Source organism: Mycolicibacterium celeriflavum (genome assembly GCF_010731795.1).
Lineage (GTDB): Bacteria > Actinomycetota > Actinomycetes > Mycobacteriales > Mycobacteriaceae > Mycobacterium > Mycobacterium celeriflavum.
Window position 1 is genome coordinate 2,048,165 of record NZ_AP022591.1, and the last position, 55,693, is coordinate 2,103,857.

Annotated in this window: 57 protein-coding genes and 1 pseudogene (2 of these 58 cut by a window edge); 21 read left to right on the forward strand and 37 right to left on the reverse strand. The window is 68.0% G+C overall.

Features of this window, described 5'->3' with window-relative positions; genetic code table 11:
• The 4 genes from lpqB to G6N18_RS10030 all read right to left on the reverse strand — a co-directional run.
• Nucleotides 1–893: the 5' portion of an MtrAB system accessory lipoprotein LpqB gene (lpqB, locus tag G6N18_RS10015; protein WP_083004888.1), read on the reverse strand. The gene continues 865 nt to the left of window position 1, outside the view; only the first 893 of its 1,758 coding nucleotides appear in the window; its start codon is at nucleotides 891–893; its stop codon lies beyond the left edge, outside the window.
• Entirely contained in the window at nucleotides 890–2,536 is a 1,647-nt protein-coding gene (mtrB, locus tag G6N18_RS10020) for an MtrAB system histidine kinase MtrB (RefSeq protein ID WP_083004978.1), read from the reverse strand. Before mtrB ends, lpqB begins: the two co-directional genes overlap by 4 nt.
• Nucleotides 2,537–2,662: 126 nt before the next feature.
• Complete coding sequence (gene mtrA, locus G6N18_RS10025) at nucleotides 2,663–3,349, reverse strand: two-component system response regulator MtrA (protein ID WP_059099010.1); 687 nt, start codon at nucleotides 3,347–3,349, stop codon at nucleotides 2,663–2,665.
• Nucleotides 3,350–3,439: 90 nt separating this feature from the next.
• Complete coding sequence (locus tag G6N18_RS10030) at nucleotides 3,440–4,072, reverse strand: dTMP kinase (RefSeq protein WP_083004975.1); 633 nt, start codon at nucleotides 4,070–4,072, stop codon at nucleotides 3,440–3,442.
• A gap of 88 nt (nucleotides 4,073–4,160) precedes the next feature.
• Here G6N18_RS10030 and G6N18_RS10035 point away from each other — a divergent pair, with 88 nt between their 5' ends.
• Nucleotides 4,161–4,847: a DUF899 domain-containing protein gene (locus G6N18_RS10035; RefSeq protein ID WP_067219105.1), complete on the forward strand. Its 687-nt coding sequence runs from the start codon at nucleotides 4,161–4,163 to the stop codon at nucleotides 4,845–4,847.
• Nucleotides 4,848–4,937: 90 nt separating this feature from the next.
• Here G6N18_RS10035 and G6N18_RS10040 read toward each other — a convergent pair whose 3' ends face one another.
• Complete coding sequence (locus G6N18_RS10040) at nucleotides 4,938–5,420, reverse strand: YflT domain-containing protein (RefSeq protein WP_083004885.1); 483 nt, start codon at nucleotides 5,418–5,420, stop codon at nucleotides 4,938–4,940.
• Nucleotides 5,421–5,548: 128 nt separating this feature from the next.
• On the opposite strand from G6N18_RS10040, the gene G6N18_RS10045 reads away from it, so the two are divergent.
• Nucleotides 5,549–6,454 carry a DUF1028 domain-containing protein gene (locus G6N18_RS10045; RefSeq protein ID WP_083004881.1) on the forward strand — a complete coding sequence of 302 codons (906 nt, stop codon included), beginning with the start codon at nucleotides 5,549–5,551 and terminating at the stop codon, nucleotides 6,452–6,454.
• Between the two features lie 20 nt (nucleotides 6,455–6,474).
• Here G6N18_RS10045 and G6N18_RS10050 read toward each other — a convergent pair whose 3' ends face one another.
• The 7 genes from G6N18_RS10050 to G6N18_RS10080 all read right to left on the reverse strand — a co-directional run bounded on the left by G6N18_RS10050 (nucleotide 6,475) and on the right by G6N18_RS10080 (nucleotide 13,338).
• Complete coding sequence (locus G6N18_RS10050; RefSeq protein WP_083004878.1) at nucleotides 6,475–7,788, reverse strand: lipase family protein; 1,314 nt, start codon at nucleotides 7,786–7,788, stop codon at nucleotides 6,475–6,477.
• A gap of 96 nt (nucleotides 7,789–7,884) precedes the next feature.
• Nucleotides 7,885–9,360 (reverse strand): adenosylhomocysteinase, encoded by a 1,476-nt coding sequence (gene ahcY / locus G6N18_RS10055; RefSeq protein WP_083004973.1) that lies wholly within the window; start codon nucleotides 9,358–9,360, stop codon nucleotides 7,885–7,887.
• A gap of 116 nt (nucleotides 9,361–9,476) precedes the next feature.
• On the reverse strand, nucleotides 9,477–10,136 hold the full coding sequence (alkX, locus tag G6N18_RS10060; RefSeq protein ID WP_082949268.1) for a TetR family transcriptional regulator AlkX: 660 nt from the start codon (nucleotides 10,134–10,136) through the stop codon (nucleotides 9,477–9,479).
• On the reverse strand, nucleotides 10,133–10,312 hold the full coding sequence (locus tag G6N18_RS10065; RefSeq protein ID WP_067219117.1) for a rubredoxin: 180 nt from the start codon (nucleotides 10,310–10,312) through the stop codon (nucleotides 10,133–10,135). Before G6N18_RS10065 ends, alkX begins: the two co-directional genes overlap by 4 nt.
• A 35-nt stretch (nucleotides 10,313–10,347) precedes the next feature.
• The gene (locus G6N18_RS10070; protein WP_067219120.1) at nucleotides 10,348–10,509 is read right to left on the reverse strand and encodes a rubredoxin; all 162 of its coding nucleotides are present in this window, start codon (nucleotides 10,507–10,509) and stop codon (nucleotides 10,348–10,350) included.
• Nucleotides 10,506–11,654, reverse strand: coding sequence for an alkane 1-monooxygenase (locus tag G6N18_RS10075; protein ID WP_234783611.1), 1,149 nt, complete (start codon nucleotides 11,652–11,654; stop codon nucleotides 10,506–10,508). Before G6N18_RS10075 ends, G6N18_RS10070 begins: the two co-directional genes overlap by 4 nt.
• 217 nt (nucleotides 11,655–11,871) lie before the next feature.
• A complete protein-coding gene (locus G6N18_RS10080; RefSeq protein WP_083004875.1) occupies nucleotides 11,872–13,338 on the reverse strand; it encodes an amino acid permease in 1,467 nt (488 codons plus the stop codon).
• A gap of 55 nt (nucleotides 13,339–13,393) precedes the next feature.
• Here G6N18_RS10080 and G6N18_RS10085 point away from each other — a divergent pair, with 55 nt between their 5' ends.
• Nucleotides 13,394–14,764 (forward strand): FAD-dependent oxidoreductase, encoded by a 1,371-nt coding sequence (locus G6N18_RS10085; RefSeq protein WP_083004971.1) that lies wholly within the window; start codon nucleotides 13,394–13,396, stop codon nucleotides 14,762–14,764.
• 54 nt (nucleotides 14,765–14,818) lie between these two features.
• On the forward strand, nucleotides 14,819–15,778 hold the full coding sequence (locus G6N18_RS10090) for a DUF808 domain-containing protein (protein WP_067219134.1): 960 nt from the start codon (nucleotides 14,819–14,821) through the stop codon (nucleotides 15,776–15,778).
• Between the two features lie 10 nt (nucleotides 15,779–15,788).
• On the opposite strand, the gene manA is transcribed toward G6N18_RS10090, so the two are convergent.
• From manA to G6N18_RS10110, 4 genes are all read right to left on the reverse strand, one after another.
• Complete coding sequence (gene manA, locus G6N18_RS10095; protein ID WP_083004872.1) at nucleotides 15,789–17,015, reverse strand: mannose-6-phosphate isomerase, class I; 1,227 nt, start codon at nucleotides 17,013–17,015, stop codon at nucleotides 15,789–15,791.
• A 4-nt stretch (nucleotides 17,016–17,019) separates the two neighbouring features.
• Entirely contained in the window at nucleotides 17,020–18,129 is a 1,110-nt protein-coding gene (locus tag G6N18_RS10100) for a TobH protein (protein WP_083004869.1), read from the reverse strand.
• On the reverse strand, nucleotides 18,126–19,523 hold the full coding sequence (locus G6N18_RS10105; RefSeq protein ID WP_083004865.1) for a phosphomannomutase/phosphoglucomutase: 1,398 nt from the start codon (nucleotides 19,521–19,523) through the stop codon (nucleotides 18,126–18,128). The genes G6N18_RS10100 and G6N18_RS10105 overlap by 4 nt, the downstream gene beginning before the upstream one ends.
• Before the next feature lie 64 nt (nucleotides 19,524–19,587).
• A complete protein-coding gene (locus tag G6N18_RS10110; RefSeq protein WP_067219149.1) occupies nucleotides 19,588–20,007 on the reverse strand; it encodes a DUF3499 domain-containing protein in 420 nt (139 codons plus the stop codon).
• 156 nt (nucleotides 20,008–20,163) lie between these two features.
• Here G6N18_RS10110 and G6N18_RS10115 point away from each other — a divergent pair, with 156 nt between their 5' ends.
• Nucleotides 20,164–20,586 carry a metallopeptidase family protein gene (locus G6N18_RS10115; protein WP_067219203.1) on the forward strand — a complete coding sequence of 141 codons (423 nt, stop codon included), beginning with the start codon at nucleotides 20,164–20,166 and terminating at the stop codon, nucleotides 20,584–20,586.
• Nucleotides 20,587–20,595: 9 nt separating this feature from the next.
• Here the strand turns inward: G6N18_RS10115 and G6N18_RS10120 are convergent, their stop codons facing one another.
• Nucleotides 20,596–20,859, reverse strand: coding sequence for a WhiB family transcriptional regulator (locus G6N18_RS10120; RefSeq protein ID WP_179962424.1), 264 nt, complete (start codon nucleotides 20,857–20,859; stop codon nucleotides 20,596–20,598).
• 456 nt (nucleotides 20,860–21,315) lie between these two features.
• On the opposite strand from G6N18_RS10120, the gene cofD reads away from it, so the two are divergent.
• The 3 genes from cofD to G6N18_RS10135 are packed head-to-tail and all read left to right on the forward strand — an operon-like array spanning nucleotide 21,316 to nucleotide 24,211.
• Nucleotides 21,316–22,335 carry a 2-phospho-L-lactate transferase gene (gene cofD, locus G6N18_RS10125; RefSeq protein ID WP_083004862.1) on the forward strand — a complete coding sequence of 340 codons (1,020 nt, stop codon included), beginning with the start codon at nucleotides 21,316–21,318 and terminating at the stop codon, nucleotides 22,333–22,335.
• Nucleotides 22,332–23,678: a coenzyme F420-0:L-glutamate ligase gene (locus G6N18_RS10130; protein WP_083004858.1), complete on the forward strand. Its 1,347-nt coding sequence runs from the start codon at nucleotides 22,332–22,334 to the stop codon at nucleotides 23,676–23,678. Before cofD ends, G6N18_RS10130 begins: the two co-directional genes overlap by 4 nt.
• Nucleotides 23,675–24,211: an NUDIX hydrolase gene (locus tag G6N18_RS10135; RefSeq protein WP_083004856.1), complete on the forward strand. Its 537-nt coding sequence runs from the start codon at nucleotides 23,675–23,677 to the stop codon at nucleotides 24,209–24,211. The genes G6N18_RS10130 and G6N18_RS10135 overlap by 4 nt, the downstream gene beginning before the upstream one ends.
• Nucleotides 24,212–24,260: 49 nt before the next feature.
• Here G6N18_RS10135 and manB read toward each other — a convergent pair whose 3' ends face one another.
• Together manB and G6N18_RS10145 are read right to left on the reverse strand one after the other, a co-directional pair.
• The gene (gene manB, locus G6N18_RS10140; protein ID WP_179962389.1) at nucleotides 24,261–25,337 is read right to left on the reverse strand and encodes a mannose-1-phosphate guanylyltransferase ManB; all 1,077 of its coding nucleotides are present in this window, start codon (nucleotides 25,335–25,337) and stop codon (nucleotides 24,261–24,263) included.
• Nucleotide 25,338: 1 nt separating this feature from the next.
• Nucleotides 25,339–26,223, reverse strand: coding sequence for a glycosyltransferase family 2 protein (locus G6N18_RS10145; protein WP_083004853.1), 885 nt, complete (start codon nucleotides 26,221–26,223; stop codon nucleotides 25,339–25,341).
• Between the two features lie 234 nt (nucleotides 26,224–26,457).
• On the opposite strand from G6N18_RS10145, the gene G6N18_RS10155 reads away from it, so the two are divergent.
• Together G6N18_RS10155 and G6N18_RS10160 are read left to right on the forward strand one after the other, a co-directional pair.
• The gene (locus G6N18_RS10155; protein ID WP_083004850.1) at nucleotides 26,458–27,927 is read left to right on the forward strand and encodes an LCP family protein; all 1,470 of its coding nucleotides are present in this window, start codon (nucleotides 26,458–26,460) and stop codon (nucleotides 27,925–27,927) included.
• Nucleotide 27,928: 1 nt separating this feature from the next.
• The gene (locus tag G6N18_RS10160; RefSeq protein ID WP_109749518.1) at nucleotides 27,929–28,645 is read left to right on the forward strand and encodes a TIGR03089 family protein; all 717 of its coding nucleotides are present in this window, start codon (nucleotides 27,929–27,931) and stop codon (nucleotides 28,643–28,645) included.
• Between the two features lie 4 nt (nucleotides 28,646–28,649).
• Here G6N18_RS10160 and G6N18_RS10165 read toward each other — a convergent pair whose 3' ends face one another.
• Genes G6N18_RS10165 through G6N18_RS10175 form a run of 3 tightly spaced genes read right to left on the reverse strand, consistent with a single transcriptional unit; the run spans nucleotide 28,650 to nucleotide 31,598 of the window.
• The gene (locus G6N18_RS10165; RefSeq protein ID WP_083004842.1) at nucleotides 28,650–29,813 is read right to left on the reverse strand and encodes an acyl-CoA dehydrogenase; all 1,164 of its coding nucleotides are present in this window, start codon (nucleotides 29,811–29,813) and stop codon (nucleotides 28,650–28,652) included.
• A 59-nt stretch (nucleotides 29,814–29,872) separates the two neighbouring features.
• Nucleotides 29,873–30,385: a 5-(carboxyamino)imidazole ribonucleotide mutase gene (purE, locus tag G6N18_RS10170; RefSeq protein ID WP_083004839.1), complete on the reverse strand. Its 513-nt coding sequence runs from the start codon at nucleotides 30,383–30,385 to the stop codon at nucleotides 29,873–29,875.
• Nucleotides 30,378–31,598: a 5-(carboxyamino)imidazole ribonucleotide synthase gene (locus G6N18_RS10175; protein ID WP_264007166.1), complete on the reverse strand. Its 1,221-nt coding sequence runs from the start codon at nucleotides 31,596–31,598 to the stop codon at nucleotides 30,378–30,380. Before G6N18_RS10175 ends, purE begins: the two co-directional genes overlap by 8 nt.
• A gap of 103 nt (nucleotides 31,599–31,701) precedes the next feature.
• Here G6N18_RS10175 and G6N18_RS10180 point away from each other — a divergent pair, with 103 nt between their 5' ends.
• Nucleotides 31,702–32,382, forward strand: a complete 681-nt coding sequence (locus G6N18_RS10180; protein ID WP_083004836.1) for a GtrA family protein — start codon at nucleotides 31,702–31,704, stop codon at nucleotides 32,380–32,382.
• Here the strand turns inward: G6N18_RS10180 and G6N18_RS10185 are convergent.
• The 3 genes and pseudogenes from G6N18_RS10185 to G6N18_RS10195 all read right to left on the reverse strand — a co-directional run bounded on the left by G6N18_RS10185 (nucleotide 32,337) and on the right by G6N18_RS10195 (nucleotide 35,212).
• Complete coding sequence (locus G6N18_RS10185; RefSeq protein ID WP_083004833.1) at nucleotides 32,337–32,855, reverse strand: PH domain-containing protein; 519 nt, start codon at nucleotides 32,853–32,855, stop codon at nucleotides 32,337–32,339. The two genes, G6N18_RS10180 and G6N18_RS10185, sit on opposite strands and share 46 nt — an antisense overlap.
• Before the next feature lie 370 nt (nucleotides 32,856–33,225).
• A pseudogene (locus tag G6N18_RS10190) lies at nucleotides 33,226–34,307 on the reverse strand (IS110 family RNA-guided transposase).
• A gap of 98 nt (nucleotides 34,308–34,405) precedes the next feature.
• A complete protein-coding gene (locus G6N18_RS10195) occupies nucleotides 34,406–35,212 on the reverse strand; it encodes a biotin--[acetyl-CoA-carboxylase] ligase (protein ID WP_083006390.1) in 807 nt (268 codons plus the stop codon).
• Nucleotides 35,213–35,354: 142 nt separating this feature from the next.
• On the opposite strand from G6N18_RS10195, the gene G6N18_RS10200 reads away from it, so the two are divergent.
• The 7 genes from G6N18_RS10200 (at nucleotide 35,355) to G6N18_RS10230 (ending at nucleotide 41,601) form a co-directional block, all read left to right on the forward strand.
• Nucleotides 35,355–36,995 carry an acyl-CoA carboxylase subunit beta gene (locus G6N18_RS10200; RefSeq protein WP_067214672.1) on the forward strand — a complete coding sequence of 547 codons (1,641 nt, stop codon included), beginning with the start codon at nucleotides 35,355–35,357 and terminating at the stop codon, nucleotides 36,993–36,995.
• Between the two features lie 77 nt (nucleotides 36,996–37,072).
• Complete coding sequence (locus G6N18_RS10205) at nucleotides 37,073–37,315, forward strand: acyl-CoA carboxylase subunit epsilon (RefSeq protein ID WP_234806248.1); 243 nt, start codon at nucleotides 37,073–37,075, stop codon at nucleotides 37,313–37,315.
• The gene (locus G6N18_RS10210; protein ID WP_083006395.1) at nucleotides 37,312–37,953 is read left to right on the forward strand and encodes a Maf family protein; all 642 of its coding nucleotides are present in this window, start codon (nucleotides 37,312–37,314) and stop codon (nucleotides 37,951–37,953) included. Before G6N18_RS10205 ends, G6N18_RS10210 begins: the two co-directional genes overlap by 4 nt.
• A 9-nt stretch (nucleotides 37,954–37,962) precedes the next feature.
• Nucleotides 37,963–38,859 (forward strand): sulfurtransferase, encoded by an 897-nt coding sequence (locus G6N18_RS10215; RefSeq protein WP_083006397.1) that lies wholly within the window; start codon nucleotides 37,963–37,965, stop codon nucleotides 38,857–38,859.
• Nucleotides 38,856–39,269, forward strand: coding sequence for a SufE family protein (locus G6N18_RS10220; RefSeq protein ID WP_083006399.1), 414 nt, complete (start codon nucleotides 38,856–38,858; stop codon nucleotides 39,267–39,269). The genes G6N18_RS10215 and G6N18_RS10220 overlap by 4 nt, the downstream gene beginning before the upstream one ends.
• Nucleotides 39,270–39,392: 123 nt before the next feature.
• A complete protein-coding gene (locus G6N18_RS10225; RefSeq protein ID WP_067214658.1) occupies nucleotides 39,393–41,198 on the forward strand; it encodes an acetyl-CoA carboxylase biotin carboxylase subunit in 1,806 nt (601 codons plus the stop codon).
• An 88-nt stretch (nucleotides 41,199–41,286) separates the two neighbouring features.
• Nucleotides 41,287–41,601 (forward strand): hypothetical protein, encoded by a 315-nt coding sequence (locus G6N18_RS10230; protein WP_083006450.1) that lies wholly within the window; start codon nucleotides 41,287–41,289, stop codon nucleotides 41,599–41,601.
• Here G6N18_RS10230 and G6N18_RS10235 read toward each other — a convergent pair whose 3' ends face one another.
• Nucleotides 41,602–42,138, reverse strand: coding sequence for a nucleotidyltransferase family protein (locus tag G6N18_RS10235; RefSeq protein WP_407663564.1), 537 nt, complete (start codon nucleotides 42,136–42,138; stop codon nucleotides 41,602–41,604).
• Nucleotides 42,139–42,454: 316 nt separating this feature from the next.
• Between G6N18_RS10235 and G6N18_RS10240 the strand changes: the two genes are divergently transcribed.
• A complete protein-coding gene (locus G6N18_RS10240) occupies nucleotides 42,455–42,892 on the forward strand; it encodes an STAS domain-containing protein (protein ID WP_083006452.1) in 438 nt (145 codons plus the stop codon).
• Here G6N18_RS10240 and G6N18_RS10245 read toward each other — a convergent pair.
• Nucleotides 42,863–43,651 (reverse strand): RNA polymerase sigma factor SigF, encoded by a 789-nt coding sequence (locus G6N18_RS10245; protein WP_067214651.1) that lies wholly within the window; start codon nucleotides 43,649–43,651, stop codon nucleotides 42,863–42,865. The genes G6N18_RS10240 and G6N18_RS10245 overlap by 30 nt on opposite strands.
• Nucleotides 43,648–44,079, reverse strand: a complete 432-nt coding sequence (locus G6N18_RS10250) for an ATP-binding protein (protein WP_067214649.1) — start codon at nucleotides 44,077–44,079, stop codon at nucleotides 43,648–43,650. The genes G6N18_RS10245 and G6N18_RS10250 overlap by 4 nt, the downstream gene beginning before the upstream one ends.
• A 292-nt stretch (nucleotides 44,080–44,371) precedes the next feature.
• On the opposite strand from G6N18_RS10250, the gene G6N18_RS10255 reads away from it, so the two are divergent.
• Nucleotides 44,372–45,391, forward strand: coding sequence for a DNA topoisomerase IB (locus G6N18_RS10255; protein WP_083006403.1), 1,020 nt, complete (start codon nucleotides 44,372–44,374; stop codon nucleotides 45,389–45,391).
• Here G6N18_RS10255 and G6N18_RS10260 read toward each other — a convergent pair.
• Genes G6N18_RS10260 through G6N18_RS10300 form a run of 9 tightly spaced genes read right to left on the reverse strand, consistent with a single transcriptional unit; the run spans nucleotide 45,385 to nucleotide 55,387 of the window.
• A complete protein-coding gene (locus tag G6N18_RS10260; RefSeq protein ID WP_083006405.1) occupies nucleotides 45,385–46,683 on the reverse strand; it encodes a UDP-glucose dehydrogenase family protein in 1,299 nt (432 codons plus the stop codon). The genes G6N18_RS10255 and G6N18_RS10260 overlap by 7 nt on opposite strands.
• On the reverse strand, nucleotides 46,680–47,621 hold the full coding sequence (locus tag G6N18_RS10265) for a glycosyltransferase family 9 protein (RefSeq protein WP_234806249.1): 942 nt from the start codon (nucleotides 47,619–47,621) through the stop codon (nucleotides 46,680–46,682). Before G6N18_RS10265 ends, G6N18_RS10260 begins: the two co-directional genes overlap by 4 nt.
• A complete protein-coding gene (locus tag G6N18_RS10270; RefSeq protein ID WP_083006455.1) occupies nucleotides 47,612–48,307 on the reverse strand; it encodes an SDR family oxidoreductase in 696 nt (231 codons plus the stop codon). The genes G6N18_RS10265 and G6N18_RS10270 overlap by 10 nt, the downstream gene beginning before the upstream one ends.
• A gap of 17 nt (nucleotides 48,308–48,324) precedes the next feature.
• Nucleotides 48,325–49,683, reverse strand: a complete 1,359-nt coding sequence (locus G6N18_RS10275) for a PfkB family carbohydrate kinase (RefSeq protein ID WP_067214639.1) — start codon at nucleotides 49,681–49,683, stop codon at nucleotides 48,325–48,327.
• Complete coding sequence (locus G6N18_RS10280; RefSeq protein WP_083006460.1) at nucleotides 49,676–50,245, reverse strand: D-sedoheptulose-7-phosphate isomerase; 570 nt, start codon at nucleotides 50,243–50,245, stop codon at nucleotides 49,676–49,678. The genes G6N18_RS10275 and G6N18_RS10280 overlap by 8 nt, the downstream gene beginning before the upstream one ends.
• Nucleotides 50,242–51,267: a glycosyltransferase family 9 protein gene (locus tag G6N18_RS10285; RefSeq protein WP_083006407.1), complete on the reverse strand. Its 1,026-nt coding sequence runs from the start codon at nucleotides 51,265–51,267 to the stop codon at nucleotides 50,242–50,244. The genes G6N18_RS10280 and G6N18_RS10285 overlap by 4 nt, the downstream gene beginning before the upstream one ends.
• Complete coding sequence (locus tag G6N18_RS10290; protein ID WP_083006409.1) at nucleotides 51,264–52,757, reverse strand: HAD-IIIA family hydrolase; 1,494 nt, start codon at nucleotides 52,755–52,757, stop codon at nucleotides 51,264–51,266. Before G6N18_RS10290 ends, G6N18_RS10285 begins: the two co-directional genes overlap by 4 nt.
• A complete protein-coding gene (locus tag G6N18_RS10295) occupies nucleotides 52,754–54,409 on the reverse strand; it encodes a carbamoyltransferase family protein (protein WP_083006412.1) in 1,656 nt (551 codons plus the stop codon). Before G6N18_RS10295 ends, G6N18_RS10290 begins: the two co-directional genes overlap by 4 nt.
• 9 nt (nucleotides 54,410–54,418) lie before the next feature.
• Nucleotides 54,419–55,387 (reverse strand): NAD-dependent epimerase/dehydratase family protein, encoded by a 969-nt coding sequence (locus tag G6N18_RS10300; RefSeq protein ID WP_083006414.1) that lies wholly within the window; start codon nucleotides 55,385–55,387, stop codon nucleotides 54,419–54,421.
• 37 nt (nucleotides 55,388–55,424) lie between these two features.
• On the opposite strand from G6N18_RS10300, the gene G6N18_RS10305 reads away from it, so the two are divergent.
• A protein-coding gene (locus G6N18_RS10305; RefSeq protein ID WP_083006416.1) for a glycosyltransferase family 2 protein crosses the window boundary here: on the forward strand, nucleotides 55,425–55,693 show its start. Its footprint extends 616 nt past the window's final position; the window shows 269 of its 885 coding nt (coding positions 1–269); it begins with the start codon at nucleotides 55,425–55,427; its stop codon lies beyond the right edge, outside the window.

Genomic DNA, 55,693 nt, shown 5'->3' on the forward strand with positions numbered 1-55,693 from the left:
CCGTCGGCGAACCGCTCGTCGAGGGGCACGCTGTCGGCGTTGATCACGTACGGTCCGTTGATACCTGCGCGTGACAGTGTCCAGATCAGCTGCGCAGCAAGCAGTTGCCTGCTGTGCGGGTCGGTGGTGGACAGATTTTCCAGATCGATTCTCGCCCCGCCGTATCCGCGTCCGACACCCGTCTTACCGCCGTCGGCGCGGGTCACCGGACCGCGAAGTTTGAGCGGTGGCTCGAGGAGGTTACGGACCGTCTTGGCCATCTCCGGACGCGGGCCGGCGATCAGCTTGCTCACCAGTTCGGTGGCCAACTGGTCGGGATCGGACACCGCGACATAGCGAGGGTCGGGCACCACGGTGCCGCCCGTCGGGTCGACGAAGTACAAGGTATTGCGCTTGTAGGTCGCTTGAAACTGTTGCCAGTCAAGGAAAACGCCGTTGGGCAACTTGTCGATGCGCCAGCCGTCCGGGGTCTTCACCAACTCGATCGGCCCAGGATCGGGCAGCGCGCCCTCTCCCGTCTCGAAAACCCCCATGTCCGACAGCGACCCCAGGATATCGGCGCGCATGTTCACCGAAACCCGTTCGGGGCCACGGGTTTCGACGAACACCACGTTGTCGATCAGAATCGCGCTGCCCGCGTCGTCCCAGGTACGAGAGGCAGATTCGGTGAGGAACTGGCGTGCCGCCAGGTGCCGGTTCGAGGGGTCGGCCGTGGCTTTGAGGAATTCGCGCAGCAGCACATCGGGGTCCATGCCCGGCGTCGGTTTGGGCAGGCTGGGCGGGGCAGGCCGGTCGACCGTGCCGATGGCCTGCGGCGACGACGAACTCGGCACGCCCGCGCAGCCCGCAAGTACCACCGCAAGCAGCCACACGACGGCCAGCAGCCGCCTCACACGGACTCCTGGGCGGGTTCGCGGTCGGGGGCGCGTCGCGACGGCACCTCGGGAGCAACAGGTTTCATGGGCAGCGGACTTGCCGTCACCTTGTGCCCCCGGACGAGCGGCAGCGTGAGGCGGAAGCACGCGCCCTTGCCCGGCTCGCCCCAGGCTTCCAGCCTGCCCTGGTGCAGGCGGGCGTCCTCGATGCTGATCGCCAAGCCGAGACCGGTGCCGCCGGACCGCCGTACCCGCGACGGATCCGACCGCCAGAACCGGCTGAAGACCAGCTTCTCCTCGCCCGGCCGCAGTCCGACGCCGTAATCGCGGACGGTGACCGCGACGGTGTCCGCATCGGCGGCCATCCGGATCCGGACCGGCTTGCGCTCGGCGTGGTCGATGGCGTTGGCGATGAGGTTTCGCAGGATGCGCTCGACGCGCCGCGGATCGACCTCGGCGATGACTTCCCGCGGGGGCATGTCGACGATGAGCTCGACGTCGGCATCCTGAGCGAGGTGCCCGACATTGTCCAGCGCGCTCTGCACCGTCGATCGGAGGTCGACCGACTCGACGGACAGTTCGGCGACGCCGGCGTCGTGGCGCGAGATCTCGAGCAGGTCGCTGAGCAGCGTTTCGAATCGGTCGAGCTCACTGACCATCAGCTCGATGGACCGGCGCAGCGCGGGGTCGAGGTCCTCGCTGTGGTCGTGGATCAGGTCGGCGGCCATGCGCACCGTCGTCAGCGGAGTGCGCAGCTCATGGCTGACGTCGGAAGTGAACCGGCGCTGCAGATTGCCGAACTCCTCCAGTTGGGTGATCTGGCGGTGCAGGCTCTCGGCCATGTCGTTGAACGACATGGCGAGGCGGGCCATGTCGTCCTCGCCGCGCACCGGCATGCGCTCGGTGAGATGCCCTTCGGCGAACCGCTCGGCGATCCGCGACGCAGACCGCACCGGCAACACGATCTGGCGTGCGACCAGCAATGCGATCGCGGCGAGCAGGCCGAGCAGCACCACCGCGCCGGTGGCCATCGTGCCGCGCACCAACGCGATCGTGGATTCCTCATTGTTCAACGGGAAGATCAGGTACAGCTCCAGGTTCGTCACCGGCGAGGACGTCGGGCTGCCGACGATCAGCGCCGGTCCCGAGAAGGTGTCGGTGTGCACGGTCGCGTACTGGTAGCTCACCTGGCCGGCCTTGACGAACTCGCGCAGCGCGTTGGGCACCTGCTGGACGGGACCAGCCGCGGTCGCCGCTCGCGGGCCGTCCCCGGGCACCAACAGAACGGCGTCGAAAGTGCCCGCCAGCCCGGGGTCGGTCTCGGCGGTGCGGTCGATCAGGGTATTGCGCGCGAGCTGCAGGCTGCTGTCGAGCGATCGGGTTTCCTCGCCCCCGACGATGCCGCTGACCGTGGAGCGGGCCCGATCGATCTCCTCGGTGGCGGCGCGCACCTTCACCTCGAGGATACGGTCGGTGATCTGGCTGGTCAGCACGAAGCCGAGCACCAGGATGACCGCCAGCGACAGGCCGAGCGTCAACGACACCACGCGCAGCTGCAGGGAGCGCCGCCAGGCAAGGCTCAACGCCCGACCCAGCGCGCCCAGCCCACGTACCAGCGGTGCCGATCGACGATGGATTCGTCGCCTCGAGCTGAAGATCACGGCCACCGCCGAGCAGTCGAAATGATGTGGTCCACCCTAGCCGTGGAAATCGCCACCGCCGAGCGGTGAAGGATCACGGCCACCGCCGAGCGGTGAATCTCACGACCACGGCTGAGCCGTGCGGACTCACGGGGGTCCGGCCTTGTATCCCACTCCTCGAACAGTCAGCACCACCTGGGGGTTCTCCGGGTCCTTCTCGACCTTGGCCCGCAGGCGTTGGACATGCACGTTCACCAAACGGGTGTCTGCGGGGTGCCGGTATCCCCACACCTGTTCGAGCAGCACATCACGAGTAAACACCTGCCGCGGTTTGCGTGCCAGCGCCACCAGTAGGTCGAACTCGAGCGGTGTCAGCGAGATCTGTTCGCCCTGCCGGGTGACCTTGTGCGCCGGCACGTCGATGTCGACGTCACCGATGGACAGCATTTCGGCGGGCTCGTCCTCGTTGCGCCGCAGCCGGGCGCGGACGCGGGCCACGAGCTCCTTGGGCTTGAAGGGCTTCATCACGTAGTCGTCCGCACCGGACTCCAGACCCAGCACCACGTCCACGGTGTCGGTCTTGGCGGTCAGCATGACGATCGGCACACCGGAATCGGCGCGCAGCACCCGGCACACGTCGATCCCGTTCATGCCGGGCAGCATCAAGTCCAGCAGTACCAGGTCGGGCCGCAATTCGCGGACCGCAGTGAGCGCTTGGGTGCCGTCACCGATGACCGCGGTGTCGAAGCCTTCGCCCCGCAGCACGATGGTGAGCATCTCGGCCAGCGAAGGGTCATCGTCGACAACCAGAATCCTTTGCCTCATGGAGTCCATGGTGTCACCGAATTGCGATAAACCCCGGCTACCACACGGCGCGTTTCGCGTGTTGACCGGCTAAGGGGGTCCGCGCGGAGGCTTCGCGGCCTATCGGGCGGCCAGTTGGGCGGCGAGCGCGGCGGCGTCGACGTCGGGTCCGGCCACCTCCCAGCGACCGCACCAGCCACCGGCGGCCAGCGCGGCGTAGACGTCGGAGGTGCGCTGCTGCAGCCCGCCGTCGCGTTCATAGGCGTCTTTGGGCCGGTCGGCTTCGGTGTTGGCGCGGTGTTCGGCCCGCTTTGCCGCCAGTTCGGTCGGGACGGCCAGCAGCACCTGGGCATCCGGTCTCGGCAGTGCCAGCCGCTCGTACTCGAGGACTCGCACCCAGTCGACGACATCCCCGTCGGCGCCCTGGTGCAGGCGCGCGGCGCTGTAGGCGGCGTTGGACGCGACGTAGCGGTCGAGGATCACGACGTCGTAGCCGGCCTGCAGGCGTTCGATCTCGGCGCGGGCATGCGCACGGTCGAGCGCGAACAGCAGCGCCATCGCGTAGACCGACTCCGCCAGGTCACCGTGGGCGCCGTGCAGCGCCTCGGCGGCCATATCGGCCTCGACGGAGTGGCCGTAGCGCGGAAACGCCAGGCTGGTCACCGTTCGGCCGGCTGCCTCGAATGCAGTTCGCAGGCCGTTGGTCAGCGTGCGCTTGCCCGCACCGTCGACACCCTCGATCACGATGAGCACGCGGCGAGCGTAGCCGTACCCGCCGATGAGTTCCGTCAGCACCGAAGGTCTGTTCTGATGAGCGCCCCCACGACCGGAAGGAAGACAAATGACGACGCACGCGGTCGGCACGCGCGAACAGTGGCGAGCCGCCTACGAGCGGCAGCTGGCGAAGGAAAAGGAACTGACCCGACGGTCCACCGAGCTCGCCCGGGAACGTCAGGCACTGCCCTGGGTGCGGGTCGACAAGCAGTATCTGTTCGACACCACGGCGGGCCGTCGTACGCTCGCCGAGCTCTTCGACGGTCGCTCACAGCTGATCGTGCGGCACTTCATGCACGGGCCGAACACTCCCCAGGGCTGCCCGGGGTGCACCTTCGAAACCGACAACCTGGTCGGCGCAGTTCCGCATCTCGCGCACCGCGACGTGACCTTCATCCTCTCGTCACGGTCGCCGCTGCCGGTGCTCACCGCGTACAAGCAGCGGATGGGTTGGGACGTCGAATGGGTGTCCTCGGGCGGCAGCGACTTCGACGCCGACTTCTTCGAGTACATGCATGTCCCGACGGCCCGCCGCGACTACGGATCGGGCAGCGGAAGCATGCTCGACGTCATGGAGCTGATGGCGCTGAGCTGCTTCGCACTCGAGGACGGAGTCGTCTACCACACGTACTCGACCTACGACCGCGGCACCGAGGCGCTGAACGCCACGTGGCAGCTGCTGGACCGGGCGCCGAAGGGACGGGGCGAGGACTTCTCCGACTGGCCGCGCAAGCGCGACGAATATCCGGCGTAGCGTTGCCACTGCAGGACGCTCAACATCACGCGACGAAAGTCGATGTCTTACTGCATCGTTCGGTTAACTGCGACCGTCCTCAGCAGCCGGCTATTGCGTGGGCGTGACGTAACGCGCCGCCTCTGCGGCATGGTCGGCCGAGACGTACACGTCGTAACGTTGTGCTTCCAAGGTCTGGATGCTTGAGAAGTCCCGACCGCCCCGAGTGGACCAGTGAGCGACGAAGCCGAAGACGGCACCCCAGAACGCGCCGATCACCGTCGCGATCAAGACCACCCATATCCACAACGGACCGACCGCGAAAATCGCGAAGAGCAGTCCGATCAGCAAGCCGAACCATGCGCCGCTGCCGGCGCCCGCCAGCGCGGCCTTCCCGTTCGTCATCCGGCCGGTCACGCGCTCGACCGTTCGGACCCCGTCGCCCACGATGCTGATGTGGGCCACCGGAAAGCCGCCGTCGGACATGCGGTCCACCAAGTGTTGCGCGTCGGGATAGTTGTCGAACGACGCGATGACCTCGCGCCTGGCCGACGCAGCGGCGGGTTGATCGTACGGGCGGTGCGGGGTGGTCATGTTTTCCCTCCAGACGTTTGGCTATCGCGATTGGGTACCCGTCGCCGTGAACGCGTATTCGTCACCCGATCAGGCCTCGCCGCGACATGCATGCCTGCCCTGCATGAAGTGCGCCGTATGGTCGCCAAATGACCTACTCCATCGTCGCTCGTGACGCCCAGACCGGCCTGATGGGCGTCGCCTGTCAATCCCAGGCGTTCGCGGTGGGCGCCAGCGTTCCGTGGGCGGTGTCCGGCAGCGGGGTGATCGCTACCCAGTCGATGGGTGAACCCATGTACGGCGAACTGGGTCTGGACATCCTGCGTGCGGGGCTGACCGCAGTCGAGGCGCTGACCGCGTTGCGAAGCGTGGACGCGAATCCTGAACGCCGCCAGGTGGCGATGATCGATACCTGCGGGAACGTCGCTGTGTACACCGGCGAGGCGTGTGTCCCCGCGGCCGGTCACCTCGAGGGCAATGGCTGCGTGGCCCTGGCGAACATGGTTGTCTCAGAAGCCGTCTGGGAGGCCATGATCGACGCTTGGGAGCACACGCAGGCATCGGTGCCGGCGCGGCTGGCCCGGGCGCTACATGCGGCAGAAGACGAAGGCGGTGACATGCGCGGCAAGCGCTCAGCGGCGATGGTCGTCGTCGATCCCACCACGACCGGCCGGCCGTGGCACGACCGTCTGGTCGATCTGCGTGTCGACGACCACGAGGATCCGCTCGGCATGCTGGACCGCCTTCTCGCCCTCAATACCCGCTACCACAATGCAGTCGAAGCATTCGATCTCGCCCTTGGCGGCAACATCCAAGACGCGCTCGCCAGACTCGACGGGGCACCCGCTCCAGATCCCGTGCGGGATCCCGACATCGCGTTGTGGACAGCACTTGTGTTGGCACTGGGCGACCGTGAGGACGACGCCGCCCGTGTGCTGGCCGAGTTGTCCTCCACTGCACCACAGTTCGTCGAAGCTGCTCGCCGCTTCAGCGAGGTGAGACTTCTTCCCCCGAACACGCCCGTCACCCGGTTGCTCGACGAACTACAGCGCTAGCGTCCCACGGAGACGTTGCCCTAGAAACGCCCGCAATTGGGAGTGGTCGGTTTGCCGTTGAACCGGTCAGCGATCCACTGCATCGCCGGCTCCCCGTCGACGAGCATCGGGAGGCCGTGGTTGACCATCGCTTTGTTCAGAAACGGCGGTTGCTCGTTGGTACGCGCCTCGACGTCGGCGCCCTGGGCGCACCAGTCGCGACCGAGCTGCATCGCCGGCGCCCAGGGAACCAGCGGATCGAACCGGTTCGCGTTGATCAGCACCGGGGCATTGGGCTTCATGCGCCCCAGCTTCTGTTCGTCGAAAAGCGACTTGTACGGCTCCTTTTCGACGAGCGCGAAGATGTCCTCGTTGAAGTATGGCTGCAGGTGGCGAAACATGAATTTCGTGAGCGTCTCGGCGACGCACTGGTCTTGCACCTTGAAGAGCATGTCAGCGCCGCGCGGGGTCAGCGTCGCCCTGATCGCTTCCTCGTGTTCGGGGTAGGCCGTGATCACCCCATTCAGCGCATAGCCCACGGCTCCGATCAGCATGCTGCCGTCGATGAACGGGAACAGCGCCTTCAGGTCGGCGGGCGGTGCTCCGGCGTAGCTACCGACGACGTGGATTTCGGGCGCGTACGACTCGGCCATCTCCGCTGCCGATGCCGCCGCGCCCCCGCCCTGCGAGTAACCCCAGAACGCCACCGGACCGTTCCGGGTCAGCGAGGTGCCGGGGAGGTTCTTGGCGGCGCGGGCCGCGTCGAGCATCGCGTGGCCCTGCGACACCCGATTAGCGTAGGTGTGCAATCCCGGCGTGCCGAGGCCCTCGTAGTCGGTCATGACGATCGCGAAGCCGCGGGCGACCATCGTGGCGACAAACAACTCCTCGTAGTTGAACGCCAGGTCGAGGTAGGGCGACCAGTGGATGCCCTGATTGAACTGTCGAGACGGTGCGCACTGGTCCCCTTGCCCCTGCGTGCCGGGTCCGTAGACGATCAGCGGCCGCGTTCCTTGTCCCGGCCAGGGGACGTGTGGCTCAAAGTAGGTGCCGGTGACGACGTTTGGGTTTCCCCGAGCGTCGTTGCTGCGGTACATGATTCGCGTCCCGTCCGCCATGATCATGCCGAGTTGACCCGACGGCTCCAACACCAGCCGGGACGGCTCGGAGCGGACGATGTCGCCAGGTTGGCCCGGCGGCAACGGATCTGGCGGAGTGTAGAACGCCTGATATTCGTCTTCGTTGAAGTACGGATGATGGTCGTCGATGGTCGGGTCGTCGGCGCGCGCGTGCGGCGGGATTCCCAGGCTTGCGATCAGTAGCAGCGCAATCAGAACCCCCGCGACCCGACCCACGCGGCGGAGGTTAACAAAGCAACGCCGAAACTGCGGGGAGATCGCACGATTCGCAAGAGTCGCGATCTCCCCACGGTTTCGAGGTTCGAGCGGGGCTCAGTACCGGTAATGCTCCGGCTTGTACGGGCCCTCGACGTCGACGCCGATGTACTCCGCCTGTTCCTTGGTGAGCTTGGTCAGCGTGCCGCCGAGTGCTTCCACGTGGATGCGCGCGACCTTCTCATCGAGGTGCTTGGCCAACCGGTAGACCGAGTTGTCGTACTCGTCGTTCTTGGTCCACAGCTCGATCTGCGCGATCACCTGATTCGAGAAGCTGTTGCTCATCACGAACGACGGGTGACCCGTCGCGTTGCCCAGGTTGAGCAGCCGGCCCTCGGACAGCACGATGATCGACTTGCCGTCATCGAGGATCCACTGGTCGACCTGCGGCTTGATGTTGAGTTTCTTGGCACCGGACCGCTCCAGCGCGGCCATGTCGATCTCGTTGTCGAAGTGGCCGATGTTGCCCAGGATCGCCTGGTCCTTCATCGCACGCATGTGCTCGAGGGTGATGATGTCCTTGTTGCCGGTCGAGGTGATCACGATGTCGGCCACAGGTATGCCCTGCTCGACTGTCACGACGTCGAAGCCGTCCATCAGCGCCTGCAGCGCGTTGATCGGGTCGATCTCGGTGACCGCGACGCGCGCGCCCTGACCGGCGAGCGACTCCGCGCAGCCCTTGCCGACGTCGCCGTAACCACAGATCAGCACCTTCTTGCCGCCGATCAGCACGTCGGTGCCGCGGTTGATGCCGTCGATCAGCGAGTGCCGGGTGCCGTACTTGTTGTCGAACTTGCTCTTCGTCACCGAGTCGTTGACGTTGATCGCCGGGAACGGCAGTTCGCCCGCGGCCTCGAACTGATAGAGCCGCAGCACGCCGGTCGTCGTCTCCTCGGTGACGCCCTTGACCGACTCGGCGATCTTGGTCCACTTGTCCTTGTCGGTCTCGAAGCGCTTGCGCAGCACGCCGAGGAACACCTTCCACTCCGCCGGGTCATCTTCCTCGGCGGGCGGAACGACGCCCTGCTTCTCATACTGCGCGCCGCGCAGCACCATCATCGTGGCGTCGCCGCCGTCGTCGAGAATCATGTTCGCCGGCGCTGGGCTTCCATCAGAAGCGGCCGACCACGTTAGCATCTGCTCGGCGGCCCACCAGTACTCCTCGAGCGACTCGCCCTTCCACGCGAACACCGGGGTGCCCTTCGGGTCATCGGGGGTGCCGTTGGGGCCGACGACGACGGCCGCGGCCGCGTGGTCCTGGGTGGAGAAGATGTTGCAGGAAGCCCATCGAACTTCAGCACCCAAAGCCACCAAAGTCTCGATCAGCACCGCCGTCTGCACGGTCATGTGCAGCGAGCCCGAGATCCGTGCGCCCTTGAGCGGCTGCACGTCGTGGTACTCGCGCCGCAGCGCCATCAAGCCGGGCATCTCGTGCTCGGCGAGCCGGATCTCCTTGCGGCCGAAGTCAGCCAAGGCCAGATCGGCCACTTTGTAGTCGATCCCGTTGCGGGAGTCGGCCTTCAGCTCAGTCATGTAGAGCCCCTTTTCGTTCGTCATTGCTCTTGGGCGCACGGACGGGCACACCGGCGACGGCCGTGCGAAACCCCTAGCCTGCGGGCTCGCGGGACAGGCGCTCGGCGCTCTGACAGCTAAGGGGTATCGATAACACCGTAGCGTTCGGCGAACGGCGTCATCAATCTGGCTAGGTCGCGCGCCACCACGTCGGTGGTCAGGTGGTCGGCCTCGGGCGGCATCGACACGTAGCTCATGGCGAGCCGGACGATGGCCCTGGCCAGCACTCCGGCGTCCTCCTCGCTGGCCTGCACCCAGCTGTCCATGAACGTCGACGTCAACCGCTGGCTGCAGCGCGTGATGATCGGTCCGCTGTCGGTGGTGATGAGCTGCAGCAGATCCGGTTTGGCCTCACCGGTCAGCAACGAGATCACCAGCGGATCGGCCGCGGACTCGGTGAAGAAGTCGCGAAACCCCTGCGAGAACGCCGCGTGGACGTCGCCGACGTTGCCTTGGATCGCGTCGTCGATCTGGTCGACGAGCCGGTCGGCGAGCCGCAAGGCGTACGCCTGCGCCAGCCCTTGGCGGGAGCCGAACTCGTTGTAGATGGTCTGGCGGCTGATGCCCGCGGCCTTGGCCACGTGCGACAGCGTGATCGCCGACCAATCGCGGGTGAGCAGCAGTTCGCGCATGCCGTCGAGAATCGAATCGCGCAGCAGCACCCGCGACGCCTCGGCGTACGGGACGCGCTGCGCGGTTCGACGCGGGCTACTCACCCCCGCGACACTAACGGTCACGAACGAGCGACCTCCACCATCTCGAAATCCGACTTCGCCGCGCCGCAGTCCGGGCAGCTCCAGTCGTCGGGGATGTCGTCCCAGCGGGTGCCCGGGGCGATGCCGTCTTCCGGCCAGCCCTTGGCCTCGTCGTATTCGAATCCACACTGCACGCAGACGAACAGCTTGTAATCCATGACTCTTCCTTTCTCGTGGGTTTCGACTCTGTGGTTCAAACGGGTTCGAAGTCGACCTTCTCGCGCACCGCGCAGTCCGGACAGGTCCAGTCGTCGGGGATGTCGCTCCACGACGTGCCGGCCGGAAAGCCCTCCCGCGGAGCGCCTTTCGCCTCGTCGTAGACGTAGTCACAGCCCGGGCAGCGGTAGGTGCTCATGCCGCGGTCCCGTACCGTGCCACCACCTTGTCGCGGACCCGCGGATGCACGTTGACCCGGGTGATGTCGCCGTCGTAATGCTCGAGCACGCGGTGATCCATCACGCGACGCCACAGCGGCGGGAAGTACGTCAGCGCGATCATCGACGCATAACCGCTCGGCAGGTTCGGCGCGCCCTCCATGCTGCGCAGCGTCTGGTAACGCCGGGTGGGGTTGGCGTGATGGTCGCTGTGCCGCTGCAGGTGATACAGGAACAGGTTGGTCACGATGTGGTCGGAGTTCCAACTGTGCAGCGGCGCACAGCGTTCGTAGCGACCGCTTTCCAGCTTTTGCCGCAGCAGGCCGTAGTGCTCGAGGTAGTTCACCGTCTCCAGCAGCGTGAAGCCGAACACCGCCGAGATCACCACGTACGGGATCAGTGTCCAGCCGAACACCGCGATCAGCGCGCCGTAGAACACCACCGACATCGCCCAGGCGTTGAGCACGTCGTTGGACCAGTGCCAGGGACTCTTACCGGCACGACGCAACCGCGCCGCCTCCAGCTCCCACGCCGAGCGCAGGCTGCCGAACACGCTGCGCGGCAGGAACTCCCAGAATGTTTCACCGAAGCGGGCCGACGCGGGATCCTCGGGCGTGGCAACCCGGACGTGGTGGCCGCGGTTGTGCTCGATGTAGAAGTGGCCGTAGCAGGTCTGCGCCAGCGTGATCTTCGACAGCCACCGCTCCAGCGAGTCCTTCTTGTGGCCCATCTCGTGCGCGGTGTTGATGCCCACCCCGCCGAGCACACCCACCGACAGCGCCAGCCCGATCTTGGCCGGCCAGCCCAGTCCGCCGTCGAATCCGAGCCAGCTCAGGTCCGACGCGGTGAACAGGTAGGCGCCCAGGATCACGCTGGCGTACTGGAACGGGATGTAGATGTAGGTGCAGTAGCGGTAGTACTTGTCGTTCTCCAGCCGCTCCATCACCTCATCGGGCGGATTCTGCCCGTCCGGACCAAATCGCAAGTCAAGGGCGGGCAGCAGGATGTACAGCAGGATCGGGCCGATCCAGAACGGCACCTGCGCCGCCGCATGCCAGCCCCACTGGTTGAACGCCCAGACCAGCGGAAGCATCACGAACAGCGCCGTCGGCGCGATCAGTCCCATCAGCCACAGATAGCGCTTCCTGTCGCGCCACTGGGCGATCTCCTGCTCGGGCAATTGCGTGGTCACTGCGAGCCTCCTGAAGTGAGTACCGTCACGTTCTGCGCTTTACTATAGAGTCCCATTTGTCGGTTGTCTAGACGCAAGTGCCTAGTTTGTAAAGCGGCGCTGGGTGCGCAGGAGTGATTTCGGTGTCGCTGGTCGCGGTGAGCGCGACGGACTACACCGAAATCGCTGAGGATTCCCGCCGGCCCAGCACTGAGTGACGACGGCCGTAGAGGAAGTAGATGACCACACCGATCGCCATCCAGACCAGGAAGCGAATCCAGGTCAACGCCGTGAGGTTCAGCATCAGCCAACCGCAGGCCACGATCGAGGCGATCGGCAGCCACGGCACCCCCGGCGCCCGGAAGCCGCGCTCGAGGTCCGGCCGGGTGCGCCGCAGCACGATCACGCCGGCCGACACCAGGACGAACGCGAACAGCGTTCCGATGTTGACCATCTCTTCCAACTTGTCCATGGGGAACACCGATGCGGTGACCGCCACGAGAGCGCCGACGATCAGCGTGATGCGCACCGGTGTGCCGTGCCGTCCGGTCTTGGCCAGACCGCGAGGAAACAGTCCGTCGCGCGACATCGCGAACAACACGCGGGTCTGCCCGAGCACCAACACGATCACCACGGTGGTCAGCCCCGCGAGCGCACCGATCGAGATGACCTTGGCCGCCCAGTCGATCCCGTTGACGCTGAACGCCGTCGCGAGGTTGGCCTTCTCCCCCGCCTCGCGCAATTCGCTGTAATGGACCATGCCGGTCAACACGACCGCCACCGCGACGTAGAGCACCGTCACGATCGCGAGCGAGGCCAAAATGCCTCGGGACACGTCGCGCTGCGGGTTCTTCGTCTCCTCCGCGGTGGTGGCGACGATGTCGAACCCGATGAAGGCGAAGAAGACGATCGAGGCGCCCGCCAGCAAGCCGTACCAACCGTAGTGGCTGCCCTCGGCGCCGGTGAGCAAGGAGAGCAGCGACTGCTCGGTGCCGCTGCCACCCTCGCCGCGCTCGGCAGGCGGCAGGAACGGGGAATAGTTCGCGACCTTGATGTAGAAGGCGCCGACCGCGACCACCAGCAGCACCACCGCCACCTTGATCACGGTGATCACCAAGCTGACCCCCGCCGAGAGCTTGGTGCCCAAGGCAAGAATGACGGTGACGAACGCGATGATCAGCAGCGCGCCCCAATCCAATCGCACCGCACCGAAATCCGCTGTGCCACCGCCGAACTCGAACACGGCACCCAGATAGCTCGACCATCCCTTGGCCACCACCGCCGCCGCGACCGCGAACTCGAGGATCAGGTCCCACCCGATGATCCACGCGACGAACTCGCCGAACGTCGCGTAGGAGAACGTGTAGGCGCTGCCCGCGACCGGCACAGTCGAGGCGAACTCGGCGTAGCACAGCGCCGCCAGGCCGCAGGCGATCGCGGCGAGCACGAACGAGATCGAGATCGCCGGGCCGGTGAGGTTGCCCGCGGTCGACGCGGTGATGGTGAAGATGCCGGCGCCGATCACCACGGAGACGCCGAACACCGTGAGGTCCCACCAGTTCAGGTCTTTGCGCAAGCGGGTGTCCGGTTCATCGGTGTCGGCGATCGACTGCTCCACCGACTTCGTCCGCCGAGCCATCGCGCGTCCTCCCGTTGAGTGCCGTGCCCGCAATGTAGCTAGTACTGTGCACCCGATGGGGCGGAGTTATAAACACGTCGCCGTCATCGGGGGCAGTCTGGCGGGAATGTGTGCGGCGCGGGTGCTCTCCGACGTCAGTGAGCGCGTGACGGTTTACGAGCGCGACGACCTGCCCGACGGCCCGGCGAATCGCGCCGCGGTACCGCAGGGCCGACATGTCCACCTGTTGATGGCGCGAGGCGCCGACGAGTTCGAAAAGCACTTCCCGGGCCTGCTCGCCGACATGTTGGCCGACGGTGTGCCGATCCTGGAGAACCGGCCGGACTGTATCCACTTCGGCGCCGCCGGCCATGTCCTGGGCACCGCGCACCGGCTGCAGAACGAGTTCACCGCCTACGTGCCGAGCCGCCCACAACTTGAATGGCAGATCCGCAAGCGCGTGAAGAACATCGACAACGTCGAGATCGTGCACGCCGCCGTCACCGAGCCCACCTACGACGCTGCGCGCGAACGGGTGACCGGCGTGCTGCTCGATTTCGGGCAGACCGTCGCCGCCGATCTCGTCGTCGACGCCACCGGCCGCGGTACCCGGCTGCCCGGGTGGCTCGAAAAGTGGGGTTACGAACGTCCGGCCGAGGAGACCGTTGACGTCGGCATCGCCTACACCAGCCATCAGTTCCACGTCCCGGAGGGTCTGCTCGCCGAAAAGGTCGTGGTCGCAGGCGCTTCGCGGGCACAACCGCTCGGCATCGGCATGCTGTTCTACGAGGACGGCAACTGGAACGTCACGACCTTTGGTGTCAGCAAGGTCCAGCCGCCGCAGAACGTCGCGCAGATCCTGGACCTTGCCGACGAGATCCTGCCCGCGCACGTGTCCGCCGCGCTGCGTCAGGGGACTCCGCTGGGCGAGATGGCGTTTCACCGCTACCCGACGAGTCGTTGGCGCCGCTACGACGATCTCCGACGCTTCCCCGCCGGCATCTTCCCGTTCGGCGACGCCGTCGTCAGTTTCAACCCGACCTTCGGCCAAGGCATGACGATGACGGCGATCCAGGCCGGAAACCTGCGCACGGTGCTGGAATCGGGCGACCCCGATGTCGCGGGCCGACTGGCGAAGGCCACGGCGAAGACGACGTGGCCGGTCTGGGTGATGACGGCCATCGGCGACCTCATCCTGCACAACGCGACCGGCAAGTCGAAATGGTGGTACAAGCCGGTGGGCGGGCTGTTCGATCAGTTCCTCGGTGCGGCGGAGACCGACCCCGTTCTCGCCGAGTGGTTTCTGCGCCGGTTCAGCCTGCTCGACAGCCTCTACATGGTTCCGTCGCCGCGGCTTGTCGGTCGCACCATCCGTCACAACATGCGGTTGTGGTGGGCCGAGAAACGGGCCGCCGAGAAACCCGTTCCGGCCCCGCAATCGGCATGAGCGCCCGGTGCGCGGTACCTGTCCCGGTAATTTGGTAGCCATGACGAGGACGCGATGAGCGCGGGTCTGTTCGGTCTTCTCGACGACGTTGCCGTGCTGGCACGGATGGCGGCCGCATCGGTCGACGACATCGGCGCCGCAGCGGGCCGTGCGACAGCCAAGGCCGCCGGGGTGGTCGTCGACGACACCGCGGTGACACCCCAATACGTGCACGGCCTCACCGCCGACCGCGAACTGCCGATCATCAAGCGGATCGCCATCGGATCGCTGCGCAACAAGCTGCTGTTCATCCTGCCGGCCGCCATGCTGCTCAGCCAGTTCGCGCCGTGGCTGCTGACACCGCTGCTGATGGTCGGTGCCACCTACCTGTGCTACGAGGGCGCCGAAAAGGTGTGGGGTCGCGTGAGCAAGCACGGCGGACACGACAAGCACGCCGCCCCCACCGCCGCCATCGGCGTGGACGCCGAAAAACAGATGGCCGCGGGCGCGATCCGCACCGACTTCATCCTGTCCGCCGAGATCATGGTGATCGCGCTGAACGAGGTGGCCAGCGAACGGTTCTGGCCGAGGTTGATCATCCTGATCGTGGTCGCGATCGTCATCACGCTTGCCGTCTACGGCGTCGTCGGGCTGATCGTGAAGATGGACGACATCGGGCTGCGCCTCACCCAGCGCTCGTCATCGTTCGCACAGAAGGTGGGCCGCGGCCTGGTCGTGGGGATGCCAAAACTGCTCGCGGCGTTGTCGGCCATCGGGACGGTCGCGATGCTGTGGGTGGGCGGTCACATCCTGCTCATCGGAACCGACGACGTGGGCTGGCACGCCCCGTACGGGCTGGTCCACCACGCAGAGGACTTCATCCATCACGCCGTGCAGGGCGTCGGCGGCGTGCTGGCATGGTTGACCAACACCGCGGCGTCGGCCGTCATCGGATTGATCGTCGGCGCGGTGATCGTGGCGATCATGCATGTGTTGCCCTTCGGCAAGCGCACCAAGGACGACACGCCCCACTGAACGGCGCGCTCTAGATTCCGACAGTGGCGCGGAACAGTTTCGTCGGCTGCGTCGCGGCGAGCCGGATCGGTCCCTCGTCGGCCGACACCCACGCCGCCGATCCCTTGTTCAGCGTGACCGTGCCGCCCTTGGCGTGCACGACGGTCGAGCCTTCGGTGCACAGCAGGATCTGCGGACCGTCGTGTCGCGTGGGCGCGTCGATCTCGTGGCCGATCCGGTCGCCGTCGATGTGCAGCACCGACACTGCGAACTCGGGCGCCGGGGTGCGGTACACCGACTCGATACCGTCATCGACCTCCTCGGGCCGGACCACCACGTCGTCGGCTGGCGTGAAGTCGAGAACACGCAACAACTCCGGCACATCGACGTGCTTGGGGGTGAGCCCGCCGCGTAACACGTTGTCGGAGTTGGCCATCACCTCCACGCCCACGCCGTTGAGGTAGGTGTGCAGATTGCCCGCGGGCAGATAGATACCTTCGCCCGGTTTCAACGTGATGCGGTTGAGCAGCAACGAGGCCAGCACGCCCGCGTCGCCGGGATATCGTTCGCCGAGTTCCAGCACCGTCTTCGCTTCAGCAGCGAATTCTCTTCTGCCCGAACGAACATAGTGAATGGCCCCGTCGATCACGGCGGGCACCAGCACGTCGAGGTCGGGTTGCGGCGCGGTGATCCATGTGGTGAACAACGCGCGCAGTCCGCCGGCGTCGGGTTGGCCGGAAAGCAGGTTGACGTACGGGTCGAGGTCGGTGACCGCGAGCGCTCGCATCAACTCGATGCTCCCTGCGGCGGGCCGGAATCCCGCCAGCGCCTCGAACTGGCTCAGCGCGACGATCAATTCAGGCTTGTGGCTGGGATCGCGGTAATTGCGGTTCGGCGCCGACACGGGAATGCCGAGCCTGTTCTCCCGTTCGAAACCCTCCAGCGCCTGTTCGGCGCTGGGGTGCGCCTGCAGCGACAGCGGTTCGTCTGCCGCCAGCACCTTCACCAGGAACGGCAGCGTGTCGCCGAACCGCGCACACACCGCCGCACCCAACTGACCCTCGGGGTCGTCGCGCAGTGCAGCGAGCAGCGAGCGCTCCCCGTCCTCGGTCTCCAGCATGGCCGGATCGCCCGGGTGCGCACCGAACCACAATTCCGCTTCAGGATGCGCTGTGGGACAAGCCCTTCCGGTGAACTCGGCAATGTCGGTGCGCGAACCCCAGGCATAGGTCCGCACCGCTCCGCGTAGCAGGTGCACTTGGCTAACCTCGAACTAGTTTCAGGTACACGGCGGTCATCTCCAGCCGGACGGCCAGCATCGCCAGCTGTTGTTCCAGACGTCCCGCCGCCGACGTCGCGTCCGGAACGGCCGCTCCCTCCGGCAGTTCCGGCACGTCCTGGGCGCTGATCACGTCGACGTCGTCCAGGTCGGCGGCTCGGGCGACGACGGTTGGCCGCTCCGCTTCGGTGGTGAGCACGAACGTGCGCACCCGCGGCGGAAGTGGACCGTCGATCTGCTCATCGTGGAAGATCGACCGCTCGCGGTCGGCCGCCGACGTGCCCCCCATGCCACCGCGCAGCGCCACCAGTGCGTCGGCCAAGCCGACGGCGGCGACCACCCGATGGGCGATCCGCAACAGAATGGCGGCACAGTGCCCGGCCACCGCGAGTGTCGCCGCGCTGTCGCCGGCGAGCACGACATCGCGGTCCGACATCTGCTCGGCCAGCGTCTTGGCCGGATTGGTGAACAGTTCCCGGGCGGCGCTGTTGCGAAGCGCCTCGGCATCGAGTTCGTCGGCCAGCGCCGCCAGGTCGACGTGCATGGCCGGATCGACGACGCTCAGCGTCGCCAACCCCACGGCGAGGTAGCGCACCAGGCCGAATTCGTCGGGCACCCAGACCCGCGGCGCCAGCACCACGGCCCTGCCCGCGGCGACGTCACGCAACGGGCCTTCGTTCGGCGCGGCGACAACCACCCGAGCCCCGCGCCGCACCCCGCTCGCGGCGGCGTTCACCAGGGCGGGATCCCCGGGGTCGTCGCCCGCGACGATCAGCACGTCCAGCGGACCGATCCACGGCGGCACCTCCGCGGCGACGACGATCGGTGCCGCCACCGACGCGCCGAACGCCGCGGCCAGCACCGACCCCGCGGTCTCCGAGTTTCCGCGCCCGGCAACCCAGATCAGGGTGCGTGGCGGGCCGTCGGCCCGTAACGATTCGAGTTCTCCCTCGTCCAGCGCGGCGGCGGTGGCCCGCACCTGGGCGCCGGCCGTTGCAGCCGCGCGCAGCAGACCTTCGCGGTCGGCGGCGAGCAGACCGTCGACGTCGTCGAGGTTCACCACCGCGGCCGAGGACGGTGGGCCCGCGCTCACGTGGCCGCCTCGGATTGCGAAGGAACCTGCGCGCGAACCGTCCTGGAGATCTCGCGGACGATCGCGTCGACCTCTTCGGTGCTGCGGGCTTCGACATTGAGCCGCAGCAGCGGTTCGGTATTCGACATGCGCAGGTTGAACCAAATGCCCTCACCCAGGTCGACCGTGACCCCGTCGAGGTGGTCGATCGAGTGGATCCGGGAGCCGAACGCCTTGAGCACGTCGTCCACACATCGCTCGGCGTCGGTGACGGTGAAGTTGATCTCCCCGGATGCCTCGTAGCGCTGGTAGTCGGCCATGAAATCCGACAACGGGCGGTCCTGTTCGCCCAACGCGGCCAGCACGTGCAAGGCCGCCAGCATGCCGGAGTCCGCACCCCAGAAGTCGCGGAAGTAGTAGTGCGCCGAATGCTCGCCGCCGAAGATCGCACCGGTGTCGGCCATCAGCGCCTTGATGTAGGAGTGCCCGACGCGGCTGCGCACTGGCGTACCGCCCCGCTCGGTCACCAGCTCGGGCACTGCCCGCGAGGTGATCAGGTTGTGAATCACCGTGGCGCCGATCTCCCTACCCAGTTCCCGCCCGGCCACCAGCGCGGTAACCGCCGACGGCGACACCGGATGCCCCTTCTCGTCGACGACGAAACACCGGTCGGCGTCGCCGTCGAACGCCAACCCGATGTCGGCGCCGGATTCGACGACGTACTTTTGCAGATCGGCCAGGTTGGCCGGGTCCAGCGGGTTGGCCTCGTGGTTGGGGAACGTCCCGTCGAGCTCGAAATACAGCGGCGACAAGGTGATCCCGGGAATCGGGCCCAGCACCGCGGGGGCAGTGTGGCCGGCCATGCCGTTGCCCGCGTCGACGGCGACCTTCAGCGGTCGAAGCTCCGCCAGGCTCACCAGCGAGCGCAGAAACTCGCCGTATTCGCCCAGCACATCACGGTCCGTCACGGAGCCGGTCGCGCCGTCGTAGCCCGGCACGCCGGCGATGATCTCGTCGGCGATGCTCGACAGGCCGGTGTCCTTACCGACGGGTTTGGCGCCGGCCCGGCAGAGTTTGATGCCGTTGTAGGCCGCGGGGTTGTGGCTGGCGGTGAAGATCGCACCGGGGCAGTCGAGAAGTCCGGACGCGAAGTACAACTGGTCGGTCGAGGCGAGCCCGATCCGCACCACGTCGAGGCCCTGCGCAGTCACTCCGTCGGCGAACGCCGACGCCAGCGCCGGCGAACTCGCCCGCATGTCGTAACCGATCGCCACCTGCGACGCGTCGTCGCGGATCAAGCGGGCGAAGGCACCGCCGACGTCGGCGACGAACTGCTCATCGAGTTCCTCTCCGACCAGGCCACGCACGTCATAGGCCTTGATGACGCGATGAACAGCCGCGGCGGGCCGTGACATAGAACTCCTTGTGACGTGGTACTGCTGGCGCCAGCCTAACCGTCGGTGAAGGCGTACACGTGAACTAGTCAGTGGGGTCGGGCAACACCCGCAGATGGCCCCGGCGACGGCCGTTGGACTCCGGACGCCTGGCCGGCGGCGCCATCAGGGAGCCGCCGTGCGCGCCGGTGACCGGATCGGAGAAGCCTGTCGCGACCCCGTTGATCGGCGGAGCGAGGTCGCGCCCCTCGCGCACCGCGTCCGCGAGCGCGACGAGATCGTCCTCGTCGGGATGCGACGGCAGCGGGCCCGCGTGCCGAACCAGTTCCCAGCCGCGCGGCGCGGTGACCCGGCCGGCGTGCACCACGCATAGGTCCCACGAGTGCGGTTCGGCCACCGTCGCCAGCGGCCCGACCACCGCAGTGGAGTCGGCGTAGACGAAGGTCAGCGTCGCGACGGCATAGTGCGGACACCCGGGCCTGCAGCAGCGACGGGGAACGTTCACAGCGGAAGGCTATCGTGGCCGCACCCTGCGCGACGCCGGACACGCGCAGCCTGCCGACGGCCGATCTCGAACCGTTACGATCTTGTTCACGCGCACGAGAGGAGCACCGACGCGGTGGCCAAGCGGCAATATCTGCGCTCACGCCGGGGCCGCGACATGCGCGGACCGTTACTTCCCCCCACGGTGCCGGGTTGGCGCAGTCGCGCCGAGCGGTTCGACATGGCGGTGCTGGAGGCTTACGAGCCGATCGAGCGGCGTTGGCAGGACCGATTGACGGCGCTGGATGTGGCGGTCGACGAGATACCGCGCATCGCTCCGAAGGATCCCGACAGTGTGCAGTGGCCACCGGAGGTGATCGCCGACGGGCCGATCGCGCTGGCCCGGCTGATCCCGGCTGGTGTCGACGTTCGAGGTAACGCCACGCGGGCGCGAATTGTATTGTTCCGCAAGCCGATCGAGCGACGGGCCAAGGATCTTGTCGAACTCGAGGAGCTGCTGCATGAGATTCTGGTGGCCCAAGTCGCCACGTATCTGGGCGTCGAGCCTTCGGTCATCGACCCGACGATCGACGACGATTGACCGCTCGGGTCAGATGATTCCGCGCTTCAGTCGACGACGCTCGCGTTCGGACAGGCCGCCCCAGATGCCGAAGCGCTCGTCGTGCGCCAGCGCATACTCCAGGCACGCGTCGCGCACCTCGCAGCCCTGGCAGATTCGCTTGGCTTCGCGCGTCGAGCCACCCTTCTCGGGGAAGAATGCCTCGGGGTCGGTCTGAGCGCACAGCGCGCGCTCCTGCCACAAGTCGTCTTCGGGTGTAAGCGCCGGCGCAGCATCAATTGGGTCTGGCACCAGACTTAACTGGGGACGCCGGGGCGTCTCGACGGGTGCCGGTCCGGAATTGGCGTGCGGGGCGCTGTCTACTGAGCCGAGGAATCGGTTGTCAAACCGAATCAGACGATCGAAATCGCCGTACTCAAAAGACATCTTCGGCCTCCTCACCTGGTTTCGCTGATCCCCTATAAGCGCCCCACCGGAACGTGGGACCCATTCAATTCGAACAAGTGATCGAATCTCGGTCTGCGGCACCGAAACCGGATGGCCTACCGGGAAATGACACTGGTGTGATTACACACGCGTGAGCAGTCCTGGTCAAGCGTTAGAACAGGAATTCATACCATTCCGTGATCGAAATGCGGCGAGTCGTGACCTCGGCGTGTCTGTCACATTCCGCGAATCTCCCCGGCCCCCCAAGGATTGAGGCACTCCTGGACGAACCGAATTCGCTTGGACGGCCTACGCTCGGTCGATGTGAAGGTCACGGTACTCGTCGGCGGCGTCGGTGGCGCCCGCTTCCTGCTCGGTGTGCAGCACTTGCTGGGTCTCGGGCAATTCGCTGACACGAAAGTTGCTGCTGTGACTGATGATTCTACTGAGCATCAATTGTCTGCTGTGGTCAACGTCGGGGACGACGCGTGGATGTTCGGGGTGCGCATCTGCCCCGACCTCGACACGTGCATGTACACCCTCGGAGGTGGCATCGACCCGGAGCGCGGTTGGGGACATCGCAACGAAACCTGGCATGCCAAGGAGGAACTCGCGGCCTACGGGGTGCAACCGGACTGGTTCGGGCTCGGCGACCGGGATTTGGCGACTCACCTCGTGCGCAGTCAGATGCTGCGCGCCGGTTACCCGCTGTCGCAGGTGACCGAGGCGCTGTGCACCCGGTGGTCGCCGGGCGCGACGCTGCTGCCCGCCAGTGACGACCGCAGCGAAACCCACGTCGTCATCACCGATCCCGGACCCGGCGACCACGCCGGTGAAAAACGCGCCATCCACTTCCAGGAGTGGTGGGTGCGGTACCGCGCGAAGGTGCCCACTCACAGCTTCGCTTTCGTCGGCGCCGAAAAGGCCACGGCGGGGCCCGGCGTCGCCGAGGCGATCGAATCCGCCGATGTCGTCCTCGTCGCGCCGTCCAACCCGGTGGTGAGCGTCGGCGCGATCCTGGCCGTTCCGGGGATCCGCGGCGCGCTGCGGTCGACGCCGGCACCGGTGATCGGCTACTCCCCCATCATCGGCGGAAAGCCGTTGCGCGGTATGGCGGATGAATGCCTGTCGGTGATCGGCGTGGAAAGCACGTCGGAGGCCGTCGGCCGGCACTACGGCGCGCGCTCGGGCGTCGGGATCCTCGACGGCTGGCTGGTGCACGAGGACGACCACGCCGACGTAGCCGGTGTCGAGGTCCGCTCGGTGCCGCTGCTGATGTCCAACCCCGCGGCAACCAGCGAAATGGTGCGCGCCGGACTGGATTTGGCCGGCGTGAAGCCATGACCGAGCATGGAACGGCCGCCGCCGTCGAACTGCTCCCGGTGCCCGGGTTGCCGGAGTTCCGGCCCGGCGACGACCTTGCCGCGGCGATCGCGGAGTCTGCGCCGTGGCTGCGCGACGACGACGTGGTGGTGGTGACCAGCAAGGTGCTGTCGAAGTGCGAGGGGCGCATCGTCGACGCCCCCGCCGATCCGCAAGAGCGCGATGCCCTGCGGCGCAAGCTCATCGACTCCGAGGCGGTTCGCGTACTGGCCCGCAAGGGCCGCACACTGATCACCGAGAACGCGATCGGTTTGGTTCAGGCCGCCGCCGGAGTCGACGGATCCAACGTCGACTCCGCCGAACTCGCGCTGCTGCCGATCGACCCCGACGCCAGCGCGGCCGCGCTGCGCACCGCCCTGCGGGAGCGCCTCGGCGTGAGCGTCGGCGTCGTCGTCACCGACACCATGGGCCGCGCGTGGCGCAACGGGCAGATCGACGTGGCCATCGGGGCGGCCGGTCTGACCGTGCTGCACGGGTATGAGGGGTCGCTCGACCGGCACGGCAACGAATTGATTGTCACCGAGATCGCGGTCGCCGACGAAATCGCCGCGGCCGCCGATCTGGTGAAGGGCAAGCTGACCGACATCCCGGTCGCGGTGCTGCGGGGCCTGCAACTGGCAGACGACGGTTCGACGGCGCACAAGCTGGTCCGGGCCGGCGAGGAGGACTTGTTCTGGCTGGGCACCGAGGAAGCCATCGCGCTGGGCAGGAGTCAGGCGCAGCTGCTGCGCCGGTCGGTGCGCCGGTTCTCCGCGCAGCCCGTAGCGCCCGAGCTGGTGGAAACCGCTGTCGCCGAGGCGCTCACCGCGCCCGCACCGCATCACACCCGACCGGTGCGCTTCGTGTGGTTGCAGGATCGGGGCAGACGGTCGGCGCTGCTCGATCGGATGAAGGACAAGTGGCGCGCCGATCTGTCCGCCGACGGCCGGCCCGCCGAGGCCGTCGAACGTCGCGTCGAGCGTGGCCGAATACTCTATGACGCACCGGAAGTCGTCATCCCGTTCATGGTGCCCGACGGTGCGCACAGCTATCCCGACGCCGACCGCACCGCCGCCGAACACACGATGTTCACCGTCGCGGTCGGCGCGGCGGTGCAGGCGCTGCTGGTGGCGCTGGCCGTGCGCGGCGTCGGCAGCTGCTGGATCGGTTCGACGATCTTCGCCCCGCAAGTGGTCCGCGACGAGCTGGGGCTGCCCGATGACTGGGAACCGTTGGGCGCAATCGCGATCGGCTACGCCGACGCGGGGGCGCCGTCGGGCCCGCGGCCGCCGGTACCGACCGACGGTCTGCTGGTACGCAAGTGAGCTTGCACGCATCGGCGGTCGATGCGCTCTCTTGTTGGCAGGCACCCGATCCCGCACAGGACACGCTGCGGCACGCGGTGCTGGCGTTCCTGGCGGCCAGGCCCGACGGATGCCTGCGGGAGTGTGCGCCCGGACACGTCACCGGGTCGGCGCTGGTCGTCGACCACACCGGCACGCATGCTCTTCTCACGCTGCACCCGCGGTTCGGGCGGTGGCTGCAACTCGGCGGGCACTGCGAGGCCACCGACCCCGATATCGTCGCGGCCGCGTTGCGGGAGGCCACCGAGGAATCCGGCATCAACGGGCTCACGATCGACCCGACGCTGGCGGCGTTGCATGTTCATCCGGTCACGTGTTCGCTGGGGGTGCCCACCCGCCACCTCGACATGCAGTTCATCGTCCATGCCCCCGCCGGTGCCGAGATCGTCGCGAGCGACGAGTCGTTGGACCTGCGCTGGTGGCCGTTGGACGCGTTGCCGCAGGACTGCGACTTCGGGCTGACGCAACTGGTGGCGGCGGCCCGCTCCCGGTGATTTCGGTGTAGTCCGTCGCGCTGACCGCGACCAACTACACCGAAATCGCTCAAACGTCGGTCGAGAAGCGGACGCCGCCGTCGGGAATCGTGACCCCCGGCCACACCCGGGCGCCGCGCAGCAGTTCGCAGCGTGCGCCGATGTCGGCGCCGTCGCCGATCGCGCCGTCACGGATCAGGGCGCGCGGGCCGATGCGGGCGCCGAAGCCGACGATCGAGCGTTCGATCACCGCACCCGCTCCCACCCGCGCGCCGTCGAAGATGACCGCACCGTCCAGCCTTGCGCCACCGGCGATTTCGGCGCCCCGGCCGACCACGGTGCCGCCGATCAACAGCGCCCCGGGTGCGACGCTGGCGCCGTCGTGCACCAGTTTCTCGCCGCGGTGTCCGCCCAGCGCCGGCGACGGCGCGATGCCGCGGACCAGGTCGGCCGATCCCCGTACGAAGTCCTCCGGGGTGCCCATGTCGCGCCAGTACGTGGCGTCGACATAACCGCACACCCGAAGACCGTCGGACAGCAGTCCCGGGAACACCTCGCGTTCCACCGACAGCGCGCGGCCCTTCGGGATGCGCTCGATGACCTCGCGCTTGAACACGTAGCAGCCCGCGTTGATCTGGTCGGTCGGCGGGTCCTGCGTCTTCTCCAGGAACGCGGTGACCATGCCGTCGGAATCGGTCGGCACGCAACCGAACGCGCGTGGGTCACCGACGCGCACCAGGTGCAGTGTCAGGTCGGCGCCGGTGGTGTCGTGGTAGTCGAGAAGAGCCCGCAGGTCGGTTCCGGAGAGCACGTCGCCGTTGAAGACCAGCGCGGTGTCGTGGCGCAGCGACGGAGCCACGTTCGCGATGCCGCCACCGGTGCCCAGCGGTTCGTTCTCGACGACGTATTCGATCTGCAGACCGAACTTGGAGCCGTCGCCGAACGCCGCCTCGAACACCCCGGCCTTGTACGACGTGCCCAGCACCACGTGTTCGATGCCCGCGTCGGCGATGCGCGACAACAGGTGCGTCAAGAACGGCAATCCCGCCGTCGGCAGCATCGGCTTGGGCGCCGATAGGGTCAGCGGCCGCAAGCGGGTGCCCAGGCCGCCGACCAGAATGACGGCGTCCACTTGTGCGGGGTTCACGCTAGCGCCGTCCTTTCGCCCGTCTGCGACGTGAATTGCGGACCACCAGACCCGCGCGCGCGGCGAGCGAGCTTCGGATCGTCCACCGCAGCGGACCCTGCCACCACCTGGGATACCGATCCGCCAGGAAAGTGTAGGTGCTGGTGTGATGGGCGGCCAAGTTGCGCGCGGGGTCCCTGCCGGTCGCATGACCCTTGTCGTGCAACACCTCGGCGGTCGGCACGTACACGTTCTGCCAGCCCGCGCGCAGCAGCCGATCACCCAGGTCGACGTCCTCCATGTACATGAAGTAGCGCTCGTCGAACCCGCAGAGCTCCTCGAAAGCCGACCGTCGTAGCAACAGACAGGAGCCCGACAGCCAGCCGACCGGACGTTCGCTGGGCTCCTGCCGTTCCTGCCGGTACTCCGCGGTCCACGGGTTGGACTTCCAGACCGGCCCGACCACCGCGTGCATGCCCCCGCGAACCAGGCTCGGCTGGTGTCGGGCCGACGGATACACCGAACCGTCGGGGTCACGGATCAACGGGCCCAGCGACCCGGCGCGCGGCCATCGGGCAGCGGCCTCCAGCAGGATGTCGATGCTGCGTGGGCCCCACTGCACGTCCGGGTTCGCCACCACGAAGAAGTCGGAGTAATCCGAGTCCTTCAGGTATTCGTCGACGGCGCGGTTCACCGCGCTGCCATAACCGAGATTGCCTCCGGTTCGCAGTAATCGCGCATTGGGATAGCGCTCGAGCGCTTCCTCCGGCGCCCCGTCGGTCGACCCGTTGTCGGCCATGATCACGGTCACCGGCCGGTCGGTCGCATGCGACAGCGAGGCGAGGAACCGGTCGAGATGCGGCCCCGGTGAATACGTCACCGTGATGACCACCAATTCGTCACTCACGTGACACCACCAGTTCCGCGCTCACGGCGTAGAGGTTAACGGGCGGTCGGGTCGATCTGCCGCGAGCGCACCCCACGACCCTGTCTGCGTGCCTGAGCTGCCGAAACCCGCCCGACCATGCCGCCGGCGCCGGGGATAACGATTCGGGCCGACTTGCAGAAAGACACAGTCACGAGTCTGGCACGCCGACCCGCGCTACCCGGTCTACGGCCGGGTCGCAAGTAGCCTGAGCTGATGCCCGGTCGAATGCTGCGTGTGATCGCCGTGTCCGCGGCCTTGGCCGTCGTGGTGGGGACGGGCGTCGCGTGGGGCAAGATCCGCTCGTTCGAATCCGGCATCAACCACATCTCGCCGATCGCGCTCGGCGAGGGCGGCGAGGACGGCGCGATCGACATACTCCTCGTCGGCATGGACAGCCGGACCGACGCCCACGGCAACCCCCTGTCCGAGGAGGAGCTGGCGACTCTGCGGGCCGGCGACGACGAGGCGACCAACACCGACACGATCATCCTGATCCGCATCCCCAACAACGGGAAGTCCGCCACCGCGATCTCGATTCCCCGTGACTCCTACGTCGAGGCGCCGGGGATCGGCAAGATGAAGATCAACGGCGTGTACGGCTCCGAGCACTTGGAGAAGATGACCGAGCTCGTCGAGCAGGACGGGATGGATCCGGCGGAGGCCCAGCCGGAGGCGACGGAGGCCGGTCGCGAAGCCCTGATCAAAACGGTCGCCAACCTCACCGGCGTCACCGTCGACCACTATGCCGAGATCGGGCTGCTCGGGTTCGCGTTGATCACCGATGCCTTGGGCGGTGTCACCGTGTGTTTGAAGGAAGCTGTCTACGAACCCCTTTCGGGTGCAGACTTTCCGGCGGGCTGGCAGAAGCTCAACGGCCCGCAAGCGTTGAGCTTCGTTCGGCAGCGGCACGACCTGCCGCGCGGCGACCTCGACCGGGTGACACGTCAGCAGGCGGTGATGGCGTCGTTGGCGCACGACGTGATCTCCAGCAAGACGCTGTCGAGCCCGGCCACGCTGAACCGGTTGCAGCAGGCCGTCCAACGCTCCGTGGTGCTCTCCGACGGTTGGGACGTCATGGAATTCGCCGACCAGCTGCAGCAGCTCGCGGCGGGCAACGTCGCGTTCGCGACCATCCCGGTACTGCAGGAGAACGGCTGGAGCGACGACGGAATGCAGAGCGTGGTGCGCGTCGACCCGTCCGAGGTGAAGAGCTGGGTCGACGGATTGCTGCACGACCAGGACGAAGGCAAGACCGAGGAACTCGCCTACTCGCCCGACAAGACCACCGTCGAGGTGCTCAACGCCACCGAGGTCAACGGTCTGGCCGCAGCGGTGTCACACGTGTTGACCAACAAGGGGTTCACCCCCGGCGCCACCGGCAACCACGAACCGGTGACCGGCAGCCAGGTACGTGCGGCCAAGACAGACGACCTTGGCGCGCAAGCAGTCTCGAAGGACCTCGGCGGACTGCCGGTCGTCGAGGATCCCTCGGTGGCTCCCGGCTCCGTGCGCGTGGTGCTGGCCGATGACTACACGGGTCCAGGGTCCGGTTTGGACGGCACCGATCCGATGTTGACCACCGCCGATTCCGTCGCGGTCGGTTCGACCGGTTCGACGGAGACCTCACCCCCGCCTTCGCCGATCCTGACGGCCGGCTCGGATGATCCGAAGTGCGTCAATTAGCGTGACGACGGTCAGCGGGGCGATCCTCGATCCGCTCATGGCGTCCGACCCCGCCGGGCCGCGCATCACCTACTACGACGACGCCACCGGTGAACGCATCGAGTTGTCGACCGCGACGCTCGCGAACTGGGCGGCCAAGACCGCCAACCTGTTACGCGACGAGTTGGGCGCGGACCCGTCGACCCGCGTGGCGGTGCTGCTGCCCGCACACTGGCAAACCGCCGCGGTGCTGTTCGGCATCTGGTGGATCGGCGCGGAGGTGGTACTCGGCGGCGGACCAGAGACGCAGGCGGACATCGCGTTGTGCACCGCGGACCGGTTGGGCGAAGCCGACGCCGCAGTCGGAATGGGTGAGGTTGCGGTGCTGTCGCTGGATCCGTTCGGCAAGCCGGCGGTCGACCTGCCCGTCGGCGTGACCGACTACGCCACCGCCGTGCGGGTGCACGGCGACCAGATCTCACCAGAACCTCTTCCCGGCCCCGCGCTGGACGGCCGCACGGTAGACGAGTTACTCACGGCAACTCGCGAATCTGCTGCGGCGCAAGGCTTTACCGCGTCGGACCGAGTACTGTCGAGCGCCGGCTGGGAGACCGCCGACAAACTCGTCGACCACCTTCTCGCGGTTTTCGCCACGGGCGCGTCACTGGTGCAGGTGTCCAACCCGGATGCCTCCGTGCTGGACCGCCGCAGGCAGATGGAGAAGGTGACCAGGGGCTGATCGGTTACTTCAGCAAGGCGCGCGACATCACCACGCGCTGAATCTGATTGGTGCCCTCGTAAATCTGGGTGATCTTCGCATCGCGCATGAACCGCTCGACGGGGAAGTCGGTGGTGTAGCCGTAGCCGCCGAACAATTGCACCGCGTTGGTGGTGACCTCCATCGCGACGTCGGAGGCGAAGCACTTCGAGGCCGAGGAGATGAATCCGAGTGCCGGCTCCCCACGTTCGGCACGGGCGGCCGCGGTGTAGACCATCAGACGAGCGGCCTCGATCTTCATCGCCATGTCCGCGATCATGAACTGCACCGCCTGGAAGTCGCCGACGGGCTTGCCGAACTGCTTGCGCTCCTTGACATATGCGATCGATGCGTCGAGTGCGCCCTGCGCGATGCCCACGGCCTGCGCGCCGATGGTGGGCCGGGTGTGGTCCAGCGTCGCCAGCGCGGTCTTGAAGCCCGTGCCCTCGTCGCCGATGATGCGGTCGGCGGGGATGCGGCAGTCTTCGAAGTACAACTCGGTGGTGGGCGAACCCTTGATGCCCATCTTCTTCTCCTTGGCGCCGATGGAGAAGCCGGGGTCGTCCTTGTGCACGACGAACGCCGAGATGCCGTTGGCGCCCTTGTCGGGGTCGGTCACCGCCATCACCGTGTACCACGTCGAGTGGCCGCCGTTGGAGATCCAGCACTTCGCCCCGTTGAGCACCCACTCGTCGCCCTCGCGACGCGCCCTGGTCCGCATAGCCGCGGCGTCGCTGCCGGCTTCCCGCTCCGAGAGCGCGTACGACGCGACCGCCTCACCGGCCGCGATCGAGGGCAGCACCTGCTTCTTGAGTTTCTCACTGCCGCGCAGCAGCAGGCCCATGGTGCCCAGCTTGTTGCAGATCGGGATCAGCGACGACGACGCGCACACCCGCGCGACCTCTTCGATCACGATGCATGCCGCGACCGAATCGCCGCCCTGACCGCCGTACTCCTCGGGGATGTGAATGGCGGCCATTCCGGACGCGGTCAGCGCCGCCAGCGCTTCGTCGGTGTAGCGAGCCTTCTCGTCCACGTCGGCAGCGTGCGGCGCGATCTCCTTTTCGCAGAGGTCGCGCAGCACCGCGCGCAGCTCGTTGTGCTCGTCGGAAAGCTGGAAGGCGTCGAATGACGGATTTGAAATGGCCATGGGAACTCCTTGCTACTCGCCGGTAACTTTACCCTCGAGGTTCCGACGGCACCGGCAGCTTACTGCCCGAGCAGGCGGTCCCGCAGCGCCGCATCCTTCCGTATGACCGTGTCATGCAGGTCGGACTGGAACTGCACGACGCGCTCCCTCAGCACGGCGTCGGAGGCCCCCAGGATCCGTACCGCCAGCAACCCCGCGTTGCGGGCCCCGCCGATCGACACCGTGGCCACCGGCACGCCGGCGGGCATCTGCACGATCGACAACAGCGAGTCCAGTCCGTCCAGCTTGGCCAGCGGCACCGGCACCCCGATGACCGGAAGCGGCGTTGCCGACGCCACCATGCCGGGCAGGTGAGCCGCGCCGCCCGCGCCGGCGATGATCACCTCGATACCGCGGTCCGCCGCGCTCTGCGCGTACTCGAGCATGCGGACCGGGGTGCGGTGCGCGGAGACGACACCGACCTCGAACGGCACGCCGAATTCGGCCAACGCATGCGCCGCGTCCTCCATCACCGACCAGTCGCTGTCGCTGCCCATGATCAGGCCGACCCGCGGCGCAGGAGCACTACTCATGTGGGTCCCATCCGTCCGTCCATTCCGCGTGCGACAACCAGTGTGCCGCCCTGCCGGCGCGTTCTCGCACATCGGCGACGTAGGCGTCGTCATCGGCAGAGCCGGTGGCGGCGCCGACGACGTTCACGTGCCCGATCTTTCGGCCGGGCCGCTCTTGTTTCCCGTACAGATGGACTTTCGCCTCGGGCAGCCTCGCAAACAGGTGATGCAGTCGTTCGTCCATCTTCATCGACGGCGAGTGTTGTGCGCCAATAACATTGGCCATCACCGTGACCGGGGCGATCGGCGCGGTGTCGCCGAGCGGATAGTCCAGCACTGCGCGCAGGTGTTGTTCGAATTGACTCGTCCGGGCGCCGTCCATGGTCCAGTGCCCGGAATTGTGCGGACGCATCGCCAGCTCGTTGACGAGCAGCGCGCCGTCCACCGTCTCGAACAGTTCGACGGCGAGCACGCCGACCACGCCGAGCTCCTCCGCCAGCCGCAGCCCCAGTCGGCCTGCCGCGGAACGCAACTCATCGTCGAGCCGCGGCGCCGGCGCAACGACCTCCACGCAGATGCCGTCGCGCTGCACGGTCTCGACGACCGGCCACGCCGCGCCCTGCCCGAAGGGCGAGCGCGCCACCAGGACGGCCAGCTCGCGCCGCATCGCCACCCTCTCCTCGATCAGCACGTCGGCGCCGCTCGACAGGTACCGACGGGCCGCGTCGCGCGCGTCGGCAGCGTCGCGGGCCAGCGTCACCCCGCGGCCGTCGTATCCGCCGCGCGCGGTCTTGACCACGACGGGGCCGCCGACCTGCGTGGCGAACGCGTCGACGTCGGCAAGCTGACCGACCGCGGCGAACCGCGGCACCGGTGCCCCGAGTGCCTCGAGCCGACGACGCATCACCAGTTTGTCCTGGGCGTGGATCAGGGCCGACGGCGGCGGGGCCACGTTGACGCCGTCAGCGACGAGTTTTTCCAGCAGCTCGGGAGGGACGTGCTCATGGTCGAATGTCAGCGCAGCGGCGCCCGCGGCCGCGCGGCGCAACGCGTCGAGATCGGTATGCGTGCCCAGCACCACATCCGGGCTGACCTGCGCGGCCGGGTCGGCGGCGTCGACGGCGAGCACCCGCAGCGTCTGACCGAGCGCGATGGCCGCCTGATGGGTCATTCTGGCCAGCTGTCCACCGCCGACCATGGCCACCACCGGAGGTCCGTTCGGGTTCTGCGACACGCCCTAATGGTGTCATGACCGCCTGGGTGGGCTGGTTGCCATGTACCCGCTACGACCTGCACGGGTACGCGCAAGGTGCAGTATTTCCGTACACTGCGCTGTTGTGTCCTTCACCGATGCGACGATCGCACGGCTGCCGAGTCCGATCCGGCCCTACTTCGAGCGGCATCACGAACTGATCAAGTTCGCGATCGTCGGCGCGACGACGTTCATCATCGACACGTCGGTCTTCTACACGCTCAAGCTCACGGTGCTGGAGCCCAAGCCCGTGACGGCGAAGATCATCGCGGGCATCGTCGCGGTGATCGCGTCCTACATCCTCAATCGCGAGTGGAGCTTCCGCGACCGCGGCGGCCGGGAGCGCCACCACGAGGCGCTGCTGTTCTTCGGGTTCAGCGGGGTCGGCGTGCTGTTGAGCATGGCGCCGCTGTGGTTCTCCAGCTACGTGCTGATGCTGCGGGTGCCCGAAGTCAGCCTGACCGTGGAGAACATCGCCGACTTCATCTCGGCCTACATCATCGGCAACCTGCTGCAGATGGCGTTCCGGTTCTGGGCGTTCCGCCGCTGGGTGTTCCCCGACGAGTTCGGCCGCAACCCGGACAAGGCGGTCGAGTCGCTCACCGCGGGCGGGTTCGCCGAGGCCATGGAGGACGTCCACGAACACGAGGAGGCCGCCGCCGAGCACGCGATCGGCAACGTCACCCCGTTGAAGCCGAGGCGGCGCGCCAGGCGGCTGGCTCAGCTCGGCGATTCGTCCGAGCCCAGGGTGTCGAAGACCTCGTGATACAGCAGCGAGTGGACTCGTTCCACCCGCGGAATGTCGTCGAATGCGAGCGGATCCTGCGCCGCTGACTCGATGATCAGCGTGCCCGTGCGCAGCATGCGGTCGAGCAGGCCGTGCCGGAACTCGACGCTGTTGATCCGCGCCAGCGGGATGTCGATCCCCGACCGGGTCAACACCCCGCTACGGAACATCACGCGACGGTCGGTGATCACGAAGTGGGTCGTCAACCAGTTGAGGAACGGCCACAGCGTCAACCATCCGATGATCACCAGCCAGATCACGGCGATCACGATCATTACGACGTTGCGTGCGGTCTGATCCCACTCGAGGGTGTTGAGGTAGCCGGCGAGCACCGCCGCCGCCGCGGTCGCCAACAGCAGCACCGCCACCGGGCCGATCAGCCGCTTCCAATGCGGGTGCCGGTGCAGCACCACCTGCTCATCGGCGGCGAGCACATTGTCGGGGTAACCCATGACGATGACCTTAAGGCGATTTCGGGGTCGATGGTCGCGGTGCGCGCGACCGGCTACACCGAAATCGCTGATATGGGGGGCGGTTTGTCAAGTGGGCAGGGTGAGGCGGCGGCCGCAACCGTCGTCGCGGCCGCCGCTTCGTTGACCAGGTGAGCAGCCGTTGGTGTCGAGCGTGTCTTATCGACGCGTGTCAGTCTGATATGCGCGGGTTGGTTACCGCAGGACGGGTCTTCGAGTCGGAGTGGATCGCAGGTCTACTGATCGAGCGTGATCAACTTGCAGGGCAACATGATTGCTCATAGCGATTTTCGCGGGTCACTCCAAGACGCTTGCCGACACCTCGATACGCCCACCTGGACGATCGGTGGCCTCAGTCCTCCATGACGGCCAATGACCAGCACCAGCCGGCCAGCTCGCGAGCGATGGCGGCGTTGGCCACCACGGGGCGTTTGCGGCGTTCGTTGAATCGCACCCAGCGGGCGTGCAGTCGTCGGTTGGCGTGCTGGCCGCGGGCCCGTGCCGCCGCCGAGGCGGCATCCCAGCGTCGTCGCATCACCTCGCCGGGCCGATACGCTGGCCGGTGATGCCAGGTCGCCTCGATCAGCAACCGGCGTGCGTGGGTGTTGCCGGTACGGGTCAGCCCGCCCTGGGTCCGATTGTCTCCCGTGGAGTACTCGCAGGGCACCAGCCCGAGATAGGCGCCGATCGAGCGGCCGGTCAGCCGATGCCAGTCACCGATTTCGGTGGCCAACCCGAACGCCGTCAACGTGGAAACACCGCGCAGACACCCCAGCCGCGTCACCACCGGGGTGAACGTGGAATCGGCGGCCATCGCGGTGATGGCTGCATCGAGGCGGTCACGGCGAGCGGTGGTGGTCAGCATCGTGTCGAAGGCGGTGTCGTAGGCGATCGCCAGCGCGGGGTCGTCGAACCGCTGGCTTTGCAGCCATCGCTCGTGATTGCGCGACCAGGCCGTCCCGCCGTAGTAGACGATGCCCCGGCGCAGCAGCAGCTTCGAGAGCCGGTTGCGTGCGGCCATCAGATCTTTGCGGCAGGCCTCACGCGCGCGGAACAGATCGCGTGCGGATTCCTGCTCAACACTAGGGATCTCGACTTCCACAATTTCGCCCAAATGTAACAACCGGGCCAGATGGCGAGCATCGCGTTTATCGGTCTTGACTCGATCACCGACCGGACGCTGCAGCTTCGACGACGCGGCGACCGAACACCTGATCCCGGCGGCGTTGATGCTGCGCGCCAACACAAACCCCGTCGGTCGGACTCGTAGGTCGCGGCCACCGGACCCGGAAGGTCGTTCAGCCACGCCACGATCTCGCCGTGATCCGGGGTCAATCGCCGCTCGAAGAGCTCTCCGGTGTCACCATCAAGACCGCACGCAACCACCGAACGTGCGTGCACATCCAAACCAACACTCGTACGCTGAACCTTCACTGGGGCCTCCCACATCTGTGGCTCTACCGGCCAGGACCACTTCCTGACGGCAACCCACGTTCACATGTGAGCGAGGCCCCAGCCCCCCATACCGTCTACTACCCGGCCGGGCGCAAGTGGACGATGTCGCCCGCCGACACCGTCGTCGGCCCGTCATCGGTGTCGATCACGAGCCTGCCCTGGCCGTCGACGTCACGCGCGAGCCCGACGAGTTCACGGTCACCGGGAAGCAGCGCGCGCACGGTCATCCCGAGTGTCAGGCTGCGCGCGCGGTAGGCGGCGATCAGGCCGGCGTCGACACCGCCGGCCCGCCGCCACGAGTCGACCCGGTGACCGAGTTCGTGCAGTATCCGGCCGACCAGGCGCTGCCGGCCGGGATGCGCAACGCCGAGGTCGACCAGCGACGTGACCCCGTCGACACCCACCTCGTCGCCCCGCAGCGAGACGTTGAGCCCGACACCGATCACCACGGCCTGGTCCGCCGCGGCGACCTCGGCCAGGATGCCTGCCAGCTTGCCGCCGTCGGCGAGGACGTCGTTGGGCCACTTCAAGCCAGCTTCCACGCCGGCGTCGGCGACCGCGTCGACGACCGCCACACCGGTCGCCAGCGGCAGCAACCCCCATGCATCGCTGGGCACCGCGGCCACGTCGACACCGACCGACATGGTGATCTGCGCGAACGGGACCGCCGACCAGCTTCGACCGCGCCGACCGCGGCCCGCGGTCTGGTTCTCGGCGATCAAGACGGTTCCGGCGATGCTGTCGCCGCGTCCTGCGCGCGCGATCAGGTCGGCATTCGTCGATCCGGTCTCGGCCACCACGTCGACACGCCGCCATTCCGGCGAGCTGCTCACGACGTCGTTGCGCAACGCCGCAACGTCGAGCGGAACCCGATCGACGGTCATCGGAATCGGACTCCCATCTGAAGACTTGTTCGGCCCTCACTACTACCACCGGCGGCTCTCCACACGGTGCGCGAGGCAGCTTAAGGGGACCTTAAGGACGCGCCGTCGGTCGCGCGCTGGTCATTCGTTAGCATCGACCACCATGACCTCCGTTCAACAGCCGTCGGCCGAGCCGTCAGGCGAACACGAGATCGACATCCACACCACCGCGGGCAAGCTGGCCGATCTCCGCAGGCGGGCCGAGGAGACGCTGCACCCGGTCGGCGAGGAGGCGGTCGAGAAGACGCATGCCAAGGGCAAGCTCACCGCTCGCGAGCGCATTCTCGCTCTGCTGGACGAGGGATCGTTCGTGGAGCTCGACGCGCTGGCCCGCCACCGCAGCACGAACTTCGGCCTCGAGGCCAACCGGCCGCTCGGCGACGGCGTGGTGACCGGGTACGGCACCATCGACGGTCGCGAAGTGTGCATCTTCAGCCAGGACGCCACCGTCTTCGGCGGCAGCCTCGGCGAGGTGTACGGCGAGAAGATCGTCAAGGTGCAGGAACTCGCGATCAAGACCGGGCGGCCGCTGATCGGCATCAACGACGGTGCGGGCGCGCGCATCCAGGAGGGCGTCGTCTCGCTCGGCCTGTACAGCAACATCTTCCACAACAACATTCGGGCCTCGGGCGTGATCCCGCAGATCTCGCTCATCATGGGCGCCGCGGCCGGTGGACACGTCTACTCCCCCGCGCTCACCGACTTCGTCATCATGGTCGACCAGACCAGCCAGATGTTCATCACCGGGCCGGACGTCATCAAGACCGTCACCGGCGAAGAGGTGACGATGGAGGAACTCGGCGGCGCGCACACGCACATGGCCAAGTCGGGGCTGGCGCACTACGTGGCCTCCGGTGAGCAGGACGCGTTCGACTACGTCCGCGAGCTGTTGTCGTACCTGCCGTCCAACAACCGGGCCGACCCGCCGCGCTATCCCGCGTCGGCGCCCGAGGGCGCCATCGAGGAGAACCTCACCGACGAGGACCTCGAGCTGGACACGCTGATCCCGGATTCGCCGAACCAGCCCTACGACATGCATGAGGTCATCGTTCGCATGTTGGACGACGACGAGTTCCTCGAGGTGCAGGCCGGCTACGCACAGAACATCATCGTCGGGTTCGGCCGCATCGAGGGTCGCCCGGTGGGCATCGTGGCCAACCAGCCGACGCAGTTCGCCGGCTGCCTCGACATCAACGCCTCCGAGAAGGCGGCCCGGTTCGTACGGACCTGCGACTGCTTCAACGTCCCGATCGTGATGCTGGTCGACGTGCCCGGATTCCTGCCCGGCACCGATCAGGAGTACAACGGCATCATCCGGCGCGGCGCCAAGCTGCTCTACGCCTACGGCGAAGCCACGGTCGCCAAGATCACGGTGATCACCCGCAAGGCCTACGGTGGCGCCTACTGCGTGATGGGCTCCAAGGAGATGGGCGCCGACGTCAATGTGGCCTGGCCGACCGCGCAGATCGCAGTGATGGGCGCTTCGGGCGCCGTCGGTTTCGTCTACCGCGCGAAGCTCAAGGAGGCGGCCCGCAGCGGCGAGGATGTCGACGCGCTGCGGCTGCAACTCCAGCAGGAGTACGAGGACACCCTGGTCAACCCTTACATCGCGGCAGAACGCGGTTACGTCGACGCGGTCATTCCGCCGTCGCACACCCGCGGCTACGTCGCGACCGCGCTGCGCCTGCTGGAACGCAAGATCGCGCAGGTGCCGCCGAAGAAGCACGGGAACATTCCCCTGTGAGCGGGGCGAACGATTCAGCTCCTGTGAGCGGGGCGAACGATGAGGCCGCTGTGAGCGGGGCGAACGATGAGGCCGCTGTGAGCGGGGCGAACGAGGCACTCAACGATCACGAAGCGCACATCCAGGTGGTCCGGGGTGAGCCGACGGACGAAGAGATGGCCGCGCTGATGGCCGTGCTCGCCGCCGCCTCGAGCGTTCCCGCCGAGCCGCGCGAGCAGGAGGAGAACCTCTGGGGTCATCCGGTGGACCGGCTGCGCTACACGCCGTTCAGCTGGCAGCGGGTGACGCTCGTGGAACGGACACACATGCGCCGACGGTGACGCGGGTAGTCCTCGCGTCAGCGTCCCCCGGTCGCCGAAAGGTGTTGCGGCAGGCCGGGATCGACCCTCTCGTCATCGTGTCCGGTGTCGACGAGGATGCCGTCGTCGCCGGCCTGAACCCAGCTGCCGCCCCCGCCGAGGTGACGGTCGCGCTGGCGGCGGCGAAGGCCGACGCGGTGGTCGAGGGCCTCGAGCCCGCGATCGCCGCGGATTGCGTCGTGATCGGGTGTGACTCGATGCTCTACTTCGACGGGGAGCTGCTGGGCAAGCCACCGACGCCGGACGCGGCGCTGGCCGGCTGGCGGCGGATGGCGGGCAGCTCCGGACAGCTGTACACCGGTCATTGCGTGGTCCGGTTGCGCGACAACGTCGTCGAGCATCGCGTCGCCGAGCACGCGGCAACCACCGTCCGTTTCGGGGTGCCGTCGCCGCGCGATCTCTCCTCCTACGTCGCCAGCGGCGAGCCGACCGCGGTGGCCGGCGGGTTCACGCTCGACGGGTTGGGCGGCTGGTTCGTCGATGGCGTAGAGGGCGATCCGTCGTCGGTGATCGGGATCGGACTACCGCTCGTCCGCAGGCTGATCGAGCACGTCGGCCTGTCCCTTGCCGAGCTTTGGCAGGCGAATCGGCCTGAGTAGGCTTGTTGTGTGCCATTGCCTGCCGATCCAGATCCCGCCCTGCAGTCATATGCCCACCCCGAACGCCTGGTGACCGCCGACTGGTTGTCGGCGAACCTCGGCCGTCCCGGGCTGGCGATCGTCGAGTCGGACGAGGACGTGCTGCTCTACGACACCGGGCACATCCCCGGCGCAGTCAAGATCGACTGGCACACCGACCTCAACGATCCCAATGTGCGCGACTACATCACCGGCGAGCAGTTCGCCGAGTTGATGAACCGCAAGGGCATCTCGCGCGACGACACCGTGGTGATCTACGGCGACAAGAGCAACTGGTGGGCGGCCTACGCCCTGTGGGTGTTCACGCTGTTCGGCCATCCCGACGTCCGCCTGCTCAACGGCGGCCGCGACCTGTGGCTCTCCGACGGCCGCGAGACCACCCTCGATGTGCCGAACAAACGGTCCACCGGCTACCCCGTCGTCGAGCGCGACGACGCGCCGATCCGCGCGTTCAAGGACGACGTGCTCGACACGCTCGGTACCGCGCCGCTGATCGACGTCCGCTCCCCGCAGGAGTACACCGGCGAGCGCACCCACATGCCCGACTACCCCGAGGAGGGGGCCCTGCGGGGCGGCCACGTGCCCACCGCGCGGTCCATCCCGTGGGCCAAGGCCGCCGACGACAGCGGCCGGTTCCGCAGCCGTCCCGAACTCGAGGAGCTGTACGGCTTCCTGAGCCCCGACGACAAGACGATCGTGTACTGCCGCATCGGCGAACGCTCGAGCCACACCTGGTTCGTGCTGACCCACCTGCTCGGCCTGCCCGGCGTGCGCAATTACGACGGCTCGTGGACCGAATGGGGCAACGCGGTACGGGTTCCGGTGGCCGTCGGAGCTGAACCAGGGGATGCGCCGGGGCCCTCATGACCGCCATGCCGGCCGCGCTGGCCGAAGTGGTCTCGGACTTCCAAGAGGTCCAGGGCCAGGACAAGCTGCAACTGCTGCTGGAGTTCGCCAACGAGTTGCCGCCGCTGCCCGGCGACCTCGAAGAGGCCGCGATGGAGCCGGTGCCCGAATGCCAGTCCCCGCTGTTCTTGCACGTCGACACGAACGACCGCGAACACGTCCGGCTGTACTTCAGTGCGCCCCCCGAGGCGCCGACCACCCGCGGTTTCGCCGCGATTCTGGCGGCCGGGCTGGACGATCTCACGGCCGAGGAAATCCTCGGTGTGCCCGACGACTTCTACTCCGACCTGGGCCTCGCAGCGCTGATCAGCCCGCTGCGCCTGCGCGGTATGTCGGCGATGCTCGCGCGGATCAAGAACCGGCTGCGCTGACGGGTTTTTCGAGTTACCGACCGGTAAGGGACCGGCTCGCCGGCACCTCAGTTACGCCCCTTAAACTTTCCCGGGATACATTCCTAAAGACGTTTCTTAGAGAACATGCCGTCAGGAGGCGCAGTGGCAAGTCACGCCAGCTCGAAGATCTCCAAGGTGCTGGTCGCCAACCGCGGGGAGATCGCGGTCCGGGTGATCAGGGCCGCCAAGGACGCGGGACTGCAGAGCGTGGCCGTGTACGCCGAACCCGACGCCGACGCCCCTCACGTACGGCTCGCCGATGAGGCTTTCGCCCTCGGCGGCCAGACGTCTGCGGAGTCCTACCTCGTCTTCGAGAAGCTGCTCGACGCCGCCGCGAAGTCCGGTGCCAACGCGGTACATCCGGGTTACGGGTTCCTCTCCGAGAACGCCGACTTCGCCCAGGCGGTCATCGACGCCGGGCTGATCTGGATCGGGCCCAGCCCGCAGTCCATCCGCGACCTCGGCGACAAGGTCACCGCGCGCCACATCGCCGCGCGCGCCCAGGCTCCGCTGGTACCCGGCACACCGGATCCGGTCAAGAACGCCGACGAGGTCGTCGCGTTCGCCAAGGAGTACGGCGTGCCGATCGCGATCAAGGCCGCGTTCGGCGGCGGCGGCCGCGGCATGAAGGTGGCCCGCACCATCGAGGAGATCCCCGAACTGTACGACTCGGCGGTCCGCGAGGCGGTCGCGGCGTTCGGCCGCGGTGAGTGCTTCGTCGAGCGCTATCTGGACAAGCCCCGACACGTCGAGGCGCAGGTCATCGCCGACCAGCACGGCAACGTGGTCGTCGCGGGCACCCGGGACTGCTCACTGCAGCGCCGTTTCCAGAAGCTGGTCGAAGAAGCGCCGGCACCATTTCTCACCGACGCGCAGCGCAAGGAGATCCACGAGTCGGCCAAGCGGATCTGTAAGGAGTCCGGGTACTACGGCGCCGGCACCGTCGAGTACCTCGTCGGCCAAGACGGTCTCATCTCGTTCCTCGAGGTCAACACCCGCCTGCAGGTCGAGCACCCGGTGACCGAGGAGACCTCGGGCATCGACCTGGTGCGCCAGCAGTTCCGCATCGCCAACGGCGACCCGCTCGACATCACCGAGGACCCGACACCGCGCGGACACTCCATCGAGTTCCGCATCAACGGCGAGGACGCCGGGCGCGGCTTCCTGCCCGCTCCGGGTCCGGTGAGCAAGTTCGAGGCCCCACAGGGCCCCGGTATACGCCTGGACTCCGGCGTGGAGACCGGTTCGGTGATCGGCGGTCAGTTCGACTCGATGCTGGCCAAGCTGATCGTCACCGGCGCCAACCGGCAAGAGGCTCTGGAGCGTTCGCGTCGCGCGCTCGACGAGTTCACCGTCGAGGGCCTGGCCACGGTCATCCCGTTCCACCGCGCCGTGGTGTCCGACCCCGCCTTCATCGGCGACGACAACGGCTTCACGGTGCACACCCGCTGGATCGAGACCGAGTGGGACAACACCATCGAACCGTTCACCGGCGGTGACCCGATCGAGGAAGAGGACACCGTGCCGCGGCAGACCGTGGTGGTCGAGGTCGGCGGACGTCGCCTCGAGGTGTCGCTGCCCGGTGACCTGGCGCTCGGTGGCGGTGGCGCTGCGGGCGGGAATGCCGGCGGTAACGTCGTGCGCAAGAAGCCCAAGGCGCGCAAGCGTGGCGGCGGCGGCGGGCAAGCCGCGTCCGGAGACGCGGTGACCGCGCCGATGCAGGGCACGGTGGTCAAGGTCGCCGTCGAGGAGGGCCAGCAGGTCGCCGCAGGAGACCTCGTCGTGGTGCTCGAGGCGATGAAGATGGAAAACCCCGTCACCGCGCACAAGGACGGAACCGTCACCGGCCTGGCGGTCGAGCCCGGCGCCGCCATCACCCAGGGCACTGTGCTGGCCGAGATCAAGTAAGGACAATCCCGGCGAGCAGACGAGAAGTGTCCTGAAACCGCCCGGCAATTTTGGGTCACTTCGCCTCTGCTCGCGCTAGATGGGTGACATGGAGCCGGTGGAGATCAATGCGGGCGCGTGGTACCTGCGCGCGCTGCGCTGCGACGACCGCATCGACGACCGACCCGCACTGGCGGAGCTGGGCAACACCGACGCCGGTTACGTTCAGATTCGCGCGGCGCAGTGGGAGTCCGACACCATGTATTCGTGGGCGGTGTGCGAGCCGACGACGGGTGAACTGGTCGCCGAGGTGACGCTCTGCCCGGGCACCGGGAACATCACCCCGCATGCCCGGCGCGGCCACGCCGAGGCCGCGCAGGCCGCAGGCGACGCCGTCCGGCGGTTCGCGGACTCGTTGGAGTAGCTACTTCACGTCGATGTCGCGGCCGGTCGCGAGGTCGGCGCAATCGACCGACACGACGTCGTCGCGATCGGCCAGGAACGCCCGCGCGCCCTCGTCGCCATGGATCTGCTGCAGCAACGCGGGCCAGTGCCTGCGCGCGATGACCACCGGATGGCCGGGCACGTGCCCGTAGCGGGCCCGTGCGAGCCCGGACGCCGACCGGATCGCCTCGGTCAGCACGCGGCGCACCACATCGGCACCGATGTCGGGGGTGTCGACGGTGTGCAGCACCGCGTACTCGGCATCCACCGCCGACAGGCCGGCCCGCAGGGATGCCGACAACCCGTCCGCCCAAGCCTCGGCGACGACCGCACGCGCAGGCGGCGGAACCTCCACGATCGCCGCGCCCAACACCACCACCACGTCGGCGCACCCGCCATGGTGCAGCGCATCGACGCCGGACTTGAGCCACTCACCTTGTCCGGCAAGGACTTTGGGCATTCCATACCGGGTGCCCGCGCCCGCGGCCAGCAGCACACCGGCGACCGTCGTCGTCACGGACACAAGTGTGCGATCCTGCCCGAGCGTGCGCAAAGTGCGGTGGTTTTGCGGCGTGTCGTGCGGCAGACCCGCACGGTCGCGGTAGGTGGGGACGGGGGTTGACCTGAGGCTATGCCGGTGATGTTGATTCCGATTGTGGATGATCGAGATGCGGCGTAGGGTTCAGCACAGGTTGAGTTCACAGCCAAGCTGGAAACGTCATCCACGGGCAGGGCAGCACTCCTGCCGCTGCCGCGAGGGCTTTGAAGACGCAGGGCCTCAAATTTTGACGTGAACCACAGTACGAATGACGCATTCACTGATGGAGTCACAAATGTCTGTATCTCACACCCCACCCGTTCATTCGGCGCCACTCGTCGAGTCCCACGATTGCCACACCGCGCATTTCGCCACCCGCCGACTGCAATCGGACACCGCGATCGTCACCGTCCAGGGCCAGATCGACGCGGCGAACGCTGCGGACATGATCGACTATGCGCTGCGCCATGCCGCCGAGCTCGATTGTCTCGTGATCGACCTTTCCGGCGTCGACTTCTTCGGCACCGCAGGGTTTTCCGCGCTGCACACTCTCAACGTCCGTACTGCCGGCGAGAACATCGGCTGGGTGATGCTGCCGAGTCCGGCGGTGAGCCGACTGTTGCGCATCTGCGATCCGGATGCCGCGTTATCTGTCAGTGACAGCGTCGAGGCGGCGCTCTCGGCGCTGCAGGGCGGGCGGCCGCTACTGCAGCTGGTCCCTCAGCCGCGTTAGGGATTTCGCCAGCAGCCGCGACACGTGCATCTGTGAGATGCCGACCCGTTCGGCGATCTGCGTCTGGGTGAGCGACTCGAAGAACCGCAGCAGCAACACCGTGCGTTCGCGCTCCGGCAGCGCAGCGAGCAAGGGCCGCAACGCTTCCCGGTTCTCGATCTGGTCCAGGCCGAGGTCGACGTCGCCCAGCGTGTCGGCGATCGCAGGGGCATCCTCGGTTCCGCTGCCGCCACTGTCGATCGACAGCGTGTTGTAGGAGCTGCCTGCGACCAGGCCTTCAACGACCTCGTCACGATCCATGCCCAACTCGGCGGCCAGTTCCGACGCTGTCGGGGCGCGGCCGAGCCGCTGCGACAACTCCGCGGTCGCGGCGCCGAGCCGCAGGTGAAGTTCTTTGAGCCGCCTGGGCACCTTGACCGACCAGCTGTTGTCGCGGAAGTGCCGTCGGACTTCGCCCATGATCGTCGGCACCGCGAACGAGACGAAGTCCGAGCCCGCCTCGACGTCGAAGCGGATCACAGCGTTCACCAGCCCGACGCGGGCCACCTGGACGAGGTCTTCGCGCGGCTCGCCGCGCCCGTCGAAACGGCGGGCGATGTGGTCGGCCAGCGGCAGGCAGCGCTCGACGATGCGGTCCCGCTGGCGCTGGAACTTCGGCGAGTCCGCCGGCACATCCTTCAGCTCGCGGAACATGTCGGCGACATCCGCGTACTCAGAGTTCGAACGCGACGACGAACCCTGTGACGTCGACGGCGTCACTGCAGCGTCGCTCGTCTCGTCGTCATGGAGATCCCGAACACCTGAGCGTTCTCGGGCCCCTGCCCGTTCTGGAACGTGTTGACTTCGTCGGTCAGCGAGCTGAGCACGTGCCAGCTGAAGCTGCCCGGCGCCAAGATGTCGGAATTCTTGCATGTGGTCGACGCGTCGATGACGACGGCGTCCTCCCGCGGATCGATGACGAGCAGCAGTACGGAGTCGGGTACCGCGGACCGGATCAGCCTGGTACACGCCTCGTCGACCGCGAGCCGCAGGTCGGCCACGGCGTCGAAGTCGAGGTCCTCGAACGTTGCCACCGCGGCAACGAGGGTGCGCAGCACCGCAAGGTTCTCGAGTTCGGCAGCGACCCGGAGTTCCACCGACCGCCCGCCGCGCCCGTGCCCGTTTTTCTTGTTGGCCACGTCGGCCATCTGACCTCCCGGCAATGTCGAAGCGAGATTACCCCAGGTCGAGTCCCAGCTAACCACGAGTACTCCGGTTACCCGCCGCCGATGACGTGTGCCACACGCCAAGGCGGGTAATAACCCGGTCATGGAGCAGACTCGACGGCGAACCCACCTCGATCAGCCGGCCGACGACCGGACGCCGGTCGCGCGGACGATGAAGTGAATGCGCCTGTGACGACCAGCGTTGCGATGGCGTGGCGAAGCCGGAGTTGTCCATGGTGGGAGTTCAATACCCCGCTGCGCTCGGATGCCAAACATGCGGCTTCGCCGTAGCGTCGTGAGCGGCCCGGGCCTGCGACGGGTGCGCCGCGGTCGCGGGTTCTCCTACCACCAGCCCGACGGCTCGCCGGTCACCGACGAGGCGACGCTGCAACGCATCAAAGACCTGGTGATCCCGCCGGCCTGGAGGAAGGTGTGGATCTGCCCGTACCCCAACGGACACATCCAGGCGGTCGGAACCGACGTCGCGGGCCGTCGGCAGTACCTGTACCACCAGCGGTGGCAGGCGGAGCGCAACGAGGAGAAATTCGACCGGGTCCTGGAGATGTCGGCCGCGCTTCCCGAAATGCGCCGACGCATCGCCGCGGACCTGCGGGGCAGGGGCCTGGGCCGCGACCGCGTGCTGGCGCTCGCGCTACACCTGCTCGACCTCGGCTACTTCCGCGCCGGCTCCGAGCAGTACGCCGAGGAGAACAACTCCTACGGCATCGCCACCCTGCACTGCGAGCATGTGACGCTGCACAGCAACGCGATCGAGTTCGACTTCCCCGCCAAGAGCGGTGTGCGACGGACACTGACGATCGACGACCCCCAAGCGGTCCGTTCGGTGCGGTCGCTGTTACGGCGCCCGCAGCGCACGGAGCGGTTGCTGGTGTGCCGCAACGGTTCCGGTTGGACCGACATCCACGCCGACGACCTGAACACCCGCTTCAAGGAACTCGTCGGCGAGGAGTACACCGTCAAGGACCTGCGAACCTGGCACGGCACCGTGCTGGCGGCCGCGGCGTTCGTCGACGCCGACCCACCGGTCAACAAGACCGTGATCAAGCGGGTCGAGTCCGCGGTGATGAAGGAGGTCGCCGAAGAGTTGGGCAACACCCCGGCGGTGGCTCGCGGCTCGTACGTCGACCCGAGGGTGGTCGAAGGCTACGAGTCCGGTCTCACGATCGACGCAGGCGTCCGGCGCGCCGCGCGGATGAAGACCCTCACCGACCGTCAGGAGGTGCTCGACCGCAGCACCGCGCGCCTGATCCGCAAGGTGGCCAAAAGTCAGTAGCCCGACGGGGTTCCGTTGCCCAGGTACGCCAATCCGTGGTCAGCCAGTGCCGACGGGTCGAGCAGGTTGCGGGTATCGACGACGACGGCTCCCGGCGCCTGTTCGGCGATCAGGGCCCAGTCGAGCTCGCGGAACTCCGGCCATTCGGTGAGCACGACGATCGCGTCGGCACCCTTGGTGGCGAGGTAGGGATCCTCGACCGCGACGATCGACGAGGCCCGCAGCCGCGCGTGGTCCATCGCCTTCAGCCGAGGGTCGTAGCCGGTGATCTGCGCGCCGGCCCGGCCGAGATCCGCGCAGATGGTCAGCGCGGGCGAGTCACGCAAATCGGCGGTGCCGGCCTTGAATGTCAAGCCCAAAGCGGTGATCCGGGCCCTGCCGAGTGGCATTCCGATGGCTTCCGACACCGTCGACGCGACGCGCGCGGATTGTCCGGCGTTGGTGAAGCGGGCGGACTCGATCTCCGGCAGGCGTACGTCAGCCTGACTGGCGGTGTGCACGATGGCCGCGGTGTCCTTGGGCAGGCAGGACCCGCCCCACCCGGGGCCGGGCTGCAGGAAATGCGGTCCGATGCGCACGTCGGCGCCCATGCACCGGATGACGTCGGCGATGTCGGCGCCCAGCCGTGCGCACAGCTGCGCCAGCGAGTTGGCGTAGGAGATCTTCACGGCGAGAAAGGCATTGCTGGCGTATTTCGCCAGCTCCGCGCTCTCCGGGCTCATCGTGAAGGTCTGCGCGTGGTTTCCGTATACGCGCGACACCAGGTCGGCGGCGTCGGCGTCGTCGGCTCCGATCACGATGCGGTCCGGGTTGCGGAAGTCGTAGACGGCATGGCTCTCGCGCAGGAATTCCGGATTGGAGACCGCCCGGATGCCGGCCTGCTGCACCCGCTCGGCGATCCGCCGGGTGGTGCCGACCGGCACGGTCGACTTGAGCACGACCACCGACCCCGGCCGCAGCACTGTGCCGAGGTGATCGACCGCGTTGTCGACCGCGGACAGGTCCGCCGATCCGTCCGATCCGCTCGGCGTGGGCACGCAGACGAACACCGCGTCGCAGTCGGCGAGATTCCGGTAGTCCACGGTGAATTCGAGGTTTCCGGCGGCCAGGCCCTGGCGCAGCAGTTCGGCGATCCCGGGTTCGTCCAGCAGCGGTATGCCGTTGCGGAGCTGCTCGACACGCGACGCGTCGACATCGACGCACACAGTGTCGTGGCCGCGCTCGGCCAGGCACACCGCGGTCGTCAGTCCAACGTAGCCCGCGCCGATCACGCCTGCGCGAAAGATGTTCATGCACAGTCCTTCAGCAGCGTGTCGGTCGCGTCGAGCACCCGCGGAACGGTGATCAGCAGCAGCCCGGGGTGCGGGCGATCGGCGTGCGGGTCCCCCTTGTCGCCGGCCCAGACGGCGATGTGCGGGCCGGAGCCCTTGGGCCCCCACCGGTTCGGCGGTGTCGGCCCGAACAGCAGCACCGACGGGGTGCCGGTCGCGGTGGCGATGTGGCCGACGCCGGTGTCACCGCAGACCAGCAGCCGGCAGTCGCTGATCAACGCGACCAGTTCGAGCAGGCCGAGGGTCCCTGCCAGCACCGCTGACCGCGGCAGCCCCGCGGCGTCGGCCACCGACCGCGCGAGGTCCACTTCGCTGTCGTCTCCGGTGACGACCACGTCGTGGCCCCGGCCGTGCAGTGCGGCGGCGACCTCTGCGAAGCGCTCCGGCGGCCACCGCCGCGCGGCGAACGCGGCACCCGGATGGACGACGACCAGCGAGGAGCGGTCCGGACACCCGGCTGGCCGGGGGATGGTCAGATCCTCTGGATCGCAGGGAATTCCGGCCCACTCGAGCAGAGCGCACCAACGGTCCACCTCATGCAGTTCCGCGCGCCACGGCGGACCGTCGACATCGGGGTACGCGGGGTGCCGGTGGCTGATCAGCGCGTTGGGGCGCAGGCTGCGCAGATCGGCGATGCTCTCGGGGCCGCTGCCGTGCAGGTTCACCGCGAGCGCGGGCGGCTCGCTGCGGGCGCGCAACCGACCGAGGCCCGGCGTCGGCTCGACCTCGTCGATCGCCCCGGAGAGCATCGCCAACTCCGCGTACCGCTTTCCGGTGGCGAGCACGATGTGCGTGTCCGGGTGAGCGCGGCGCAGCCCCCGCAGCGCCGGAATGCCGGTGAGCAGATCGCCGAGGCCCAGCGCGCGCAGGACCACGATGGTGTCGGGACTCACGGCCACGAGGACTCTGTCGACGCGCACACCACGAGCTCGCGCACCTCGCAGCCCGCGGGTTGGGACAGCGCGAAGACGACGGTGTCGGCCACATGCTCGGGCTGGTTGAGCTTGGCGTCGGGCGGTGGCTTGTACTGCTCCTCGCGGCTGTCGAAGAACGCGGTGTGCATACCGCCGGGGATGAGCGTGGTGACCCCCACCTCGCCCGCCAGCTCGGCCGCCAGGGCCCTGGAGAATCCGATCACCCCGAACTTCGATGCGCAGTACGCGGTCGCGTCGCTGACCGCCTTGATGCCCAGTGTGGAAGCGCACGTGACGATCCGGCCACCGGTGTCCTTGAGGTATGGCAACGCCGAGCGGATCACCGCCGCCGTGCCGAGCAGGTTGACGTGGATGACGCGTTCCCAGTCCTTGACCGCGACATCGTCGAGCTTGCCGCAGACATCGGTGCCACCTGCGGTGAGCACGCCGTGGATCTGACCGTCCACCTGTTCGGCGAGCGCGCGCACCGCCGCGTCGACGGCCTCGGTGTCGGCCAGGTCGGCGCGGGCGAACGCCACCGGAGAGTCGCCGGCCTGCGGATCGTTGCGGTCGATGACCAGCGGTGTGCCGCCGTGGCGCGTAACGGCTTTCACCGTGGCTGCACCGAGACCGGAAGCGCCTCCGGTGATGATGATGTTGCCCAAAGCCATCTGCGATTCCTTTCGATTCATGACCGCGCAGCGGCGATCAGGTTTGACGACGAGTAGCCGGCTACGGTCGGCAGCAGCACGACTTCACCGCCGTGGCGGCGGACCACGTCGGCCTCGGGCAGGTCCGCCTCGGTGTAGTCGCCGCCTTTGACCCAGATGTCGGGCCGCAGTTGCGCCAGCGCCGCCTCGGGTGAGAGTTCGTCGAAGATCACCACCGCGTCCACGCACGCCAGGGCGGCCAGCACCCGCGCCCTGTCCTGATCCGCGACCACGGGCCGTCGCGGTCCTTTCAACGCGCGCACCGACGCGTCGGAGTTCAGCAGCACCACCAACGCGTCGCCGAGTCCGCGGGCCTGCCGCAGCAGTCGGACGTGGCCGGTGTGCAACAGGTCGAAGCAACCGCCGGTCGCGACCAGGGTGCCGCCGCGGCTACGCAGACGGTCCCGCACGTCGGCGATGTCCCCGGTGATGGCCGTCGATTCGGTTGTCGCCGAGGGACCCTGACCGACCGGCGCGGCGCTCGACACACCCACCGCGCCGCCCGCGGCGACGAACCGACTCGCCGCGTCCACGGCGTCGGCGACGGCCTCGTGGACGTCCTTTCCTTCAGCCAGCGACATGGTGGCCGCGATCGCGAACCGGTCGCCCGCGCCGCAGGTGTCGCCGTGGCCGGCCCGAGCGGCCGAATCGGGCACCGGGTGATGCGCGTTGCCGTTCTCGGTGGCCACCAAAGCCCCCTTCGGACCGAGGGTGACGCACACCGCCCTGGCGGCCCACTGTTCGCGCAGCGACTCCGCCGAATCTCCGTCGGCCTCTGCGGAATTCGGGGTGATGAGCCAGCAACCCGGGACGGGCCGGCTTCCCCGCGGATGCGGATCCCAGACCGTCGGTAGCCGCCGCGCAACGCGGGTCAGCAGTTCGCGGATCTCACGGTGCGCGGTGACACCGCGGCCGTAGTCGGCCACGCAGACCGCGCCGGCCTGCTCGAGCACCTCGGCGACCGCAGGGGGAACCGGTGCGCCGGACGCCGACCCGTCGCCGTGGTCGAGCCGCAGCATCGAATGGCCGCCCACCCGAATTCTGGTCTTACACACGGTGTTTCCGGCCAATTGCAGCGCGACCAGGCGCACTCCGGCGTCGGCCAGCAGATCGGTCAGCGCCTGACCGTCGGCGTCATCCCCGACGGCCGTCACCAGTACCACTTCGCAACCGGTACGGGCGGCCAGCACAGCGGCCAGTCCGGCGCCGCCGGGGCGCTTCCAGATTCGTTCGGTGTCGACCACCGGCACCGGCGCCTCGGGGCTGAGCCGGGTGGCGGCGCCCTCGATGTCGACGTCGAGCATCGAGTCGCCGACGATCACCAACGGCCTAGTCATCGGAGGTACCCATCAGAACGTCATCGAGCGCGATGCACAACGAGTGCACCAGCAATAGGTGAATCTCCTGCACCGTCGCGGTGCTCGTCGCCTCGACGCAGACCGCGTCGTCACACATCGCCGCAAGCGGATTCGGCTGTGGGCCGGTCAACGCCCATGTGGTCAGGCCGGTTTCATGCGCGGCCTTGACCGCTGCGAGCACATTCGGGCTGGTGCCGCTGGTGGACAGCGAAATCAACACGTCGCCGGGCCGGCCGTGTGCCCGCACTCCCCTGGCGAACATCTCGTCGATGCCGTAGTCATTGGCGATCGCGGTCAGCGCGGAGGTGTCGGCGTGCAGTGAGATCGCCGACATCGGCATCCGCTCGTCGCGGAAGCGGCCGACCAATTCGGCGGTGAGGTGCTGAGCTTCGGCTGCGCTGCCGCCGTTGCCGCAGGCCAGGAGTCGGCCGCCGGTGGTGAGCACGTCGGCGAGCCGCCTTCCCCACGCGGCCAGCCTCGGCGCCTCCGGACCGATGTGGTCGACCGCCTGCGACAGTGCGGAGAAGTGGGTTTCGATCATCGGAAACATTGCTGTCCTCCAATCCGGTTGACCGCGTCGAGCAGTTCGTCGTCGGTGATGCCGTCCAAGCAGGGGTGGCCCGCGACCGGGCAGACACGGGCGCGGGTCAGCCGGCAGGGGGCATGCTGGTCTCCGAGCCGGATGACATCGCGGCCGTAAGGGCTCCACTGTGACGCGGGTACGACGGGCGCGAACAGGGAGACGACCGGTGTGCCGACGGCCGCCGCCAGGTGCGCGGGCCCGGTGTTGGGTGCGATGACGACCGTCGCAGCGGCGTACACCGCCGCCAGCGTGGCGAGAGTTGTGCGCCCGCCGAGGTCTACGGCCGTGTCCCCCGCCACCGCCGCGGTCAGTTCACGCTCGGCGGGGTCGCCGGTGACCACGACGCGATGGCCCGCGGCAACCAGAGCGTGCACCATCTCTGCGCTTCGCTTGGTCGTGGGTCTGCGGGCGGGCACCGCGGCGCCCGGGTGGAACACCACAAACGGTGCCCCGCCGACGAGTTCGCTCAGGTCCTCAGGCAGCGGCGGTACATCGACCCGCAACCCGCCGTCGTCGCCGTCGCGCAGTTCGCAGCCCGCCGCCCGGGCCAGTGACAGCGCCCGCTCGGGTTCGGGCACACCGCCCTCGACGTGGTGGCGCAGGTCGAGCAGCGTGCCGGGGTAGTCCTCGCTGATCGCGCCGACCCACGGCACCGAGGCCATCCGGGCGATCAGCGCCAGCGGCAACGGCGACTGGTGAAACGACGTGAAGATGTAGACCCGCTCGGGGGCCAGGTCGCGCAATTGCTTGACAAGTGCGTCGACGTGGCCGGGGGTGAGTTCGGGCGAGTCGAAGTCGACCCATGGGGCCTGCCACTCGATGATGTCGTCGACGGCCGGCAGCATCGCGGCCGCAGCCCGGCCTCGCGGCCCAGCCAAAAAGGTCACCGCGTCATGGCTTTGGGCGATCGCGCGGACCGCCGGGCCGGTGATCAGGACGTCACCGGCGCTGTCCAGTCGCGCGACGAGGGCCCGGTTCATCGGCAGTCCTTGAGTACGAGCGCGACGGCGTCGTCGAAGGTGGCCGCCACCCGGGCGCGCATGCCGGCGTCGCTGATCTCGTGACGCAGCGTCCGCCGGGTCGGCACCAGCACCGCGTCGGCGCCGGCGGACAGCGCAGCCTGCACATCGCCGCCGGTGTCGCCGATCAACACGCAGCGGGAGGGCTGGACGCCGAGCGCTGCCGCGGCCGCCTGCACCATTCCCGGTGCGGGCTTTCGGCAGCCGCAGCCGTCGTCGGCGTCGTGCACGCACAGTTGCCAGGAATCGAACGGGCCGAGTTGCGCGTCGACCTCGGCGTTGACGGCCTCGAGTTGCTCCGGAGTGATCAGGCCCTTCGCGACGCCGGACTGATTGGTGACCACGGCGAGCAGCAATCCCCTGCGACGCAGCCGGTTCAGCGCGTCGCGTGCGCCGGCCAGTGGCCGCACGCCGGCCGGATCGTTGAGGTAGGGACCGTCTTCGATGATCGTGTCGTCGCGGTCGAGCAGCACCGCCAACGGCGGGTCGCGTCGCGCGCCACGGAACCTCCACACACCGGCGAGGCGGTGCGCGACCGCGGCGGGCGGGATCAGCGCACTGGTGATCAGCATGCGGGCGGCCTCCCCGACCGTGTGCGGACCGGCCCAGAACCGGCGCACCGCGAATTCGCCGGTGAGGCCGGCCCACAGCGCCGCCGCATACCGTGCGGGACGCCATCGGCCGGCCAGCGCGCTCACGGCGGCGACGACAGCTGCCGCAGTGGTCATCGAGTGTGCAGGAAGCCGGCCCCGACCTTCGCCGATCTCCGCGCGCCATCGTCTGCCGTGCTTGCGGCGCATCAACGCGTTGTCGCGGTTGCCCACCTGCGCGCGCACGCTGCTCATCAAAGTGGCCTCAGCCACCGGGTGGGTGCACCGGCGGGCTCCCCGGACGATTTCGTTGCCGCCCTGGATGATTCGCAACGCGATGTCCGAGTCCTCGCGGTAGGCGCGAGGAAACCGTTCGTCGAAACCCCCGACCGTCACCAGCACGTCGCGGCGAAACGCCATGTCGGCGGTGATCCATCGGGCGTCGGCGAGTCGCTGGGTGCGCCGCTCGTCGTCGGTGGCCTTGCGCCCGCCCACCCGCGGCACCTCGATCAGCGCCTGTGACCCGGCCGCGGCCTCCACCTCTGCCTTCGCCAGGTCCTCGGCCACCGCTGCGAACCAATCCGGCTGCGGGACAACGTCGTCGTCGAGGAAGCAGACCCAGTCGGCGTCGGCGGCGCGCCACCCCGTGTTGCGGGCGGCCGCCGGGCCCCGCCCACCGCTGCGCAGCACCGTCACCGGCAGCCGCGAGCCGATCGACAGCGGCGGTTGCGGCCCGGGGCGGTCGTCGATGACGATCACCGCCGTCGGCGCCGGGCCCGCCGATCCGTCGAGCTCCGCGAGCAGGCGGTGCAGCGACGGCCGCCCGACCGTCGGCACCACGACCGCGAACCGCGGGGTCATCCGGGCCGCCTCACGATGAACGGCCCGATCGCCAGCACGTCGATCGGTGCGCTGCCGAAACACTCGAGCGCATCACGCGGACTGTCGACCATCGGCCGCCCCGCGGTGTTGAAGCTGGTGTTGACGATCACCGGCACGTCGGTGCGGGCGGCGAACCGGCTGATCGTGTCGTGCAGCAGCGGCTGGCTGCGGTCGACGGTCTGGATGCGGGCGGTGCCGTCGACGTGGGTGACCGCCGGGATCCGGTCCCGCCACGCGGCGGCGACGTCGTGCACGAACAGCATGTACGGGCTGGGAATCGGTCCGCCGGAGAAGATCTCGGCGGCGTGTTCGGCCAGCACCATCGGTGCGACGGGCCGGAACTGCTCGCGGCCCTTGACGGTGTTGAGTCGCTCCAGGTTGTCGATGCGTCGCGGGTCGGCGAGCAGCGACCGCTGCCCGAGCGCGCGTGGCCCGAACTCCGCACGGCCCTGGAACCAGCCGACGAGCATGTTGTCGGCCAGCGCATCGCCGATGGCGGCGGCAAGTTCGGCAGGCCGCTCGTGAGGGACGGCCGCTTCGGTGAGCGCCGCGGCGATCTCGTCGTCGGAGAATCCGCGGCCCAACGCCGCCGAGGGCATCGGCGTGATCGGCTCGCCGGCCTCCCCAGCCAGCGCCAAGGCTGCGCCGAGTGCGGTTCCCGAGTCGCCGGCCGCCGGCTGAATCCACACGTTCGAGAAGCCGCCGCGGCTGTGGATTTTCGAGTTGGCAACGCAGTTGAGCGCGACTCCACCTGCCAGACAGAGGTTTTCGTGGTCAGTGCGCTCGCGCAGCCAGCCGACCAGATCGAGCAGCACCTCCTCGACGACGGTTTGCACACTGCACGCCAGATCGGCGTGCTGCGGCTCGGGCCGGTCCAGCGCATGGCCCTTCCCGGCTCCGGGCGCGCGGGCCGGGGTGATCGACTCCCAGTCCACCGGCTCGGTGCGGAAACCGCCGTCGGTGCACGCATAGACCAGTTCGCGGAACATGTCGGCGAACCGCGGAGTCCCGTAGGACGCCATCGCCATCACCTTGTACTCGTCGCTGGAGCGCTTGAAGCCGAGGTGTTCGGTCAGGCTCTCGTAGAGCAGGCCCAGTGAGTGCGGAAGCGACTGCGTCGCAAGCACGTCGAGCTTGCTGTCGCGGTAGTGTCCGGCGAGCATCGAAGACCGCTCACCGCGTCCGTCGACGACCAGCACCGCACAGTCGGGGTGCGGGGAGGCCAGTGCGCTCGACGCGGCGTGCGCGACGTGGTGGCGGACGTGACGCACGATCGTCGGGTCCAGGCCGGGTAGGGCGGACTGCAGGAACCGCGGCGCTCTTTCTGCGTAGAGCGTGCGAAGGTACTCCCAGTCGCGGTCCAAACCGTCGAGCCCCTCGGTGGACTCGTCCATCAGCCGCGGGTCGTACGAGTAGCCCACCACGTCGAGGTCGGCCGGTGTCAGGCCGGCCTGCTGCAGGCACCAGCGCGCCGACTCCACGGGCAGCTCCCACGTCGAGAACGGCACCGCCTGCTTGCCGTGCTTGCGCCGGGTGAACCGCTCCTCCTCGGCGGCCGCCACGATCTCTCCGTCGATCACCAGCGCCGCGGCGGGATCGTGGAACACCGCATTGATTCCGAGAATGCGCATTGCTACCTCCTAGCTGCCCTGCAGCGCGACGGTGACGGACTGGTTGCGGAACCAGTCGACGGTTGCCGACAGGCCGTCGGTGTAGCTCACGCGCGGGCTCCAGCCGAGCAGCTCGCGGGCCAGCGTGATGTCGGGGCAACGGCGTTGCGGATCGTCCTGCGGTGCCGGGCGGTACTCGATCGGTGAGGCGCTGCCGACCAGATCGCGGATCAGCTCCGCGATGCGCAGCACCGTGAGTTCGTCCGGGTTGCCCACGTTGACCGGTCCGGCGCAGTCGGATTCGGCCAGCGCGATCAGCGCCTCGACGGTGTCGTCGACATAGCACAGCGACCGGGTCTGGCGACCCGTGCCGTTGACGGTGAGCGGTTCGCCCGCCAGCGCCTGACGGCAGAAGGTCGGCACGATGCGGCCGTCGTCGGGCCGCATCCGCGGGCCGTACGTGTTGAAGATGCGTGCCAGCCCGATGTCGGCCGACCGCTCGCGCCGGTAGGCGAACGCCAGCGCCTCGGCGAACCGCTTGGCTTCGTCGTAGACGCTGCGCGGCCCGACCGGATTGACGTTGCCCCAGTATGTTTCGGTCTGCGGGTGTTCCAGCGGGTCACCGTACACCTCGCTGGTGGACGCCAGCACCACCCGCGCACCGCCGCGTTCGCCGAACTCGAGCATGTGCGCGGTGCCGAGCGCACCGGTGCGCAATGTCTGGATCGGCAACCGAAGATAGTCCACCGGCGAGGCCGGCGACGCCAGATGGAAGACGGTGTCGACACCGGCCGGCGGATCGGGCAGCGGCTCGCTGATGTCGTGCTGTACGAACTGGTACCCGGGCCGGTCGAGGAACGAGTCGGCGGCGGTGGGCGCACTGGTGGACAGGTCGTCGACGCAGATCACCTCGACACCGCTGTCGAGCAACCGCTCGCACAGGTGGCCCCCGAGGAATCCGCCTCCGCCGGTCACCAGCGCGCGTCTGATCTCATGCATCGTTTGCCTTTCGGATCGGCGGGTAGCCCGCAGGGTCATGCAGACCCCAGCCCCGACCGATGTCTCGTTCGTGATAGCCAGCCAGAACCGCGCCGCGGAACTCGCCACGGTCGTCGCCCGGCTGCTCGACACCACGCCGTGCCCGATTGTCGTGGTGGACAACGCTTCCACCGATGACACCGCTGAGATCGTCAAGCGGATGGCAGCGCGATCGGTCGACCGCCTGCAGCTCGTCGAGTTGGACGAGAACCTCGGCGCCGTCGGCCGCAACGTCGGTGTCGCGGCGTGCGACACGCCGTACGTCGC

What these genes read in the sequence shown, in the direction of transcription:
- G6N18_RS10185 (WP_083004833.1), bottom strand. Translation starts at nt 32,855, where the DNA reads ATGGGTTACCCCGACAATGTGCTCGCCGCCGATGAGCAGGTGGTGCTG.
- ahcY (WP_083004973.1), bottom strand. Translation starts at nt 9,360, where the DNA reads ATGACTGAGCTGAAGGCCGACTCCCGCAACGGGATCGACTACAAAGTG.
- G6N18_RS10040 (WP_083004885.1), bottom strand. Translation starts at nt 5,420, where the DNA reads ATGACCACCCCGCACCGCCCGTACGATCAACCCGCCGCTGCGTCGGCC.
- G6N18_RS10250 (WP_067214649.1), bottom strand. Translation starts at nt 44,079, where the DNA reads ATGGCCGACGTGGCCAACAAGAAAAACGGGCACGGGCGCGGCGGGCGG.
- G6N18_RS10300 (WP_083006414.1), bottom strand. Translation starts at nt 55,387, where the DNA reads ATGCATGAGATCAGACGCGCGCTGGTGACCGGCGGAGGCGGATTCCTC.
- G6N18_RS10065 (WP_067219117.1), bottom strand. Translation starts at nt 10,312, where the DNA reads ATGGATTACAAGCTGTTCGTCTGCGTGCAGTGTGGATTCGAATACGAC.
- G6N18_RS10075 (WP_234783611.1), bottom strand. Translation starts at nt 11,654, where the DNA reads ATGGGACTGATCGCGCCGACGGCGCTGTTCGTGATGCTTCCGCTGGTC.
- G6N18_RS10155 (WP_083004850.1), top strand. Translation starts at nt 26,458, where the DNA reads ATGCCCGGTCGAATGCTGCGTGTGATCGCCGTGTCCGCGGCCTTGGCC.
- G6N18_RS10165 (WP_083004842.1), bottom strand. Translation starts at nt 29,813, where the DNA reads ATGGCCATTTCAAATCCGTCATTCGACGCCTTCCAGCTTTCCGACGAG.
- G6N18_RS10130 (WP_083004858.1), top strand. Translation starts at nt 22,332, where the DNA reads ATGACCGAGCATGGAACGGCCGCCGCCGTCGAACTGCTCCCGGTGCCC.
- G6N18_RS10200 (WP_067214672.1), top strand. Translation starts at nt 35,355, where the DNA reads ATGACCTCCGTTCAACAGCCGTCGGCCGAGCCGTCAGGCGAACACGAG.
- G6N18_RS10035 (WP_067219105.1), top strand. Translation starts at nt 4,161, where the DNA reads ATGACGACGCACGCGGTCGGCACGCGCGAACAGTGGCGAGCCGCCTAC.
- G6N18_RS10280 (WP_083006460.1), bottom strand. Translation starts at nt 50,245, where the DNA reads ATGATCGAAACCCACTTCTCCGCACTGTCGCAGGCGGTCGACCACATC.
- G6N18_RS10115 (WP_067219203.1), top strand. Translation starts at nt 20,164, where the DNA reads ATGCGCGGACCGTTACTTCCCCCCACGGTGCCGGGTTGGCGCAGTCGC.
- mtrA (WP_059099010.1), bottom strand. Translation starts at nt 3,349, where the DNA reads ATGGACTCCATGAGGCAAAGGATTCTGGTTGTCGACGATGACCCTTCG.
- G6N18_RS10240 (WP_083006452.1), top strand. Translation starts at nt 42,455, where the DNA reads ATGTCTGTATCTCACACCCCACCCGTTCATTCGGCGCCACTCGTCGAG.
- G6N18_RS10220 (WP_083006399.1), top strand. Translation starts at nt 38,856, where the DNA reads ATGACCGCCATGCCGGCCGCGCTGGCCGAAGTGGTCTCGGACTTCCAA.
- G6N18_RS10260 (WP_083006405.1), bottom strand. Translation starts at nt 46,683, where the DNA reads ATGAACATCTTTCGCGCAGGCGTGATCGGCGCGGGCTACGTTGGACTG.
- G6N18_RS10090 (WP_067219134.1), top strand. Translation starts at nt 14,819, where the DNA reads ATGAGCGCGGGTCTGTTCGGTCTTCTCGACGACGTTGCCGTGCTGGCA.
- G6N18_RS10085 (WP_083004971.1), top strand. Translation starts at nt 13,394, where the DNA reads ATGGGGCGGAGTTATAAACACGTCGCCGTCATCGGGGGCAGTCTGGCG.
- G6N18_RS10195 (WP_083006390.1), bottom strand. Translation starts at nt 35,212, where the DNA reads ATGACCGTCGATCGGGTTCCGCTCGACGTTGCGGCGTTGCGCAACGAC.
- G6N18_RS10290 (WP_083006409.1), bottom strand. Translation starts at nt 52,757, where the DNA reads ATGACCCCGCGGTTCGCGGTCGTGGTGCCGACGGTCGGGCGGCCGTCG.
- purE (WP_083004839.1), bottom strand. Translation starts at nt 30,385, where the DNA reads ATGAGTAGTGCTCCTGCGCCGCGGGTCGGCCTGATCATGGGCAGCGAC.
- G6N18_RS10080 (WP_083004875.1), bottom strand. Translation starts at nt 13,338, where the DNA reads ATGGCTCGGCGGACGAAGTCGGTGGAGCAGTCGATCGCCGACACCGAT.
- G6N18_RS10275 (WP_067214639.1), bottom strand. Translation starts at nt 49,683, where the DNA reads ATGACTAGGCCGTTGGTGATCGTCGGCGACTCGATGCTCGACGTCGAC.
- G6N18_RS10045 (WP_083004881.1), top strand. Translation starts at nt 5,549, where the DNA reads ATGACCTACTCCATCGTCGCTCGTGACGCCCAGACCGGCCTGATGGGC.
- G6N18_RS10295 (WP_083006412.1), bottom strand. Translation starts at nt 54,409, where the DNA reads ATGCGCATTCTCGGAATCAATGCGGTGTTCCACGATCCCGCCGCGGCG.
- G6N18_RS10255 (WP_083006403.1), top strand. Translation starts at nt 44,372, where the DNA reads ATGCGGCTTCGCCGTAGCGTCGTGAGCGGCCCGGGCCTGCGACGGGTG.
- G6N18_RS10270 (WP_083006455.1), bottom strand. Translation starts at nt 48,307, where the DNA reads ATGGCTTTGGGCAACATCATCATCACCGGAGGCGCTTCCGGTCTCGGT.
- G6N18_RS10105 (WP_083004865.1), bottom strand. Translation starts at nt 19,523, where the DNA reads ATGTCACGGCCCGCCGCGGCTGTTCATCGCGTCATCAAGGCCTATGAC.
- G6N18_RS10230 (WP_083006450.1), top strand. Translation starts at nt 41,287, where the DNA reads ATGGAGCCGGTGGAGATCAATGCGGGCGCGTGGTACCTGCGCGCGCTG.
- G6N18_RS10070 (WP_067219120.1), bottom strand. Translation starts at nt 10,509, where the DNA reads ATGAGCACCTACCGCTGCCCGGGCTGTGACTACGTCTACGACGAGGCG.
- G6N18_RS10285 (WP_083006407.1), bottom strand. Translation starts at nt 51,267, where the DNA reads ATGAACCGGGCCCTCGTCGCGCGACTGGACAGCGCCGGTGACGTCCTG.